This window comes from Lacihabitans lacunae (assembly GCF_042649125.1).
Classification (GTDB): Bacteria; Bacteroidota; Bacteroidia; order Cytophagales; family Spirosomataceae; genus Leadbetterella; species Leadbetterella lacunae.
The window spans coordinates 3344947-3402617 of the sequence record NZ_JBHRYQ010000001.1; the positions used below are offsets into that span (position 1 = coordinate 3344947).

47 protein-coding genes (2 of these 47 only partly in view) are annotated in these 57671 nt (G+C 36.4%); 32 read left to right on the plus strand and 15 right to left on the minus strand.

The window, feature by feature from the left end:
- Positions 1-204: the 5' portion of an NIPSNAP family protein gene (locus ACFOOI_RS14505; protein ID WP_379838723.1), read on the minus strand. Its footprint begins 546 nt before the window's first position; the window shows 204 of its 750 coding nt (coding positions 1-204); the start codon lies at positions 202-204; its stop codon lies beyond the left edge, outside the window.
- An 89-nt stretch (positions 205-293) separates the two neighbouring features.
- On the opposite strand from ACFOOI_RS14505, the gene ACFOOI_RS14510 reads away from it, so the two are divergent.
- The 3 genes from ACFOOI_RS14510 to ACFOOI_RS14520 all read left to right on the plus strand — a co-directional run bounded on the left by ACFOOI_RS14510 (position 294) and on the right by ACFOOI_RS14520 (position 6002).
- A complete protein-coding gene (locus ACFOOI_RS14510; protein ID WP_379838724.1) occupies positions 294-1184 on the plus strand; it encodes a PPK2 family polyphosphate kinase in 891 nt (296 codons plus the stop codon).
- A gap of 134 nt (positions 1185-1318) precedes the next feature.
- The gene (mfd, locus tag ACFOOI_RS14515) at positions 1319-4687 is read left to right on the plus strand and encodes a transcription-repair coupling factor (RefSeq protein WP_379838725.1); all 3369 of its coding nucleotides are present in this window, start codon (positions 1319-1321) and stop codon (positions 4685-4687) included.
- Positions 4688-4733: 46 nt separating this feature from the next.
- On the plus strand, positions 4734-6002 hold the full coding sequence (locus ACFOOI_RS14520; RefSeq protein ID WP_379838726.1) for an SUMF1/EgtB/PvdO family nonheme iron enzyme: 1269 nt from the start codon (positions 4734-4736) through the stop codon (positions 6000-6002).
- 56 nt (positions 6003-6058) lie between these two features.
- Here the strand turns inward: ACFOOI_RS14520 and ACFOOI_RS14525 are convergent, their stop codons facing one another.
- Positions 6059-6751 (minus strand): ComF family protein, encoded by a 693-nt coding sequence (locus tag ACFOOI_RS14525; protein WP_379838727.1) that lies wholly within the window; start codon positions 6749-6751, stop codon positions 6059-6061.
- 16 nt (positions 6752-6767) lie between these two features.
- On the opposite strand from ACFOOI_RS14525, the gene ACFOOI_RS14530 reads away from it, so the two are divergent.
- The 9 genes from ACFOOI_RS14530 to ACFOOI_RS14570 all read left to right on the plus strand — a co-directional run bounded on the left by ACFOOI_RS14530 (position 6768) and on the right by ACFOOI_RS14570 (position 19647).
- Positions 6768-7127 (plus strand): hypothetical protein, encoded by a 360-nt coding sequence (locus ACFOOI_RS14530; RefSeq protein ID WP_379838728.1) that lies wholly within the window; start codon positions 6768-6770, stop codon positions 7125-7127.
- Positions 7124-7888, plus strand: coding sequence for an exodeoxyribonuclease III (locus tag ACFOOI_RS14535; RefSeq protein WP_379838729.1), 765 nt, complete (start codon positions 7124-7126; stop codon positions 7886-7888). Before ACFOOI_RS14530 ends, ACFOOI_RS14535 begins: the two co-directional genes overlap by 4 nt.
- Positions 7889-7931: 43 nt before the next feature.
- On the plus strand, positions 7932-11228 hold the full coding sequence (locus ACFOOI_RS14540) for a coiled-coil domain-containing protein (RefSeq protein WP_379838730.1): 3297 nt from the start codon (positions 7932-7934) through the stop codon (positions 11226-11228).
- A gap of 53 nt (positions 11229-11281) precedes the next feature.
- Entirely contained in the window at positions 11282-13144 is a 1863-nt protein-coding gene (mnmG, locus tag ACFOOI_RS14545; RefSeq protein ID WP_379838731.1) for a tRNA uridine-5-carboxymethylaminomethyl(34) synthesis enzyme MnmG, read from the plus strand.
- Positions 13141-14733 carry an Ig-like domain-containing protein gene (locus tag ACFOOI_RS14550; RefSeq protein ID WP_379838732.1) on the plus strand — a complete coding sequence of 531 codons (1593 nt, stop codon included), beginning with the start codon at positions 13141-13143 and terminating at the stop codon, positions 14731-14733. The genes mnmG and ACFOOI_RS14550 overlap by 4 nt, the downstream gene beginning before the upstream one ends.
- A gap of 376 nt (positions 14734-15109) precedes the next feature.
- Positions 15110-16912 (plus strand): tetratricopeptide repeat protein, encoded by a 1803-nt coding sequence (locus tag ACFOOI_RS14555; RefSeq protein WP_379838733.1) that lies wholly within the window; start codon positions 15110-15112, stop codon positions 16910-16912.
- Between the two features lie 124 nt (positions 16913-17036).
- Positions 17037-17942, plus strand: a complete 906-nt coding sequence (locus ACFOOI_RS14560) for a hypothetical protein (RefSeq protein ID WP_379838734.1) — start codon at positions 17037-17039, stop codon at positions 17940-17942.
- 7 nt (positions 17943-17949) lie between these two features.
- Positions 17950-18903, plus strand: a complete 954-nt coding sequence (gene nadA, locus ACFOOI_RS14565) for a quinolinate synthase NadA (RefSeq protein ID WP_379838735.1) — start codon at positions 17950-17952, stop codon at positions 18901-18903.
- Positions 18904-18918: 15 nt separating this feature from the next.
- The gene (locus tag ACFOOI_RS14570; RefSeq protein ID WP_379838736.1) at positions 18919-19647 is read left to right on the plus strand and encodes a 3'-5' exonuclease; all 729 of its coding nucleotides are present in this window, start codon (positions 18919-18921) and stop codon (positions 19645-19647) included.
- Here ACFOOI_RS14570 and ACFOOI_RS14575 read toward each other — a convergent pair.
- On the minus strand, positions 19644-20102 hold the full coding sequence (locus tag ACFOOI_RS14575; protein WP_379838737.1) for a hypothetical protein: 459 nt from the start codon (positions 20100-20102) through the stop codon (positions 19644-19646). The two genes, ACFOOI_RS14570 and ACFOOI_RS14575, sit on opposite strands and share 4 nt — an antisense overlap.
- Positions 20103-20523: 421 nt before the next feature.
- Between ACFOOI_RS14575 and ACFOOI_RS14580 the strand changes: the two genes are divergently transcribed.
- Positions 20524-21810 carry a NupC/NupG family nucleoside CNT transporter gene (locus ACFOOI_RS14580; RefSeq protein WP_379838738.1) on the plus strand — a complete coding sequence of 429 codons (1287 nt, stop codon included), beginning with the start codon at positions 20524-20526 and terminating at the stop codon, positions 21808-21810.
- Between the two features lie 83 nt (positions 21811-21893).
- Positions 21894-23519, plus strand: a complete 1626-nt coding sequence (locus tag ACFOOI_RS14585) for a S41 family peptidase (protein WP_379838739.1) — start codon at positions 21894-21896, stop codon at positions 23517-23519.
- Positions 23520-23530: 11 nt separating this feature from the next.
- Here the strand turns inward: ACFOOI_RS14585 and ACFOOI_RS14590 are convergent, their stop codons facing one another.
- Both ACFOOI_RS14590 and ACFOOI_RS14595 read right to left on the minus strand, forming a co-directional pair.
- Positions 23531-24097, minus strand: a complete 567-nt coding sequence (locus ACFOOI_RS14590) for a DUF2911 domain-containing protein (protein ID WP_379838740.1) — start codon at positions 24095-24097, stop codon at positions 23531-23533.
- An 18-nt stretch (positions 24098-24115) separates the two neighbouring features.
- Positions 24116-24772, minus strand: a complete 657-nt coding sequence (locus tag ACFOOI_RS14595) for a hypothetical protein (protein WP_379838741.1) — start codon at positions 24770-24772, stop codon at positions 24116-24118.
- Between the two features lie 204 nt (positions 24773-24976).
- On the opposite strand from ACFOOI_RS14595, the gene nhaD reads away from it, so the two are divergent.
- Positions 24977-26239: a sodium:proton antiporter NhaD gene (nhaD, locus tag ACFOOI_RS14600; protein WP_379838742.1), complete on the plus strand. Its 1263-nt coding sequence runs from the start codon at positions 24977-24979 to the stop codon at positions 26237-26239.
- Between the two features lie 77 nt (positions 26240-26316).
- Here nhaD and ACFOOI_RS14605 read toward each other — a convergent pair whose 3' ends face one another.
- The gene (locus ACFOOI_RS14605; RefSeq protein WP_379838743.1) at positions 26317-27621 is read right to left on the minus strand and encodes a sulfatase-like hydrolase/transferase; all 1305 of its coding nucleotides are present in this window, start codon (positions 27619-27621) and stop codon (positions 26317-26319) included.
- 295 nt (positions 27622-27916) lie between these two features.
- Here ACFOOI_RS14605 and ACFOOI_RS14610 point away from each other — a divergent pair, with 295 nt between their 5' ends.
- From ACFOOI_RS14610 to ACFOOI_RS14670, 13 genes are all read left to right on the plus strand, one after another.
- Positions 27917-28549 (plus strand): 2OG-Fe(II) oxygenase, encoded by a 633-nt coding sequence (locus ACFOOI_RS14610; protein ID WP_379838744.1) that lies wholly within the window; start codon positions 27917-27919, stop codon positions 28547-28549.
- A gap of 251 nt (positions 28550-28800) precedes the next feature.
- Positions 28801-29295: a hypothetical protein gene (locus ACFOOI_RS14615; protein ID WP_379838745.1), complete on the plus strand. Its 495-nt coding sequence runs from the start codon at positions 28801-28803 to the stop codon at positions 29293-29295.
- A 159-nt stretch (positions 29296-29454) separates the two neighbouring features.
- A complete protein-coding gene (locus tag ACFOOI_RS14620) occupies positions 29455-32688 on the plus strand; it encodes a T9SS type A sorting domain-containing protein (RefSeq protein ID WP_379838746.1) in 3234 nt (1077 codons plus the stop codon).
- An 817-nt stretch (positions 32689-33505) separates the two neighbouring features.
- Positions 33506-34120 (plus strand): TetR/AcrR family transcriptional regulator, encoded by a 615-nt coding sequence (locus tag ACFOOI_RS14625; RefSeq protein WP_379838747.1) that lies wholly within the window; start codon positions 33506-33508, stop codon positions 34118-34120.
- 168 nt (positions 34121-34288) lie between these two features.
- Complete coding sequence (locus ACFOOI_RS14630) at positions 34289-35557, plus strand: TolC family protein (RefSeq protein ID WP_379838748.1); 1269 nt, start codon at positions 34289-34291, stop codon at positions 35555-35557.
- A 5-nt stretch (positions 35558-35562) separates the two neighbouring features.
- Positions 35563-36552 (plus strand): HlyD family secretion protein, encoded by a 990-nt coding sequence (locus tag ACFOOI_RS14635; protein ID WP_379838749.1) that lies wholly within the window; start codon positions 35563-35565, stop codon positions 36550-36552.
- Between the two features lie 2 nt (positions 36553-36554).
- The gene (locus tag ACFOOI_RS14640; protein WP_379838750.1) at positions 36555-37472 is read left to right on the plus strand and encodes an ABC transporter ATP-binding protein; all 918 of its coding nucleotides are present in this window, start codon (positions 36555-36557) and stop codon (positions 37470-37472) included.
- The gene (locus ACFOOI_RS14645) at positions 37462-38211 is read left to right on the plus strand and encodes an ABC transporter ATP-binding protein (RefSeq protein WP_379838751.1); all 750 of its coding nucleotides are present in this window, start codon (positions 37462-37464) and stop codon (positions 38209-38211) included. Before ACFOOI_RS14640 ends, ACFOOI_RS14645 begins: the two co-directional genes overlap by 11 nt.
- Positions 38212-38214: 3 nt before the next feature.
- Entirely contained in the window at positions 38215-39321 is a 1107-nt protein-coding gene (locus ACFOOI_RS14650; protein ID WP_379838752.1) for an ABC transporter permease, read from the plus strand.
- A gap of 38 nt (positions 39322-39359) precedes the next feature.
- Positions 39360-40481 (plus strand): ABC transporter permease, encoded by a 1122-nt coding sequence (locus tag ACFOOI_RS14655; RefSeq protein WP_379838753.1) that lies wholly within the window; start codon positions 39360-39362, stop codon positions 40479-40481.
- A 1866-nt stretch (positions 40482-42347) separates the two neighbouring features.
- Positions 42348-43067 carry a 6-phosphogluconolactonase gene (locus ACFOOI_RS14660; protein WP_379838754.1) on the plus strand — a complete coding sequence of 240 codons (720 nt, stop codon included), beginning with the start codon at positions 42348-42350 and terminating at the stop codon, positions 43065-43067.
- A gap of 141 nt (positions 43068-43208) precedes the next feature.
- The gene (gene arfB, locus ACFOOI_RS14665; RefSeq protein WP_379838755.1) at positions 43209-43622 is read left to right on the plus strand and encodes an alternative ribosome rescue aminoacyl-tRNA hydrolase ArfB; all 414 of its coding nucleotides are present in this window, start codon (positions 43209-43211) and stop codon (positions 43620-43622) included.
- 24 nt (positions 43623-43646) lie between these two features.
- A complete protein-coding gene (locus tag ACFOOI_RS14670; protein ID WP_379838756.1) occupies positions 43647-45047 on the plus strand; it encodes a pyridoxal phosphate-dependent decarboxylase family protein in 1401 nt (466 codons plus the stop codon).
- 75 nt (positions 45048-45122) lie between these two features.
- Here ACFOOI_RS14670 and ACFOOI_RS14675 read toward each other — a convergent pair whose 3' ends face one another.
- The 3 genes from ACFOOI_RS14675 to ACFOOI_RS14685 all read right to left on the minus strand — a co-directional run bounded on the left by ACFOOI_RS14675 (position 45123) and on the right by ACFOOI_RS14685 (position 48228).
- Positions 45123-45794 (minus strand): hypothetical protein, encoded by a 672-nt coding sequence (locus ACFOOI_RS14675; RefSeq protein WP_379838757.1) that lies wholly within the window; start codon positions 45792-45794, stop codon positions 45123-45125.
- A gap of 106 nt (positions 45795-45900) precedes the next feature.
- Positions 45901-47325: an amidohydrolase gene (locus ACFOOI_RS14680; RefSeq protein ID WP_379838758.1), complete on the minus strand. Its 1425-nt coding sequence runs from the start codon at positions 47323-47325 to the stop codon at positions 45901-45903.
- Positions 47326-47436: 111 nt separating this feature from the next.
- Complete coding sequence (locus ACFOOI_RS14685; protein ID WP_379838759.1) at positions 47437-48228, minus strand: alpha/beta fold hydrolase; 792 nt, start codon at positions 48226-48228, stop codon at positions 47437-47439.
- A gap of 306 nt (positions 48229-48534) precedes the next feature.
- Between ACFOOI_RS14685 and ACFOOI_RS14690 the strand changes: the two genes are divergently transcribed.
- A complete protein-coding gene (locus tag ACFOOI_RS14690) occupies positions 48535-48798 on the plus strand; it encodes a hypothetical protein (protein ID WP_379838760.1) in 264 nt (87 codons plus the stop codon).
- Between the two features lie 34 nt (positions 48799-48832).
- Here ACFOOI_RS14690 and ACFOOI_RS14695 read toward each other — a convergent pair whose 3' ends face one another.
- The 5 genes from ACFOOI_RS14695 to ACFOOI_RS14715 form a co-directional block, all read right to left on the minus strand.
- Complete coding sequence (locus tag ACFOOI_RS14695; RefSeq protein ID WP_379838761.1) at positions 48833-50401, minus strand: DHA2 family efflux MFS transporter permease subunit; 1569 nt, start codon at positions 50399-50401, stop codon at positions 48833-48835.
- A gap of 8 nt (positions 50402-50409) precedes the next feature.
- Positions 50410-51537, minus strand: a complete 1128-nt coding sequence (locus ACFOOI_RS14700) for an HlyD family secretion protein (protein ID WP_379838762.1) — start codon at positions 51535-51537, stop codon at positions 50410-50412.
- 14 nt (positions 51538-51551) lie between these two features.
- The gene (locus ACFOOI_RS14705) at positions 51552-52871 is read right to left on the minus strand and encodes a TolC family protein (RefSeq protein WP_379838763.1); all 1320 of its coding nucleotides are present in this window, start codon (positions 52869-52871) and stop codon (positions 51552-51554) included.
- Positions 52864-53487, minus strand: coding sequence for a TetR/AcrR family transcriptional regulator (locus ACFOOI_RS14710; protein WP_379838764.1), 624 nt, complete (start codon positions 53485-53487; stop codon positions 52864-52866). The genes ACFOOI_RS14705 and ACFOOI_RS14710 overlap by 8 nt, the downstream gene beginning before the upstream one ends.
- Positions 53488-53656: 169 nt before the next feature.
- On the minus strand, positions 53657-54208 hold the full coding sequence (locus ACFOOI_RS14715; RefSeq protein ID WP_379838765.1) for a YqgE/AlgH family protein: 552 nt from the start codon (positions 54206-54208) through the stop codon (positions 53657-53659).
- Between the two features lie 98 nt (positions 54209-54306).
- On the opposite strand from ACFOOI_RS14715, the gene ACFOOI_RS14720 reads away from it, so the two are divergent.
- The 3 genes from ACFOOI_RS14720 (at position 54307) to ACFOOI_RS14730 (ending at position 57257) form a co-directional block, all read left to right on the plus strand.
- Positions 54307-55389: a Gfo/Idh/MocA family protein gene (locus ACFOOI_RS14720; protein ID WP_379838766.1), complete on the plus strand. Its 1083-nt coding sequence runs from the start codon at positions 54307-54309 to the stop codon at positions 55387-55389.
- A 19-nt stretch (positions 55390-55408) separates the two neighbouring features.
- On the plus strand, positions 55409-56017 hold the full coding sequence (locus ACFOOI_RS14725) for a 5-formyltetrahydrofolate cyclo-ligase (RefSeq protein WP_379838767.1): 609 nt from the start codon (positions 55409-55411) through the stop codon (positions 56015-56017).
- 247 nt (positions 56018-56264) lie between these two features.
- Entirely contained in the window at positions 56265-57257 is a 993-nt protein-coding gene (locus ACFOOI_RS14730; RefSeq protein WP_379838768.1) for an aspartate-semialdehyde dehydrogenase, read from the plus strand.
- 68 nt (positions 57258-57325) lie between these two features.
- Here ACFOOI_RS14730 and ACFOOI_RS14735 read toward each other — a convergent pair whose 3' ends face one another.
- Positions 57326-57671 carry the end of a winged helix-turn-helix transcriptional regulator gene (locus tag ACFOOI_RS14735; RefSeq protein WP_379838769.1) on the minus strand. It continues 482 nt past the right edge of the window, so the window shows 346 of its 828 coding nt (coding positions 483-828); its start codon lies beyond the right edge, outside the window; its stop codon occupies positions 57326-57328.

Genomic DNA, 57671 nt, shown 5'->3' on the forward strand with positions numbered 1-57671 from the left:
TGTTGGCACCCAATATCCAATGTTTTCCATACCATGTTTTTCAAAAATCTTGGTGGTATGATTTCTAAAACGGTTTAACAAATCTGGTAATTTACCGTCATTGCAATAATAAATACGTAGCTCATAATATATTGATGGTTTGGGCTTTGCAAAACCAACTAAAGACAACAAAGAAAGGAAAACTAAAAAAGATATTTTTTTCATTTTATGTAAGGTTGAATGTACTTTCCAAAATTAAAACATATTTTAGACTATTGATTTAACTTTTTAAAATAATTTATTAAAAACACATTATGGATAACTTTGATATTAAAGACTATAGAATAGATAATAAGGAAACATTTAAGATAAAAAAGGCAAACACCAAAATCAAAGACTTTTACGGTTCCAAAGAAGAATATGAGCAAATGCTGATAGAACTTCAAGAAGAAATGGACAAGTACCAAAGCATGATGTATGCACACAACAAAAATGGCGTACTAGTGATATTCCAAGCGATGGACGCCGCTGGAAAAGACGGAACCATGAAGGCGGTATTTAAAAACGTGCATCCACTTGGACTGAGTTTCTACTCATTTAAAAGACCTTCAGAAAATGAGCTAAACCACGATTTTATGTGGAGATGCTTCAAAGAACTACCCGAAAGAGGCAAATTTCAGGTTTTCAATAGGTCTTACTACGAAGAAGTATTGGTGGTAAAAGTCCACCCAGAAATACTTACTAACGTTCAAAAAATTCCTAAAAACCTAACCGAAGACTTAGATAAAGTATGGAAAAAAAGATACAAAGACATCGAAAATTTTGAAGAATACTTGACCAATAACGGCATAAAAGTCATCAAATTTTTCTTAAATGTATCAAAAGAAGAGCAATCAAAAAGATTAATAGAACGAATTGAGGATATCAACAAAAACTGGAAGTTTGAAGAAGGAGATATTAAAGAAAGAGACTATTGGAACAACTACATGGATGCATACGAAGAAATGATAAACGAAACCTCTACCGCTAAAAACCCGTGGTATGTATTGCCCGCCGACGACAAAAAAAATATGAGACTCTTGGTAGCTAAAATAATAAATGAAAACCTCAAAACATTAGAAATGAGCTATCCAGAACCAGACGAAGCACGCAAAAAGACCTTGATGGGACTTATTGAAGTTATAAAAAAGCAGAACCTGGTTTAAAACATTTTAGGATACGACTTAGTTAAAGAGGCTTACAAATCTTTAATACATTATAAGAATTGTCAAGCCCTCTTTATTTTGTTATATTTGTGTTTCGTTTCCATTGTGCTTTTTACTAATAGATTTTTTCGCTTTTGAACGCCCAAGACTTTTTAAAAATATATACTGAAGATAGCTTTGTAAAGTCATTTGTGCAGAGCCAGTCTAATATTCAAAACATTCAGCTTATTGGCTTGTCTGGTAGTTTGACTGCCGTGATGTTTGCTGCTGTTTTTAAAAATGACCCAAAGACAAGGATTATTGTTTTAAACGATAAAGAAGACGCCTTGTTTTTCTTTAATGACCTCCAAAATCTCTTTGGTTTTGAAAGTCCATTGTTGGGGTATTTTCCGGCCTCGTTTAAAAGACCCTACGAATACGAAGAAATAGAAAATGCGAATATAGTTCAAAGAACAGAACTTTTAAACAGGCTAAACTCTAGCACTGACCCAATCTTAATCGTTACTTACCCCGAGGCACTTTCTGAAAAAGTAATCAGTAAGAAAACACTATTAGCCAATACTTTACACTTAAAAACGGGTGATAATCTCGACCTCAATTTCATTACAGAAATGCTGGTGTCGTATGATTTTGACAAAACAGATTTTGTGTACGAAGCTGGTCAGTTTGCTATTAGAGGTGGAATTTTTGACATTTTTTCTTATGCTTCTGAGCAGCCCTACAGAGTAGAACTTTGGGGAGACGAAATTGAGTCAATCCGTATGTTTGACCCAGACTCACAGCTTTCTTCTAAAACAGTAGAAAGCATAAATATTTTGCCTAACATTCAAGACAAAATCAGTAAGGAAGAAACCGTTCCGCTCTTTAGTTTTTTGCCGGCTAACACACCCACTTGGGCCACTGATGTTTCTTTCGTTTTAGATAAAATAGACGACAACCTCGAGAGAATAACCAGTATTTACGATCAAAAACAAGCTGCAGGCGGTGATATTAATTTATTACTAAAACCAAGTCATTCGTTTATAGATCGAAATCAAGCCTTAAATTACTTTAAAACTGCACCTACAGTAGAGTTAGGAAAAAGAGCGTTTTTTAAATCTGCCGAAAAAATAAGTTACGAGTCAAAATCTCAACCTTCTTTTAACAAAGACTTTAATTTACTGATAGACGATATCACCGAAAATCAAAGTAAAGGATTTAGCTGTTACGTAAGCTCAGACTCTTTAAAACAGCTCAACAGACTTGAAACCATTTTTACTGAAATAAACCCAAGTCTTCGCTTTTTAAGTGTATCGGCAAATTTTAAAGAAGGATTTATAGATCTGCAGAATAAAATTTTAGTTTATACTGATCATCAGATCTTTGAAAGGTTAAATCGATATAAACAAAAAGACAGCCATTCAAAATCAAAAGCTCTAACAATAAAAGAGTTAAAGTCGCTACAGGCCGGCGACTACGTAACACACGTAGACTACGGTATTGGTCGCTTTGCAGGTATGGAAACCATCGATGTTTCCGGCAAAAAGCAAGAGGCTATCCGACTGATATATAAAGACAATGATCTACTGTTTGTAAACATTCACAGTTTACACAAAATAGCCAAATACTCAGGCAAGGAAGGCGAACCGCCTAACATGAGTAAACTTGGAACCGGCGATTGGGAAAACAAAAAATCGAAGGTAAAACGCCAAGTAAAAGACATAGCCAAAGAACTAATTGCACTTTATGCCAAGCGTAGAGAGGTTCATGGCTTTGCATTTTCTCCCGATAACTACATGCAAATAGAGCTGGAATCTTCATTTATGTATGAAGATACTCCTGACCAAGCCTCTGCCACAGCCAAGGTGAAGGAAGACATGGAAAAACCATATCCGATGGATCGTCTCGTGTGCGGTGATGTGGGTTTTGGTAAAACAGAAGTGGCCATTAGAGCGGCTTTTAAGGCAGTAAATGACTCTAAACAAGTAGCGATACTGGTTCCTACCACTATTTTGGCCATGCAGCACCACCGAACTTTCGCAGAAAGGTTAGCCAAAATGCCCGTAAATGTAGATTACATAAACAGATTTAAGTCGGCCGCTGATACCACAAAAACCCTAAAAGCACTAAAAGAGGGAAAGGTAGATATTGTAATAGGTACGCACAAATTGATCAACAAAAGTATCGAGTTTAAAAACCTCGGTTTACTAATTATAGATGAAGAACAAAAATTTGGCGTAAAAGCAAAAGATAGAATAAAAGAGCTTAAACTAAACGTGGATGTGCTAACGCTGACCGCAACACCCATACCAAGAACACTCCATTTTTCGTTGATGGGAGCCCGAGATTTATCAGTTATAGCTACCCCGCCGCCTAACAGACAGCCTGTTACCACGCACGTGGAAATGTTTAAAGAGGAAATTATCCGTGACGCCATCAGTTATGAATTAAATAGGGGAGGACAAGTGTTTTTTGTTCACAACAGAGTAAATGACATTGATTCTATTGCAAATATTATCTATCGTTTGGTGCCTGAAGCCAGAATAGGAGTAGCACACGGGCAGATGGAAGGAGATAAACTTGAAAAGGTTATGATGCGTTTTATTGAAAACGAAATCAACATTTTAATTTCCACAAATATCATAGAATCAGGCCTTGACATACCAAATGCCAACACCATAATCATAAACCAAGCACACATGTTTGGTCTTTCGGACCTACACCAAATGCGTGGTAGAGTAGGGCGATCAAACAAAAAAGCGTATTGCTTTTTGCTAGTGCCACCTACTTCAGGCTTAACCAAAGATGCTCGAAAAAGACTGCAAACTTTGGAGGAGTTTACTGACTTGGGCGACGGCTTCAAAGTAGCCATGCGTGACCTCGATATCAGAGGGGCCGGTAACCTTTTGGGCTCTGAGCAAAGTGGCTTTATCAATGACCTTGGCTATGATATGTACCACAAAATTTTGGATGAAGCAGTAGCCGAACTAAAAGAGAAAGAATTTAAAGATTTGTTTAAAGACGAATTGTTAGGTAAAGTATTCAAAATAGAAGACTGTCAAGTCGAAACTGACTTAGAAATTTTAATACCAGATACTTACATAAGCAATATATCGGAGCGTTTGTCTGTTTATAACAGTATAGATGCTCTCAAAAATAAAGAGGAACTTAATATATTTAAACAATCTTTGATAGATAGATTCGGAAAATTACCGAATGAGGTAGTTACACTTTTTGAGGTAGTAAATGTGCGTTGGAAGGCCGAGAACATCGGTTTTGAAAAAATCACATTGAAAAATAATATCCTCAAAGGGTTTTTCGTTTCAGAAAAGCACCAAGAATATTATCAAACGGACAAGTTTGGCAAAATTCTTGATTATATAAAAATGCATCCAAAAGAGTGTAGTTTAAAACAAATAAAAGAGAAGTTGATATTTACCGCCGAAAAAGCCACCAATATTGACAAAGTCAGAGATTTATTTGATAAAATACTTACATTCATTGGAGAAAAACAGAACAATTGATTTTAAAATAATCTATTTTTGCGAAAAATTTCAAATAAAATTTAGAATGAAGAGACTAGTATTAGGTGTTTCATTGCTTACACTTACTCTTTTTGCAACTACATCTTGTAGTAAAAGTAAGAAGGTAACCAGCTTAAATCCAGGTAAGAAAAGTAGAACTACTGGTGCGGCGTATGCCAAAAAAGGAAAAGAAGGTTTTCAAGTGTCTGACTTTGCAGGACAACCAGCAGGGCCAAACATGGTGTTTATAGAAGGAGGACGTTTCACGATGGGAACACTTGAAGAAGATGTTACCTACTCAAGAGATAACATTGAGCGTACGGTAACAGTAGCTTCTTTTTATATGGACGAAACCGAAATAGCCAACATTGACTGGCTTGAGTATCTATATGCTGTAGAAAAAGACTCAACTAGAGAATTTGTACTTTCAGCTTTGCCAGATACCACGGTTTGGGCAAACGAGATGTCATTTAATGACCAATACGTTGACCAATATTTAAGATATCCTGGTTTTAGAAACTACCCAGTTGTGGGTGTGTCTTGGATTCAGGCAAACGATTACTGTAAGTGGCGTTCTAATGTAGTAAATACTGGATTAGCTGAAAAATACGGTAACGGTGGCAAAAAAGGTGGTTTCAAATTACCTTTTGGAAAGAAAAACAAAGGTGCTGAAGCTGTAGCTGAAGTTAAACCTACAAGTGGCCGTGTGCCTATCGAAACAGGTATCAATATCCCTGACTTCAGACTTCCAACAGAAGCTGAATGGGAATACGCAGCCAAAGGTATGATCGGAACTCAATATATCGACGAAAACCAATCAAACCAAAGAATTTACCCTTGGGATGGCTCAGCTATGAGAAAATCAAAAGGTAAAAACAAAGGACAAATGATGGCCAACTTTAAAAGAGGTAGAGGTGACTACGCCGGTATCGCTGGAAAGTTAAACGATCATAACATTATCACTGCTGAGGTTTATTCATTTGCTCCAAATGATTTTGGTCTTTATAACATGGCCGGAAACGTAAATGAGTGGGTTTATGACCTTTACAGACCAAACTCTTACCAAGATTTCAACGATTTGAACCCAATTCGTAGATCTGATTTCCAAGATGAGGCGAAGTTATATGACAAAGAAAACTTTAACTCACTTATTGACAATCAAATGAGAGTTTACAAAGGTGGATCTTGGAATGACGTAGCGTATTGGTTATCACCAGGCACAAGAAGATACTTCGCTCAAGATTCTTCATCTGCAAACATTGGATTTAGATGTGCAATGATATCTGTAGGACCACAAGGAAAAAGAAAATTATAAAAAGCTAATACATAAATCTCGAGCCGCTAAATTCTGAATTTAGCGGCTTTATTGTTCTATACGGCAGCAGCTAACGTTATAATATACAGTTCTTTACATCCAGCTTCTATCAATACCTCTCCGGCTACTTCTAGGGTAGAGCCCGTAGTTAAAACATCATCTACAAGGGCTATTCGGTTATCTTTCACAGCCTCCAAATCATTTATACCAAAAACACCTTCAATATTTTTAAATCTATTAAACCTGCTTTTAGTTTTTGTTTGCGACATCGTAAAAGTGTTCCTCACCATTACATCCTCAGAGTAGGGGACACCCAATGATACCGAAAGTCCTTTGGCAATGTGGTCTGCCTGATTGTAGCCTCTCATTTTTAGTTTTTCCTTGTGAAGTGGTATTCCAATCAGCAAATCTATCTTTTCATTAAAATTTACATTTTTTAACTCATTACCATACATTTTTCCAAGATATTCTGCCAATTCGGGCTTATTTTTGTACTTCAGTGCGTGTAAAATGTTTTGTACCTTTCCTTTCTTTGTGAACCTTAGAAACGAATAGGTATTTTGAACGTTAATTTTACCCCAAAACTTTCTTTCAATGCTTTCTGTTTCAGTTAAGTGAGATTGTGTTTTGGGCAAAGTCATTAAACAACCCAAACACAGGTGTTTTTCATTAAAAGTGAGCGGATCCTCACATGAAACGCAAATGCGTGGATAAACAAAGTCCAAAACGTGGTTAATAAAATTTTTCATGTGTGAAAACAGATATATGAATACCGAAATTAGTGATAATAAAGAAATATGGTTCAATTTAGTTCGTTTTTTAACACAAACAACGGGCAAAAAACCTTCTGACTTAAATGCCGTATTATTTTTAATTGGTTTACAAGAGCTTGGAAAGGGAACTGCAAGTTTTTCAAAAGAAGAAAAACAAGATTTGATACATATAGCTGTTTGTAAAGTACTTAGCTTAGGTGATTATTATACATTAGATGGACTAGACGCAGATGGGTGGCCGCATTGGACCTTACAAAAGGAATTACCGTCTTTTGATCTTATAAGTCAAGAAAACCTGCTAAAACACTATGTAATTGAATATTTTAGAACCGAAGTAGGAGTACACATATGAAGATAATTACATTTAACGTAAACGGAATTAGATCGGCCCTTAACAAGGGCTTAGAAGAGTGGCTAAAAGTCCAAAATCCTGATATTTTCTGTATTCAGGAAATTAAACTTTCAGAAACTGAACTAGTAGAACCTATATTTTTAGCTCTTGGCTATCACTGCTTGTGGTACCCAGCTGTTAAAAAAGGTTACGCAGGAGTGGCTATTTTGAGCAAGATTAAACCCGAAACTGTACAATACGGAATAGGAGTGGAGCAATACGACTCAGAAGGCAGGACCATTTTAGCCGATTTCGGAGCATTTCGTGTATTGAGTGCATACTTTCCATCTGGAACTACAGGTGACGTCCGTCAGGAGGTTAAAATGAGCTTTCTTGATGATATTTATACTTTTCTAAACGAAGAAAAACTAAAAGACAAACCATTGTTCGTATGCGGAGACGTAAACATCTGTCATACAGAAATAGACATTCACAATCCTAAGGCAAACGCTAAAACGTCCGGATTTTTACCCGAAGAGCGTGCTTGGGTTAGCAAATTTGTGGACAGTGGATACATAGATTGTTTTAGACAAATAAACACAGAACCACATCAATATTCATGGTGGTCGTACAGAGCTGGGGCAAGAGGGAAAAACTTAGGTTGGCGTATCGATTATATATTTGGATCAGAAAATACAAAGCCACTCCTAAAAAACGCACAAATACATGCAGATGTATTTATGTCTGACCATTGTCCGGTATCTATAGAAGTAGATATTTAAGAATCATTACTTATTAAAGTATTGATTATAAACATATTATGATATGAAAAAGGGTGTAGAAATAAGTCAGTTACTAGATAAAATTTCAGGTTATAAAAAAAAGTATTACAAAAACTTACTTTTTAAAGGTTTACTCATAGGGTCATCTTTGCTTTTAGGTGCCTATATATTAATCAATTTACTTGAATATTACGGAAGGTTTGGCTCTACTTCGAGAGCAATTTTACTTGTAAGTTTCTTATTATTAGCTATTTACACCCTATTTTTTTATATACTAAAGCCCATATTCTATTTATTTAAAATAAATGAACCGCTGAGCGACCACCAGGCAGCACAACAAATCGGGCAGTTTTTCCCAAATATTAAAGATAAGCTCTTAAATACACTTCAATTAGCAACAAGTCTTTCAGAAAGCGACAATGCCCTACTAGAAGCCAGCATAGCTCAGAAAACGAAAGACTTAAAATTATTTCAATTTGCAGACGCTGTAAATCTAAACGAAAACAAAAAATATCTCAAATACGTGATCCCTCCAGTGCTCGCCATAATTTTAATTTCGGCTATAGCACCTTCTATTTTTAAAAGCACAGAGCGTATTGTTTATTTCAAGAAAAATTTTGCTGAGCCCGCTCCATTTCATTTTGAAATATTAAACAAAGACCTAAAGGCAGTAAAGAACGAAGATTTTAAACTTAACTTAAAACTAGTAGGAAATGCAATACCCGAAGAAGTCTATTTGATTTCGAATGACAGAAAATTCAAAATGGATATAAAGGACACTAGAAATTTTGAGTATACATTTTCTAACGTTCAAGAATCCACAGATTTTCATTTCGAAGGAGGCGGTTTTACCTCAAATACTTTCAACTTAGACCTTATTTCAAGGCCTAGTTTGCTTTCATTTAGCGTAGACTTAAGATACCCTTCTTATTTAAACAAAACCTCTGAGGAGTTTGATAATGTAGGAAATTTGATAGTTCCAGAGGGTACCCAAATAGACTGGAAATTTAAAACAGATGAAACAGATGCATTGAAAATTATCTTTGATGAAAAGAACAGTGTTGAGGTTACTAAAGGCATGTTTTCAGATTTTCGTTTTGGAAAAAAAATAAAACAATCTGCTGCATACGAGATAAGTTTAAAAAATAAGATCTCTGCCAATGCTGATAAAATATCGTACTACATAAACGTAATACCTGACAAATACCCACTCATTAGTTTAGAACAAATTAAAGACACCACTCTTTTCAATTATATCGGAATAGGAGGGAGCGTATCTGATGATTATGGATTAACTGATTTCAAATTCTTCTACAGAAAAAAATCATCTGGTAAATCTACTGAGCCTTTTAAAGCAGCTGACGTACCTTTTAATAAATCATCACTTTCTCAAACATTCTTTTATCAAGTAAATATTCAAAGTCTTGGTTTAGATAAAGCGGACCAATTAGAATATTATTTACAAATAACGGATAACGATGGTGTAAATGGTAGGAAGTCTACGAAGACTTCTATTCAAAACTTTGCTATGCCCACAGCACTTGAGTTTGATAAAGATATAGATAAGCAAATAGAGAAAACCGAGGATAAGTTTGAAGATGTTTTGAAAAAATCTAAAGACTTCAAAAAAGCATTAGATGACTTAGACAAGGATTTAAAGAAAAAGAAAGAATTAGATTTTCAAGATAAAAAAGAAATAGATGATTTATTGAAAAAGAAGCAAGAGCTAATAGATGACTTGAAAGAGTTACAGAAAGAACTTGACCAATTAAAAGACAAACAAAACAGGTTTGAGAAACAAAGCCCCGAACTTCAAGAAAAAATGGAGATGCTTCAAAAGATGATTGAAGAACTCATGAAGACTGAAGATACCAAAATGTTGGAGGAACTTAAGAAAATGATGGAACAGCAACTAGATGATAAGTCGCTTAACCAACTTGATAAAATCAACAAAAACGAACGCAACTTAGACAAGAATATTGACCGTACGCTAAAGTTATTTAAAAACCTGCAACTAAAACAAAAAGTAAATGAGGTAGTAAAAGACTTGGAAAAATTAGCCGAAAAGCAAGAAGAGCTAGCTAAGAAAACCGAAGAAAATAAAAAACCAAACGAGGATCTTAAAAAGGAACAAGAGAAGCTTAATAAAGAATTTGAAGAGAAAAAAGAAAAACTAAAAGACATAGAAAAGCTTAGTAAAGAACTCAAAAAAGAAGTAGATACCCAAGAAGAAAAACAAGAAGAAATATCGAAAGACCAAGAAAAAGCCAAAAAGGATTTAGACAATAAAGACAGCAAACCCGCAAGTGAGAACCAAAAAAAGGCTGCCAAGAAAATGAAAAAAATGGCAGGTGAATTACAAGAAGCTATGCAAAGCGGTGAAATGAAACAACTCGATATCGACATTGATGCTTTACGTGAAATACTTGAGAACCTTATAAAAGTATCACATGATCAGGAAAACATCATGAAGAGTTTTAGGTCAATTTCATTAGCTGACCCTCGCTTTATAAAGCTCTCTCAAGAGCAACTTAAAATAGCAGATGATGCAAAAGTAATTGAAGATTCACTATACTCCCTAGCTAAAAGAGTAATGCAAATAGAAAGCTTTATAACTACTGAGGTTACAGATATGAGAAATAATATTGACGAATCTGTTCAGTATATCAAAGACAGAAAATTACCTCAAACTGCTTCGAAGCAGCAGTTCGCTATGACCTCTATGAATAACTTGGCGTTGATGCTTAGTGATACGTTCAAACAAATGCAGCAGATGATGGCCAACATGTCTGATCCTGGTTCGGGCAAAGGAAACAAGCCTGGCGACAACCCAATGCCTACTGGAGAACAACAAAAAGAGTTGAATAAAAAAATTCAAGGATTAGGCTCAAGCGGAATGGGTGGTAAGCAGTTGTCCGAAGAATTGGCGAAATTAGCAAACGAACAAGCCAAGCTTAGAAAGCAACTTCAGGAAATGAAAGATAAACTGAATGGTACCGAAGCTGGCAAGAAGGTGGGCAATACCTTAGATGAATTACAAAAACAAATGGATGAAAGCGAAAACGACTTAGTCAACAAACGCATAAATCCAACATTATTTAATCGTCAAAAACAAATTGAGACAAGATTACTTGAAGCTGAAAAAGCGATAAAAGAACAAGAACTTGACCCCAAAAGAAATGCAAAAACAGGAGTGACCTTTAACAGAGCCACACCACCTGACCTTGAAAAATTCAAAAGAGAGAAAGAAAAGCAAGTAGAACTATTACGAACTACCCCGCCAAACTTCACTCCATTCTATAAAAAACAAACTGATAACTATTTCAAAAGAATAAATTAACTGTTTCACGTGGAACCAGAATTCAAAATGTTTCACGTGGAACCAATACTTATATGTTTCCAAAATACGATGTTATTGTAGTAGGTGCCGGACATGCAGGATGTGAAGCTGCACACGCAGCCGCTACTATGGGTTCTCAAGTTTTATTGATAACCATGAACCTTCAAACTATTGCACAAATGTCATGTAACCCAGCAATGGGCGGCGTAGCAAAAGGTCAAATAGTAAGAGAAATTGATGCACTTGGAGGAATGTCTGGTATCATAAGCGATGAAACCATGATACAATTCAGAATGCTGAATAGATCAAAAGGACCTGCAATGTGGTCGCCAAGATGTCAATCTGACAGAATGGAATTTGCATTAAACTGGAGAGACAAACTTGAAAAAAATCACAATGTCAGTTTCTGGCAGGAGATGGTAACAGGTTTAACTGTCAAAGATAACCGAGTAACAGGAGTAAAAACCTCACTTGGTTTAGAAATAGAAGCAGATACAGTGGTATTAACCAACGGTACTTTCTTAAATGGGAAAATACATATTGGCGAAAAAAACTTCGGTGGGGGTAGAACAGGGGAGTCCGCAGCATTTGGTATAACAGAACAATTGGTAGAACTTGGTTTTGAATCAGGCAGAATGAAAACAGGAACGCCACCAAGAGTAGATGGTAGATCAATAAATTACCAAGCTATGGAAGAACAAAAAGGAGACGAAAATCCTGAAAAGTTTTCTTATACAGATACACCTCATCTAGTTAATCAAAACAGCTGTTGGATATCATTTACAAACCTCGCCGTCCATGACGAACTAAGAAAAGGTTTTGATAAATCTCCTATGTTCAACGGTAGAATCAAAGGTCTAGGTCCTCGTTATTGCCCATCAGTAGAAGACAAAATAAATAGATTTGCAGATAAAGATAGTCACCAAATATTCTTAGAGCCTGAAGGTAGATCAACCATAGAAATGTATGTAAATGGGTTTTCTACTTCTTTACCCGAGGATATCCAATACAAGGCAATAACTAAAATACCAGGGTTTGAAAATGTAAAAATGCTTAGACCGGGTTATGCAATTGAGTACGATTTCTTTCCACCTACGCAATTAAAATTAACACTTGAAACTCAGTTAATAGAAAACCTATATTTTGCAGGCCAAATAAATGGAACAACGGGATACGAGGAAGCAGGGGCCCAAGGTCTAATAGCTGGAATAAATGCAAGTTTAAAAAGTCAGGAAAAACATCCATTTGTATTAAAAAGAAATGAAGCCTACATAGGAGTACTCATAGATGACCTTGTAAACAAAGGTACAGATGAACCATACAGAATGTTTACATCTAGAGCTGAATTCCGTACAATACTTAGACAAGACAATGCGGATATTCGTCTAACTAAAAAAGGGCACGAGATTGGATTAGCAAGTGACCAAAGATTAGAAAACGTAAATCAGAAAATAAGTAAATCAGAAACTTTGTATCAAGAACTACAAGATTTAAAAGTCCAACCAGACGAAATAAACGATTTTCTTGAATCTGCAAATTCAAACAAAGTAAGAGAAAAAGTAAGCTTTTATAACCTACTTAAAAGACCAGAATTAAATCTGAATCAAATGGTAGAAGCCAATCAATCTTTAAAAGATTTAACAGAAAGTCTAAAACCTGAAATATTAGAACAAGCAGAGATACGTGTAAAGTATGAGCGATACATAGAAAAAGAATTAATTCTAGCAGAAAAACTAACCAAGTTTGACGACTTAAAAATTAATCCTGATTTTGAATATGAAAAACTTACCTCTATCTCTATAGAAGCAAGACAAAAACTCAAAAAAATAAAACCGCAGACTTTGGGACAAGCATCACGTATTAGTGGAGTTTCTCCAGCAGACATATCTGTTTTAATGATTCAACTAGGAAGATGAAAATTTTAAGTTCATTTATTGTATTGGCATTTTTATCGATTGGTTGTGCACAATTTGTACCACCCACCGGTGGACCACGAGATGTAACACCTCCAAAACTTTTAACATCTATACCAGAAAATAAAAGTATAAATTTCGATGATAAAAATCTAGAGTTGACATTTGACGAATATATCGATATAACATCACTCAAGCAGGAGTTAATAATAACACCAGAGCCAAAAGCTTTTTACAATGTTAAGCTAAAAGATAAAACTGTAAAATTAGCCTTTGAAGAAAAACTAGATACAAACACTACGTATACCTTTAATTTCAGAAATGGAATAAAAGACCTAAACGAAAAAAATCCAGCTAATAACTTAAAATTAGTACTCTCAACAGGCCCAAAAATTGACTCTCTGAGCATTTCAGGGAGAATAATAGACATAGATAGCAAAAAGCCTATTTTAGACGCTACAGTAGGCATTTACACGTTAATTGACACTATTTTATACTATAACAGGAAACCTAATTATTTCACAAAGTCAGATTCAACTGGGAGTTTCAAATTTGAAAACATTAAAAACAATACATATAAATTATTGGCTTTTAAAGATAAAAACTCCAATCTAATTTTCGACCAAAAAAATGAAATGGTAGGATATATACCAGACACTATAAAATTAAATAAAAACCTACAACTTGATACAATACAGCTCTACAGAGCCAATTTGGAAAACGTAAAAATAAAAAGACCAATTTCGAGAGAAAGACTATTTAAAATTCAATTAAACAAAGACATTATAGACGCAGAAATAAAATTTGATAAACTTCAAAACGAACTAAGTTTTCAAATTGAAAAAAGCGAAATAAACCTATTTAAATTAAACGAAGCTTTAATAGATACCGTATTAGCAACTATAGTAACCACAGACTCATTACTACATAAAGATACACTAACACAGAAAATATATTTTATGGAACCCATAAATTCAAACAAAAAGAAAACACTTGAAGTAATGGGTATAAGTACTAATATCAAAAACAATGCATATGTAAATAATGAAATAGAATATAAACTCACATTCCAATACCCAATAGTAAGAATGGACAGCTCTAAAATTATATTCTTATCTGATACAATAGCAAAAGACAAACCCAAATTTAAATGGAAATCTAAAAATGAATTACAGATATCAGTAAATTCAACCGCAGCTAATCAAGTGGAACTTAGGATACCCTCTAACACATTTGAAAACTACAAAGGCGATACAAACAGCAACTTCAGTATTTCAAATAGAATAATTAAACCAGATCAAACCGGAAGTATAGAAGGTAGCACATCTAACAAAACAGATTCTAAAATAGCAATCCTAATAAATGTAGATACCCAAGAAATAGTTGACGAAATAACGTTTGTTGAAAACTTTGAATTCAAAAACATAATACCCGCCTTATACACAATCAAAATAATTGTGGATAAGAACAAAAACGGAATATGGGATCCCGGAAACCTAGAAAAACAAACAATGCCTGAAAAGATACTTATAAACAGTATTCCGATAAAAGTTAGATCAAATTTTGATTTAAAAGACATATATATCAATTAACCTGTGGATAAGTACGTTAATAACGTAGAATTAGAGTGGAAAAGTAAGGATGTAAAATGTTGAAAAGAAGGAGAAGTGTAGAAAAAGTGAATTATAAACAGTGGAAAAACTCCAAACTACCAATTTATAAAAACTTATCTACAAGATAAACACGTCACAAATAATGCTCAATTAAAACAATCAGAATTAAAAAAGTAATTAACATAGCACGATAATTGACTGAAAAACAATCATATAATTGTGAATAAACTCAATACTTTTCCACAGAAATTTTTAATTATAAACACAAAAAAGAATAAAAATAAGTAATCCACATATCAACAGACATTAATAATAATTAACAAAAAATTAATATATATTTAATATTAATACTATTATGAGAGTTCAAATTTTAACAGCAATATATATTTTGTTTCTTGCCGTCGGGGCTTTCGGTCAAGAGCTCGATTTGGCAGATGCATATTTCAAACAAGGCGAGTATGAAAAAGCTGCTGAATACTATAAAAAATTAAGTGGCAATAAAGACCAAGCCAGATTAATACATGATAATTATTTGAGCACTTTATACAAATTGAAAGATTACGATACGGCCTACAAATATGTGAAGGCTTTAATTAAAAACAATCCGAATGGAATTGTGTACAAAGCAGATTTGATTCAGATTATTGACATGTCTGGTAAAACTGCAGAAGCTGAGCTAGAATATAACAAACTCATAGAAGAATCAGCAAAAATAGATGCTTACGTTTATGAACTTCAGAATTTCTTTTACAAAGCCAACAAAATAGATTTAGCCATTAAGCTTTTACTTACTTCAAGAGAAAAAAGTAACAATCCTACTAAATTCGATACGCAATTAGCCCGTTGGTACCTTTTTGTGGGTAGAAAGGATAAAATGTTAGAAGAAGTGTTTGGTTATGGGCAAAGGAGTAAAAACTTCTCATATGTGCAAGCTACTATCCAAGACAACATCAGAGAAGAAGCCGAAATAGAAATGCTAGAAGCCATGCTTTATGCTAAAATTCAAGAAAACCCCAACGAAACCTTCTTTAACGAGATCTTGATTTGGCATTTTACTCAAAAACAGGACTTTGCTAGAGCATTTATCCAGGCACGAGCTATTGATAAACGAAATCAGTTGGAAGGCATGAAAGTTTTTGAGTTAGCAGGCATGGCGTATACATCAAAAGACTTCAAAAACGCGTCTAGGATGTACCAATATGTGATGGATGAATACCCAGGAGGGGATTTCTATATTGCGGCCCGTAGGTGGCTAATACAGAGCAAAGAGGAGCTTATTAAGAATACGTTCCCTATTGACAAAGCAGATATTAAAGACTTACTGAGTCAATACAACAAATTGATATCAGAATTGGGAATAGGACCAAATACCATGGAAGCTCTCAGAAACATGGCATTGTTGCACGCTTTTTATCTAGATGAGCACGATAAAGCCATCGAAATATTGGAAACTGCTATAAAAGCGGCTAAAGTAAATACCAAATTTAGAGATCAATGTAAATTAGACTTAGGAGACATTTATATCCTAAAAAACGAGCCTTGGGAGTCAACTTTGCTTTATATGCAAGTTGAAAAGTCTCAAAAAGAAGATAATTTGGGTGAAATAGCAAAACTTAAAAATGCAAGGTTACAGTATTACACGGGTCAGTTTGAGTTATCAAAAGACATCTTAGATATTCTTAAAAAAGCCACAACAAGAGAAATTGCAAATGACGCACTGCAGCTAAGTCTGCTAATTCAAGATAATACGGGTTTAGACACCTCAGAAGTAGCGATGTCTGAATTTGCAAAAGTGGATCTATTGATTTTTCAGAATAAATACGATGAGAGTATAAAATCACTTGAAGTTTTAGCAAAAAAATACGAAACCCACAGCTTAGCAGACGAAATTCTGTGGTTGAAAGCCAATACGCTTCTGAAAGTCAATAGGGTAGAGGAGTCAGTTGCGGATCTTGAACAAATTTTGAAACTATACCAATTTGATATTTTAGCTGATGATGCCTTGTTTTTATTAGCCAAAATTAAGGAGGAAAATCAAGATGATAAGCCAAAGGCGATGGAACTTTATAGACAATTGTTGAAAGATTATCCGGGTAGTATATATGGAGCACAGTCAAGAATTAGATTTAGAGAACTTCGGGGAGATTTTGTTAATTAATTGACCAACAGCTACTTAAATGTGGATATCTATTAAATAATATGGATAACTTCTATTTTTAGAGTTTTGTGATTTACATTAAAATTTATTAATCTTATATTTGACAAAATAAAGAAAAGCAAAATTGAAAATAATAAAATACATAGTAATACTACTTTCATTTTTAAGTCAATATGCTATTGCCCAACAAAAAAATTGTCTTTTAACCAAAACTTCAGTTCAGCAATTTGGCAAAATAATTTGGTCAGAAATAATCACGTACGATAAGTTTGATAACATTATTCAAAAAGACAATACGTTTGATAATCCTTTGGAGGGATCGTACACTAAATCGATTAAGAATACTTACAATAAAAACAATAAGCTGATTGTGAGCCAGACTTTACTAAATGGAAAACTGATTAATCAATTAAGTCAGGAATTTGGAGAGGCGGGAAATTTGGTAAAAACCATCAATAACAATCAAATTTCAGAAGTAGCGTATGCAGTAGGTTCAGAAATAAAGCTCATAAAAAATAATCAAGGTGAAATCATCAGTAAAGAAGAAACCAATAAAGACAACTTAGGTCGCACTCTTAAGTTTTCCAGGTATCTTTCTGACACCTTAGAGGTATCTCAAATCTTATATAATTATTCACCACAGAATAAAACCCTATCAATTGAGAATAAAGATTTAAGTGCAAAAGTTTTTGTAAAAAATGAATATACCTATGATTCTAATCTTAATTTAGAAAAAGATTCCGAATATCTAAACGGTATATTAAATGCACAAACAAACTACATATACGAAGGAGAAAAGCTTATAAATAAAGCTCGTTTTAACAAAGTAGGTAAAAAAGAATACGAGATTAGCTATGTGTATAACCCTGTGGGTGATGTTGAAAAACAGATATATACAAGTTCAAATGGTGAAAAATCAGAGATAAATATCTCATATGATATAAAAAGAAATAAAATTTTAGAGACCGAATCAGATTATTTTGGTCATATATTTAAGACAACCACGTACGAATATTCTTGCAAACAATAAATATAAAATGGAAACAGCCGATTACATCAGAGAAATTAACAGATTAAAGAAGGAAAAAAATGCGGTTATTTTAGCCCACTATTACCAAACTTCAGACATACAAGACGTAGCAGACTACATTGGAGATAGCCTTGGCCTTTCGCAAGAAGCAGCCAAAACAGAAGCTGACATGATAGTCTTTGCTGGAGTAAGATTTATGGCAGAAACTGCAAAAATTCTTTCACCAAGTAAAAAAGTAGTTTTACCCGATATTAATGCCGGTTGCTCATTAGAAGAGTCAGCTCCTGCAGATAAGTTTATAGCCTTCAAAGCTCAGCATCCTGACGCTGTCGTTATATCATACGTAAACTGTTCAGCAGAATTAAAGACATTAACGGATATTGTCTGTACAAGTACCAACGCTATCAAAATAGTGGAAAGCGTACCCAAAGACAAAGAGATAATATTTGCTCCAGACAAAAACTTGGGTGGATACATAAATAGAGTGACTGGTAGAAATATGATCCTTTGGGACGGAGCTTGTATGGTTCACGAAGCATTTTCAGCAAAACTTATAAGCGACCTCAAAGAAAAGCACCCAAATGCCTCAATAATAGCTCACCCAGAGAGTGAAGAACCTGTTTTAGAGTTAGCAGATTATATCGGATCTACTACTGGATTGCTAAAACATACCATAAATAGTCCTGAAAAAGAGTTCATAGTAGCCACTGAATCAGGCATTTTGCACCAAATGCGTCTCGCTTCGCCTGATAAAATGTTTCACGTGGCACCAACAGCAAAGAACGGTCATGCATGTATTGCCTGTTCAGATTGTCCACATATGAAACTCAATACCATGGAGAAGTTGTATGCATGCCTGAGAGACGAATCACCAGAAATTTTGCTTTCTGAGGAAGTAATCGAAAAGGCAAGAAAGCCAATTGACCTTATGCTAGAAATCTCGGCAAAACACGGACTTTAATAATCACTAACCCAAATGGCTGAACCCAAACTTTTATTAAAAAACATACTCTTTATTGATATTGAAACAGTTTCATTAGAAGCTGAATTTTCATTATTGCCCGAAAGGCTACAAGCACTGTGGGAAAAGAAAGCAGCAAAGCTCAAAAATGAAGACGAACTTTCACCTGCTGAAATGTTTTTCGCCAGAGCCGCTATTTATGCAGAGTTTGGTAAAGTATTGTGTATTGGGGTAGGTGGTTTTTTTGATAACCAAAAAGGCGAACAGATATTTAAAGTAAAAACATTAAGAGCAGACTCTGAGAAAGAGCTGCTTTTGATGTTTAAAAATACCCTTGAAAATCATACAGCTAAACAGAAGTTAACACTTTGTGCACATAACGGGAAAGAGTTTGATTACCCATATTTGTGTAGAAGAATGCTGATAAACGGAATAAAACTTCCCGAAGTTCTGGATATTTCATCTAAGAAACCTTGGGAAGTTTTTCATTTAGATACCCTAGAGTTCTGGAAATTCGGAGATTATAAAAACTTCACTTCCTTAGACTTGCTCGCTGCCATATTTGATATTCCTTCATCTAAAAATAATATAGACGGATCTGAGGTAAACAAAACCTATTACTTAGAAAAAGACGAAGATAAAATAGCCGAATACTGTAGAGAAGACGTAGTGGTTTTGGCTCAACTTTATCTCAAGCTAAATGGACTAGAAATTATAAAAAGTGAAAATATTAGGAGGGCCTAAAAAGAAAAGCCAAGACTAGCTCCAAAAACCGACAATCCACCGCTATTCGATGAAAGTATGTCAAAAGGATTCCATGATAGACTACCATGAGAGTAGTTTGGCGTATATTGAATTTTGACAAAGATAACTTTCGGTTTCGGCGGAATATCAAATACCACTTGTTGACGTAAACCGATTATTCCAGTAGCCACGTGCTTAGGTGCTGAAATACCATAAAATATGGGCGTATATGAGGCTCCAACTTCCCCAAACCATTCAAGTGCTATCTTTGAAGGAGTAGATTTACACCGCATAGAGACCCGCATCTTTACTCTTCTTTGGAGGTTATTTACATTAAAATTTTGAGTAACACCTACTGGCAGCGATATTCCGTTATTTACCCAACCAAAGCCTGTTGATTTTTTTGAGCCGGGTACAAACCCCACACCATACCTCAGCGTAGTGAATGATTTCATTCTACGGTTTACGGCATTTTCTATGTTTACAGAAAATATTGGACTAGAAGCAAAGGTTTCGATAAGAACCGCCCTTTGATATCGCGTCCGATAAGAAATTTGACTAAAACTAGTATAAGAAAGACATAGTAAAAGCCAAAAAATGAATTTGAGCTTCACGGATTTTATGAGTTAAAAAAGCACTTGTGACACAAAAGAAAAATAAAAAATTGGCTAATCGCTGATTTTGGGTAAAAAATTTTAATTATTGGCCCCATTTATTCGGTTTTTCTATTATTTGGTCATAATTGGTGTTTACTAATGGCCAAAACGAAAAATTGATTTATATATTTTCATTATTCCAATAAGTGATACAATTTTAGTCCGTAAAACTAAAAATATTGCATAAAATGTATTTAATTCACGTTTTCTTAATCATAATATGCAAAAATATATAGGTATTTTAGGAATAGCAGTCCTTTTAGGAGTAGCTTATTTATTGTCAAACGACCGAAAAGCCATTAATTACAAAGTAGTTGGGATCGGACTTATCGTTCAGTTATGTCTCGCCTTTGGTGTTCTCAAAATTCAATTTGTAGAAAACATATTTAATTTCATCGGGAGGTTTTTTGTACAGATTCTAAACTTTACTAGATCTGGATCTGAATTTCTTTTAGGAAACATGATGAACGTGCAGAGCTTCGGTTATGTATTTTTATTCCAAGTGATACCCACAATCATTTTCTTTTCTGCCCTAACCTCACTTATGTTTTATTTGGGAGTAATACAGGTAATAGTTAAAGGTTTGGCCAGTGTATTAACGCGACTTTTAAAAGTATCCGGTGCTGAAGGACTTTGTGTGGCAGGAAATATTTTTCTTGGACAAACAGAAGCTCCACTTATGATCAAAGCCTACCTAGAAAAAATGAATAGATCAGAAATGATGCTAGTCATGATAGCCGGAATGTCTACCGTAGCCGGTGGTGTATTGGCTGCTTATATCGGATTTTTAGGTGGTGGTGATCCCGTAAAAGAAACGGAGTTTGCTCGCCATTTGCTTGCAGCATCAGTTATGGCGGCTCCTGGAGCTATCGTAATCGCAAAAATTTTATATCCACAAACGGAGGAAATTAACTCAAATATTGTGGTTAGCAAAGAGAAAATAGGAACAAACATACTAGATGCTATTGCTACAGGTACCACCGAAGGACTAAAACTTGCAGCAAACGTAGCCGCCATGTTATTGGTTTTTGTAGCGTTCATTGCAATGGTAAACTACGTGTTGGGAGATTTAATAGGCCAATATTCAGGACTAAACGATTATATTTCGCTTCATACACCTTATAAGAAGTTTTCACTTGAAACTATACTGGGTTTAATATTTTCACCTTTAATGTGGGTGATTGGCGTAGCAAAAGAAGACGTGATGCTAATGGGGCAGCTTTTGGGTATCAAACTAGCAGCTTCTGAGTTTGTAGGATATATTCAGTTAGCAGAGCTTAAAAATGCAGCAAATGCCGTACACTTTACAGAACAAAAATCGGTGATAATGGCCACGTATATGTTATGTGGTTTTGCAAACTTTGCGTCTATAGGTATTCAGATCGGAGGAATAGGTTCATTAGCACCTAACCAAAGAAAAAACCTTTCGGAATTTGGCCTAAAAGCAGTAATCGGCGGTAGTTTAGCTTCGTTGCTTTCTGCTACTTTTGCAGGCTTGCTGTATTAATTTATAGAATTTAAAACTTTTAATCCTCGTTTTGGCGTTTATTAAGCTAAAAACGGGGATTTTTATATTATCAATACCAATTCATGAATTATCAAAACGATAAAAAAACAATAAGTATACCTTTAGTGGTGGCCATTACTTTGGTGGTGGGCATGTTTATTGGAGCCACATTTTTTGGAAAAAGAACTTCAAGTATAGACTTGGGAAGTAATGTAAATAATAAGTTTAAAGAGATTTTGATGCATATAGACCAAAGCTATGTAGACGAGGTTAGTATCGATTCACTTGCAGATTATGGTATTTCACAAATGCTGTTAAAATTAGATCCCCATACAGCATATTTACCAAAACAAGAAGCCGTTTTGGCCAAATCGGAACTGCAATCAGGATTTGACGGGATAGGCGTGGAGTTCAATATTTTCAATGATTCACTTTTTGTGGTTTCGCCACTTTCAGGAGGACCATCTGAAGCAGTAGGAATTCAAACGGGTGATATCATTTTAAAAGCAGATTCTACAAATTTAACCGGAAGTAAATTAAGTAATACTCTGGTATTCAATACATTAAGAGGACCAAGAAACTCAATAGTCAAATTGACGGTTAAGCGTAAAAACTTCAGTAAGCCGCTGACTTTCAATGTAAAGCGAGATAAAATACCAACATACACAGTAGATGCGGCCTATATGCTAGAAAATAGCAAAATAGGCTATATCAAAATAAATCGATTTGGAGAAACCACCTACGATGAGTTTAAGAAAAGCCTTCAAGACCTCAAAAACGAGGGAATGGCAAGTTTAATCATTGATTTAAGAGGAAATCCGGGTGGATACATGGACAAAGCTACAAGTATAGTTGATGAGCTAGTTGGCGGAAATGAAGTGATTGTATACACCAAAGGCAAAGACAAGTCAAACAACTATACCGTAAATGCAGGCCAAAAAGGGATTTTTGAGTCAGGTAAAATTGTAGTCTTGGTAGACGAGGGCAGTGCATCTGCTTCTGAGATTGTTTCAGGGGCTCTGCAGGACTATGACCGAGCTACAGTAGTAGGAAGGCGTACGTTTGGTAAAGGCCTCGTACAGGCTCCAATTCAGCTCTCTGACGGCTCCGAACTTAGGCTTACCATTTCTAGATATTACATTCCGAGTGGAAGAAGCATACAGAAGCCTTACGAGCTAGGAAACCAACTGGATTATAGAAAAGACATCATGAATAGGCACAATTCGGGGGAATTGTTTTCTAAAGATTCCGTGAAGTTTAACAACAAACAGAAGTATAAAACCAAAGGCGGAAAGGTAGTTTACGGCGGTGGTGGTATTATGCCAGATATATTTGTACCACAAGACACTTCGTATTACAATACGTATTTGTTTGAGCTATTCAACGGGAACATTTTTAGAGAATATACCTTGGAATATGCAGCTAAAAACAAAGTTTCGCTTGAGAAAATGGGGTATGAAACGTATATGAAGACCTTCCAAATTAACGACGCAATGCTAACAGACTTCGTTTCGATGGCGACTAAAAACAAAATACCGTATGTGGCGAAAGACTTCAAAAATTCGAAGAAATATATTCAAACTCAAATAAAAGCTTTGATTGCCCGCAATGTGTGGAAAAGCAAAAATGGGCTAGTCAACGAATATTATCAAATTGTAAATCAAGATGATGATATGGTCAAAATAGCCCAAAAGCAATTAATGAAATAAATCGTTTTAGGTTAAAACGTTATAGGAAAAGAGACACTCGTTTTATCCCAAGCAAGATAAAATGTGGTCTCTTTTTCGTTTTTACCGTCAAAAGTGATGGATAAGTTTTCCACCACGGTATCCAAGGCCACTGGAGTAACTTTAAAAGTCAATACATTTTTTGATTCGTCGTAAGAATAGGCTCCCCATACGTCTAAATCAGAATTTAAGATAACCTCCCAAGAGTCTTTTCCGGGTGTCATAAATAGCGTATATGTGCCAGAAGGCACTTTTTTGCCGTTAATGGTAGCGTCTTTATAAAACTTGATCTCTGGAGCTTCGTTTGCTCCAATACGCCATACTTTGTCAAACTTCACAAGGTTGCCAAATACCTCACGGTTGTTTTTTGCAGTGCGTGAATATGTAATGCGAGCCAATACTTCTTTGCCTACTTTTTTAGGGGCAAATTTACGATCATGAGCAAAATTGTCCGGATAATACGCCATATCCATCGGTGTTTTGTCAAGCGGAGCATACGTTTGTGAAAAGGCAGCATTTGCCATCAAAAGAGCAAGAATACTTAGTTTTAAGGCTTTCATGTATATAGTTTTTATTTGTTAAAATGAATAATTGACTCCTAAATATACCATCGAAGATTTAAATCTAAAGCGGTCGTTTGCTTCAGGCACGGTTTGTACTTGGGTAGAAGTGGTTAGTTCGTTAAATAGATATTGATACGCCAGTTTCACTCCAAATTTTTCTGAAAGTTTTAGCTTAGCATAAAAATGGGAATTCAGAGATCCTCTGTCGTTATTTCCAACCAAAAGTACATTTAAAGCAGTGGGCTTCGCAGCAGTAGCTTTAGATTTTCCGTTAGAAACAAAATTTGGGCTGCCTGTAGGGCCAAAAGAGAAGCCAAGGGCATCGATATTAAAACCAACTTCTATTTTGTTAGTTATGGCATATCCAAGGTTAATCATAGCGTTAAGCGACGTTAAACTCGGCTTTGGTGCAAATAATGAATCTGTGCTAGTTTCTACGGTAGCGAGGCTATTGGGAGCAGAAGTGAAATATATTTCTTTTCCAAAAAATGAGGTTAATCGTACGCCCGTTCCTACCAAAAACTTCTTATTGGCACCCAAACCCCAGTTTTTGTGCAAAGCCAAGCCAGCAGATCCAGAAGACGATCCTGCGGATCCACCAAGTTCCAAATAGGTGTTTTGTCCGTAAGCAGAAACACCGAAAATCATCAATAATAAAAATGTAATTCGCATATGTAATAGGTTATTTTTAATACAAAGAGAATCATTTTCTGTCAAATACAGTGTCGCCAATATGACATAGGGTTTAAAAACTTGAAAAAAATACAGATTTGAATGTATCCTTAAATATTAATCGAAAAAAAACACGAGATATAAGCTAAAATAATACATACATTTGAGGTTAGTTTTTAGTCAAAATCATAATCAATACTTGCTATGGAGCAACTGCTCATTCTCGTGTTTGTGCTTGGATACTTAGGAATCGTATTCGAACACAACGTAAAAATTAATAAAACGGCCTTTGCTCTTTTTACGGGCTCTTTAATTTGGGCCATTTATGCCTTTATCAACCCCGACCACGCCTTTATTGAATCGGAGCTTTCAGAGCATTTAAGTGAGATTTCTTCCATACTTTTTTTCCTGATGGGAGCCATGACCATCGTAGAGCTGGTAGATACTTTCCATGGTTTTGATATTATTACAGACCGAATAAAATCAAAAAACCTCCAAACTCTGTTGTGGATAGTATCGTTGATAACCTTCTTTTTATCAGCTGCTTTAGACAACCTGACCACCACCATTGTGATGATTACCTTGCTTAGGAAGTTAATACATGACCGAGAAAACAGGATGTTTTTGGTCGGAATGGTAGTAATAGCAGCCAATGCAGGAGGAGCGTTTTCGCCAATAGGGGATGTAACTACCACCATGCTTTGGATCGGTGGACAAGTGAGTACTTTTGCCATAATCAAAGAATTGTTTTTGCCTTCGTTGGTTTGTTTGTTGATACCGCTTTTTGTGATTTCATTGAGCTTAAAAGGCAAAACCATAGAAGGAGCCAAAAAAACAGAAGAAAACCACGGTACATCATTCGAAAAGAACCTGATATTTTTCCTGGGAATAGGCGGATTATTGTTTGTTCCGGTATTTAAAACCTTTACGCATTTGCCTCCTTACATGGGTATATTGTTTGTGTTGAGTATTTTGTGGATAGTTTCAGAGTTACTTTCTGCCAAAAAGAAACCCGAACACCAGAAAAGATATTCGATTTATAATGCTCTTTCTAAGTTAGACATAACCACCATTTTGTTCTTTTTGGGAATATTGCTTGCGGTGGCGGGCCTACAGTCGGCCGACTTGCTAAACCAGGCCGCTACTTGGCTAAGCCAGAAATTTGAGAACCAAACCGTAATAGTGACGCTAATTGGACTTTTGTCTTCAGTGGTAGACAACGTGCCTTTGGTAGCAGGAGCCATGGGCATGTATAGCCTAGAAACCTTCCCGATGGACCATTCGTTTTGGGAGCTTTTGGCTTATTGTGCCGGCACTGGTGGCAGCTGTTTAATCATAGGTTCGGCAGCAGGTGTAGCCGCTATGGGGATGGAAAAGCTGGATTTTTTCTGGTACGTAAAAAAGATTTCGTGGTTAGCTCTAATAGGCTATTTTTCGGGAATAGCAGTTTTTATCCTGTTGAATTAAGGTATTTTCCTTAAAACTAAAAGAGCCACGTGAAACATCACATGGCTCTTTTGTCATTTATAAACCTCTATTTTTCTTCAAAGTCCGGTTTTCACTTTCTTAAGTTCATCCAAGTTTATCAAGTCCTCGGCATTCATAGTCCCGCTTATTAGGTTGTTTGACTCCGTAGGGTCTGCCGATATTTTGTAAAAATACTCTTTTCCGTTTTCTAGTTTTATGTATTTGTAGCCGCTGTTTCGCAAGGTGTAGCCATCATTGTTGGTGTTGCCAAATTGCTCGGTATACACATAGTTTCTTTTTAAAGCTGTTTTACTCGTAAAAGTCCCTTTAATACTGTTTCCATCTTTGTAGGAGCTCGTTTTGCCATCGCATAATTCGGCTATAGTTGCAAAAATATCGGGTGCCTGTACCAGGCTATTGTCTGTTTCGTTTTTACGGATAATGTTTTTTCCACTCACTATCAGAGGCGTGTTTACACCACCTTCAAAAAGATACCCTTTTCCACCATGATTGGTGTAAGGCTCCTGCACCACTTGACCGGGTGTGCCGTTGTCGCCAATAAACACAAACACCGTGTTTTCCCTTTTTGTGGCAGGCATGGCAGCTATTAGTCGGGCTATTTCCTTATCCATGGCTTCTATGGCAGCCAAATAATACGGCAAGGGGTTTTTGTTAATATTTGCTTGGGTGTTAGTAAGTGTTTTGTCTGTGATGAGCTCAAGTGGCGGTCTATGAAAAGGCGTATGTGGAGCATTAAAAGCCAGCCAAAGAAAAAACGGTTTGGTTTGTTGACCAATCCACGTGACCGATTGGTTTACGAAATGTGTGGTGCTGTAGGTGCTAATAGTCTCTTGTTTGCCGTTAGAGGTTTGCGTCCAGTCGTAATAATCGTTTACCATACCAGACATAAAACCCGAGAAATATCCCACCTCAAAGCTCTCGGGAGCCGTTAAGTTTGAGTTTTGCGATAGGTGCCATTTGCCAATCAAGGCTGTGGCATAGGCATTAGAGGTTTGAGTCGAAATATACTTTTGTAAAGAAACCTCCGAGTTTTGGAGCACCGCCGTGGGAGGTGTATCTACGCCACCAACGCCGGTTCTGAAGCTGTATTTGCCGGTTATTAAACTCGCACGAGTAGGCGAGCAGACTGGGTTAACCCAAAAATTGGTATAGGTTATACCCGTTTTGGCCAAGGAATCCAGGGTAGGGGTATTAGCCTTTTGGCCGTTATATCCAGCCCTTTTTCCGAAAGCATCCCAGCCCATATCGTCAGCTATTATAAAAACTATGTTGGGACTTCCGTTGGAAGTATCTACCCCGTTTTCAGGAATGCTTACGGCCTTTTTGCAAGCAGAAAAAAGCGGAATTAGTACTGTAAACAAGAGTAGGAAGCTAAGTTTTTTAATTTCATAAACGCTTTGACAACATATCATATAAATGGTTTAACCCGGTTTGCAGCAATTTAAGGTCGAAATAGATTTTTTTATGTATAAATCGGGTTTAACACAGGTAAGTAATCTTTTTTTTGGTTTAAAATGAATGCCGGCATAGAATTCTTGATTTAACACACAGATACCTCAAATTAGAAACCCAAAACCATCGTCTAAAGTTAAATTGTAAATAACCGAAGGAAAGTGTGGAATAGCAGTACCTTTGCCCGCCTTAAAAAGAAATTATTTGACGTATTTTTCAGAAGAACAATGGCTCGCATGGATTGACCAACTATCCGAGGATAATTATGTGATAGTAGACGATTTTTTGCCGGAAGTTCTTTTCAAAGATATCGATGCATTTTTTGTGACAAAAACAGCCGAAGATGTATTTAAAAAAGCTCAAATAGGAACAAACACGGCTTTAACCGTAGCTCCAGACATACGTGGCGACTATATTTATTGGCTTGACCCAGCCGTAGATATCAGCCTGACGCCCGTTTTCGAAATTATCAGGGAATGTATAGAAAAGCTGAACCGATACTGCTACCTCAGTCTCAAAGAATTTGAGTTTCATTTGGCACTTTATCCCGAGAAAACTTTTTACAAAAGACATATAGATCAGTTTAAAAATCGCTCAAACCGCATGATATCGGTGATATTGTATCTAAACAAAGACTGGCAACCCGGCCACGGTGGCGAACTAAAAATATACAAAGACAACGGCGAGGAGCTTGTGGTAAACCCATTGGCAAACCGCCTCGTGATGTTTAACAGTGCCAAAGTGCCCCACGAAGTATTGGTAACCCATAAAACCCGCAGAAGTCTCACAGGGTGGTTACTTTACAAACCAAGCACCATCGGTTTTTTGAAAATATAGGGTGTTTTTTTATAAAATTCCAAATTGCCAAAACACTATTTTAAGCAAGGCCAACAAAGTCAAAAAATAACCATTTAAGGTTACACAAGTAGCTATCATGACATGAAAACTAGCAATACATCTTCGCTTAATTTCAAATCAATAGATTTGATTCAAAATTCTTTACTTACCGATAAATCATTTTTTAAAAAATCAATCCAACGCTTTACCCAAAACCATGGTCTATCAGGCATTAAACAAAACGTAATGTTATGAAAAAACTAATTTTAGTGTTGGCTTTCCCATTGATTTTCGCCTGTGAAAACGACAAAGACTCGGCCATTAACCCAAATTCTGAAATGATCCAAGGAGAAGACTCGGGGGAGTTTCCATGTGTAAACGCACAAGCCGACACCCTCCCTACGCTCGATAGTGCCAAAGCCCTGATAGTAGGAAAATGGCAGCTAAAAGGCATGATTGCCCGCATGGCAAATCCAGAGATACCCAACTACCAAATCGAGTTTTTGGCAGATGGCGGAGTGACGGTGACTTTGGCAGGCAAAAAAGTGTTTTCTGACGCTTACAGTGTCATCGAAGAGACAAGTAACGGCTACAGGAGCCTAAAGCTCATTACAGACAGCCTAATGGACCTAGAAAACCAACATAACATAGTGAAAGGAAACATCCGGATCTGCGAAAAAGAACTGATGCTAGACCAAGGCATAGCCTTTGATGCCCCCGGTTATTTGTTTAGAAAGGTGAAGTAAGAACTAAATACCGCTCATTGAAACCGGAATGTGGACCAAAAGGTCTCGTTCCGGTTTTTTGGTAAAAAAGAATATTTGATAAAATAATAGCCTTAAAATAACATTTTGTACCATTTAGCATTACTTTTTAGTAATCTTGTTTTTTAAATTAGATAATCCATGAAACACACTATTTTATTTTTACTTCTACCTCTTATTTGTTTTTCTCAAAAACAAATAACTGACTATACAAAATTGGTTTCTAATGATAGTAAAATTACCATTTTAGGTGCATATAGGGATCACATTTTTTTCCATAAAACAAATAGTGAAAACGTTAATGAAATTCTAAAAACGCAATCTTCATTAGTATCTCAATATACTTTGGTGGATAGTTTTTTACCAGATACGGAGTTAGAAAAAACGATCGAATTAGCTAATGAGATTTATTTTGTCTTAAATCACAAAAATAAAACTCGCTCATTGTGGAAATTGAATAAATCAAGTGAAAAACTGGTGTTAAGTATTCCAAATATTTTTGGAATTCAGGTTTTTGAATTTAAAGGAAAAGTTTTGGGCTCTGAAAATGATAATATTTATGTTTTAAAAACCTCAAAAGACAAGGAAGATACATTTGAAAAATTTTCTTCTAACATGAAAATTTTTCCCAAAACCACCGAGGGTATTTTGGTTACATACTCGTATGATTTTGAAAAGTTAACTGTTTCGGTTTACGATAGTTTATTAGTTTCATCAAACTTTAAGTTACTAGGTCAAGAGTATAGAAATGTTCATGATATTCAAAAGTTAAACGATGATTACGTAATCACAATTACAAAACATGAAAAAGTTTCTGAGTATAATTACAAGATTTGGTATTTGGATTATCTGTGGTCTTTTAAATCAAAGGAAATTAGGTTTTTAGATCAAAATCAATCTACTAAAAAGCAGTATTTTTATAAAGAGGATGGCCTTCATTCTACTGAATTAGAATTTTTGAGTGATGGCAAAACTATATTTAGAAATAGTATTTTTAATATTAATGGCAAAAAAAATATTTCCGACTCCACATTAACAAATTATGTTAATTATTACCACCCTTGGGGTCTTCTTGGGCCTTCTCTCCAATCATATAAGTTTTCTGAAATTCAACAAATTGAAAATTCATTTTTTTTTGTAGGTAATAATGATTCTTTTCAAAAACCAAATTCGGGAAATATTAACCTTTTACATTTTGATTCAGAATCTAAAACAATTAAAATATACCCGTTAGGCAATAAATCAGAACTTCAAAGTAGTATTTCGTTAAATGCGTTATTTTATTTAAAAAAGGAAGAAAACCTATTAAAAATATATCCAGATGGTGAGGGTAGGCCTAAAGTAGCTTTAGATTTAAAAAATAAAGCAATTGTGAGACTGGATAGTTTAAGCGAGACGTCAAAAAATAACTTTAAAGTTTCTAAATCGGAAGTGTTTGTTGTAGAAGCAAATAAACTGTATGCTCAAAACTTGATTGAAAGAACTAAAAAAGAAATAGTTATTAAAAGTAATGATATTGTTCAATCTAGAATTCTCAAGTATGCAAATACAGCAAACAGGATATTTTTAGCAGTTGAGGAAGATCAAAATACGGTGGCAATATATTGTTTTGACGGGATAAAAATGGATAAATTATTTTCTCGTGAAATGAACTACTTTTACATCTCTCTCTCTGTTTTTGAAGCTTTAGACAATAAAATTTTCATTTCATTTTCAAATTTTCAGTCTAAGAGAATTACGGAGTTTTTTATATACGATTTGGAGTCTTCTTCTCTTGATTTTTTAATAGCTTCTGACAGGTTTTTTAATAATGATGATTACTTAAAGTTTAAAAATGAAAAAATTGACAATAAATATATTTTCTCTCTAAACAATTTCAGTTTACTAACCGATGGTACTAGTAAAGGCAGTAAAATTTTGATACCCGATGAGGTAAATATTAACAATCATTTTATTGCGAACATAAGAGATAAAGGCCTTTTAATTAGATCAGATAGGCGTTATTATTTACATGATTCAAATAGAGGAGATTATAAGGAGCTAGTTGAATTATATGACGCTAATATTATAGCCATAAGTGGTAAATATGTGTATTATTCAAAAGAAAGCCTATTGTTTCGTTCAGACCTTTTGTCTTCGCCTAAGTTATTATACACTTTTAATTCAACAATATCTACTTACAAGGAATATGACATAACACAGAACGAATTTTTGTTGAATGCCAATAATGGGGATTTAATATATTTCAGAGTCACAGATGAGAAAATCATTAAAATAGTAAACGCTACAAATATTGGGTCAAATGGACCGTTTTTTTATAAAATGGAAAAAGGCCAGGTTGAATATCTATTTGTGACAAGAAATTCACTGGGGGATGTAATAAATTATAAAATATATGATATTAAGACAGAAAAGGTAGTTTCATTTCATGAAAAAGGGTTTAAAAATGGACAGTGGTATTTTTTGGATAATACGGCAAAAAACATATTAGTTAATCAAGTTGAGGATGAGTTAGAGTTTTATGAAGTAAGCAAGGTCGGTTTTGAAAAGGTTTTAATTCTCACCTATGATAATGTTGGCTTCATACATGCTATTCGAAATCACTTTTATGACAAAAACATTTTAATTAATACCGATAGTGACGATAATGAGATGTCAATTATAAATTTGAATAATATTAAAGGCGGGGTTTCAAAAATAAATATTACTGGTAAACTCTCTTTTTATACTTTTTTAGACTCAAAAAGTGAGGAATCATTTTTTGTATTGAATAATCGAAACAATCAAGAACCTGTCAAAGAATTGTGGGTTTCCGATGGCACTGTTAATAATACAATTCAATTATCAAACTATTTTAATTTTGATTTATTAATTGATACAACATTTGGCGATTATTATTATTCGGCATATGATAAATATATTGGAAATGAGTTATTTATGTTTAACAATAATTCAAAAGTGATAAAAAATGTTACGGATATTTATAAGGGTTTAGGAAGTTCATTCCCTCAAAAGCATTTCAAATTAAAAGAGAATATTAATACCATGGCTTTTACTCCTTTTTCTGGTGTTCAGCTTTGGCTTGTTGATAGTACTTCTAATACTAACAGACTGTTATCTAAAAATTCAGAAGTTTCAAATGTAAAAGTATATCCAAATCCAAGTTATGGCCAATTTATTAATATTAGTATTGATAAGTTAGAAGGAAATGAATCCATTAATATTCAAGTGTTTTCTTATTCGGGTCAATTGATTTCTGAAAGTAATATATTGAATAACGAGTCTATTAATGTAAGTACTTTAAATTCAGGCATATATATATTGAAATTTAAAACTAAAAGCCGAATTTTTTATAGCCGAATCGTAATAATGTAGATTAAATATTTCATTTAAAATCATCAAAAACATGTAGCATTTTTGTTTGTATTAATGTTAAAGTGTGAATTGTAATGGTCGAAGTGGTTCTAAATAATTATTAATACGTAATCACAAACCTCTTTCAAGTGATTGCGGTATCATGATATATAAATGACTATACCGCAAAAAAGTTCGGTATTTCTCCTCCGTCGTTTTCAGCAAAAGTAAGTCGTAAGTTATTTAGTCCTGATGATTTGGAGCGGCTATTAAAAATCATTTGTATAGAAGACGTGGAGGAGTTTTTTATGCTAAAATGAATAAGAGACCTTAAGAACGAGGAGAATGTTTCTTTAACCGACGCTGAAAAAGAAAAGGGATTGAAATAGTCTTTAAATAGTAATTTTTGAAAGAGGTTATAAAATTGCCTATTAAAACCTAAATGGCAATAAATGACGTGGTTTATCACCTAGAAAAAGCCGAAAAACTTCAAGACAATCCAGTAATTATCAAACTAATGGAGGGCCAAAAGTCAAGTGAAAACTACTGATAGGATAAGGGTTGAAACCTACAGAATTGGCTTGGAAATAACCGAACCACAAATAATAATAAGTGTTTTGAGTGGGGTAGGTATCTACAAAAAGTTACCGACTAAGTGAAGATTATCAATTCTATAGGTAATAAGGAAAATTGCTTTTTAAAGATTTCATGTAAGCTGAATAACACCCAATTCCCTCATTTTCAGTAAAAAAACGAAAAAACATTTTGATTTCCCAAAATCAAAACTACATTTGTATCACAGTTAACCAAATGGTTAAACCTTTCGGATAACACAAACATGGAGGAAACTCAAAACACAGAAGAGAAAATTTTAGCAGCTGCCGAAGAGGTCTTTATGAAGGCCGGCTACGACGGTGCCCGCATGCAGGAGATTGCAAACAAGGCCGAGATAAACAAAGCCATGCTACACTATTATTTCCGCTCAAAAGACAAACTCTTTGAAAAGATATTTGACGGAAAAGTAAAGCATTTTTTCCCCGAAATAAGTGAGGAACTTGATAAAAACCAGACTTTTATCCGTAAAGTAGACTTCATGATTGATGCCTACATTTCGCTTATCATCAGGTTTCCGTACATTCCTTTGTTTGTGCTCAATACCGTAAACAAAGACAACGGAGCCAGTTTTATCACCAAGTTGCCCATCAGTTTAATCAAGAAAATTTCAGGAGAATACATGGCCGCTTTAGAAAAAGGAGAAGTCAGAAAAGTGGATCCTTTCCAGTTGGTTATTTCTATACTTTCTATGTGTGCGTTTCCGTTTGTGGCTCGCCCCATCATCATGCAAGCGGGCAATCTGACTAAAGCGGAATTTAATCAACTCATGGAAGAGCGAAAAGCTGAACTGAAGCGGTATTTGAGGTTTATTTTGGTGGAAGGGGAGTCTAGAATTTAATGGTGAATGGTGAATGGTGAATGGTGAATTGTGGATGTTGAATGCTGAATGCTGAATTCGGTGTTACTCTTGGCTGAATGTTTTGCTTTGCAAAGGAAGGTCTGGTTGGGAATTTGGCGTGAAAATGCTTTTAAATAGAATTTGGAATAATATTAAAATGCGATATAGATGATGAAAAACAGTTTTTTGATGACGCTCGTGCTGCTCGTGGCTTTTGGCGGTGCGTATGCTCAGGAGGTTTCGCTTGAGGACTTGCTGCAGAAGGCAAAAACACACAGTCCACAGTCTGAGACGCTGCCTCTGATACAGCAAGCGGCAGATGCTCAGCTAAAAATGCTCAATGGCAACTATTTGCCACAGGCAGGCATAAATGGCCAAGCTACGTGGCAGTCAGAGGTGACGAGCATAAACATTAGTTTGCCGGGTGTGTCTATATTGCCCCCGCCCAAAGACCAATACAAAATAACGCTAGACCTCAACCAAAGTCTGTACGACGGCGGCATGGTGGCCAAGCAAAAAGAACTCACTAAGGCTCAGCAGCTAAGCGAAGAGAAAAAAGTACTTACTGACTTACAGCAGATAGACGAGCAGGTGAGCAACCTCTATTTCGGAATTTTACTTTCTATCAAACAGAAAGCGAATGCAAAATTGATGCTTAGCGAAATAAACGACAAAATAGAAAAAGCCCAAGCGGGTCTCGCTAACGGTGTGGCCATAAGAGCCAATGTGCTAAACCTACAAGCCAAAAAACTGGAATTGGAACAGCAAATAGTAGATATAGCCAACAGAAAACTTTCTGCTGTACAGGCACTAACGCTACTTACGGGTCAGCCAATCGATGTTTCCGGAAATTTTGCAGAGCCGAGCCTCATGACTTTGGCTTTAGAAGAAAACAAACGCCTGGAGCTTGATTTTTTAGATGCCCAAGCGAACACGCTCAAAGCATCCGAAGATGTAATTAGAGCCAAAACAATGCCCAAGTTGGGTCTGTTTGCCACCACAGGGTACGGTCGCCCGGCTTTAAACTTTTTAGCCCGTGACTTTAAACCCTACTTTATTGGGGGTGCACAGCTAAAGATTCCGCTGAGTCAGTTGTATAATAACAGCAGCAGCCAAGAGATTCAGCAGCTAAAAATCAATCAATTAAAAATTGACAAACAAAAAGAGAACTTCTTGCTGATAAGCGACATCAGAAAGTCAAATCAGGTAAACGAAATAGACCGCCTAAAGGCTCAAATAGAAAGCGATAAAGAGCTAATCGGCATAAGAGAACAAATCAGAAAAGTGGCGGATGCACAATTAGAGAACGGCATCATTACGGCATCTGATTACCTCACCGAACTTAACAAGGAAGACACCGCCAAGCAGGCACTAGCTCTTCACGAGGTGCAATTGATTCAAGCAAAACAAACATTAAAACTCATTTTAGGACAATAATTATCATGAAGAATATGAATATGAAAAACGTATGGGTGAGCATGCTGCTTGCAAGTTCACTTTTGGCATGCAAGTCGGGCGAATCGGAATATGACGCATCGGGAGTTTTTGAAGCCACAGAGACGATAGTTTCTGCCGAGGCAGCAGGAAAAATAATCACCCTAAACCTCAACGAAGGTGATGAGCTTACGGCCGGTCAAGTGTTGGGTGCTATTGACTGCGAAAACACCAACCTCCAAAAAGCCCAAGTGGAGGCAAGCATAAAGGCTTTGGCCGCTAAACAAAACAGTGCTACGCCTCAAGTGCAAATATTAACGGAGCAGTTGGCGTCACAACAGAAGCAGATTTTGACCCAAAAACAACAGCTAACCTTGTTAATCAGAGAAAAAAATAGAGTGGAAAATCTAGTGAAAGCCGAGGCTGTGCCTACCAAACAGCTAGACGATGTAAACGGCCAAGTGGATGTGCTAAAAAAACAAATAGACGTGACTGAAAGCCAGCTGAATATCACGCGTCAGCAGATTTCTTCTCAAAAAGAACAAGTAGCGATAGGAAACAGAGCCATTATGAGCGAAGTGGGCCCCTTAAACGAGCGACTGGCTCAAATGCAAAACTTAGAAAGTAAGTGCAGTATAGTAAACCCAATAGTGGGCACAGTATTGACTAAATACTCAGAAGCAAACGAAATGGCTTCACCAGGAAAGGCACTTTACAAAATAGCCAACCTAAACGAAATGGTACTACGTGCCTATGTAACTGGCGACCAACTGGCAGCCATTAAAACCAAACAGCCGGTAAAGGTTTTGGTAGAAGACGGCAAAGGCGGTACGAAAGAGTTGCCTGGAACTATAACTTGGATTTCGGACAAAGCGGAGTTTACGCCCAAAACCATCCAAACCAAAGACGAAAGAGCCAACCTGGTTTATGCCATAAAAGTAAGTACTAAAAACGACGGATTCTTAAAATTAGGAATGTACGGTGAACTCAAGTTTTGAGCATGGTAAGTATCAAAAATATATCAAAAACCTACCAAAAAGGTACAGTTTCGGCATTAAAGCACATAAACTTAGAGATTAAAGAAGGTGAACTTTTTGGTCTTATCGGTCCAGACGGTGCCGGCAAAACCTCGTTGTTTAGGATTATGGCTACCCTGCTGCTACCCGACGAAGGCACAGCCACCGTAGCAGGATTTAATGTAGTAGAAGATTACAAAAACATTCGTAAAATAGTGGGGTATATGCCCGGCAAGTTTTCGCTCTATCAAGATCTTTCGATAGAAGAAAACCTGAATTTCTTTGCAACGGTTTTTAACACTACTTTAGAAGAAAACTACGAGCTCATTAAGGACATTTATGTGCAGATAGAGCCCTTCAAAAAACGATTGGCAGGGAAACTTTCGGGTGGCATGAAACAAAAACTTGCACTCTGCTGTGCACTCATTCATGAGCCCAAAATCTTACTACTCGACGAACCCACCACAGGCGTTGACCCTGTTTCTCGTAAGGAGTTTTGGGATATGTTAGACAGGCTAAAACAAAAAGGCATAACCATAGTGGTATCTACGCCTTATATGGACGAGGCCAGTCGCTGCGATAGAATAGCGTTGATACAAAAAGGAGAGATACTTGAAATAGATACCCTTGAAAACATTATCGAGAAACACAAGCAATCGCTTTTTGCTATCAAAGGCGATAACCGCCACCAGCTAATTACTGATATTCGATCTTTCGGAGAAACGGCTTCTTGCTTCGCTTTTGGAGAAGAAAACCACGTGGCATTTTTAGGAGGGCAAGACCATTCAAAAGACCTGTTCGCATTTTTAAAACAAAAAGGACACCAGGAGCTGGCCATACGCTCAGTAAGGCCCGACATAGAAGACACGTTTATTAAACTCATGTTAGAGAATGAGCAATAAAACAGAAATAGTAATACATACGCATAATCTCACCCGAACTTTCGGCGACTTCACTGCTGTGGATGCCATTAGTTTTGATGTAAAAAAAGGTGAAATATTTGGTTTCCTAGGAGCAAATGGTGCAGGAAAAACTACCGCCATGCGAATCCTGTGTGGGCTTTTGGCTCCAAGTGGGGGCGAAGCCACCGTGGCGGGTTTTGACGTTTATAAACAGAACGAAGAAATCAAAAAGCACATTGGATATATGAGTCAAAAGTTTTCTTTGTATGAAAACCTAACGGTGAAAGAAAACATCCACTTCTTTGGCGGTATTTATGGTATACCGAGGCCTATTTTAAAACAAAAAACAACAGAACTAATAGAAAGGCTAGGGCTTGAGTCTGAAGCCAATAAGCTAGTAGGTTCATTGCCACTCGGCTGGAAACAAAAAATCTCGTTTTCGGTAGCCATTTTGCACGAACCCAAAATCGTATTCTTAGATGAACCCACGGGCGGGGTAGACCCGATAACCCGGAGGCAGTTTTGGGACTTAATCTACGAAGCCGCCGCAAAAGGCATCACGGTTTTTGTAACTACCCACTATATGGACGAGGCAGAATACTGCGATCGAGTTTCTATTATGGTCGATGGTGCCATAGCAGCTCTAGACACGCCTGAGGCTCTCAGAAAACAGTTTGGAGTTGCAGACATGAACGGAGTTTTTCTTCAATTAGCACGAAACGCCCAAAGGGGAGAATAAATCATGAAAATATTTTTCGCATTCGTAAAAAAAGAGTTTTGGCACGTATTACGTGATACCAGAAGCCTAATTATATTGCTCGGGTTACCTGTAATGATGATGCTGCTTTTTGGCTTTGCACTGTCATCAGAGGTAAAAAACTCCAACATCGCCATTTTGGATTTTTCAAAAGACGCCGCCACAAAAAAACTGATAGACAGACTTGATCAAAGTCAGTATTTCTCGGTAAGACATATACTCACCGACGAAAAACAAATAGAGCAGGCATTTAAGAAAGGAGAAGTTAGAATGGCTGTAATTTTCCCTCAAAACTTTGAGTCTGGGTTAATGCATAATAAAAAGGCTCAGGTAAGGCTGATAGGAGATGCATCTGACCCAAATACATCTAACATTGTAATTAACTACGCTTCGGCCATTATTCGCGACTATCAGAACGAGGTTTTTGGGTTACAAAAAATGCCGTATCAGATTTCGGTAGAAACCAGGATGCTTTATAACCCACAGCTCAAAAGCTCGTATAATTTTGTGCCGGGAGTTATGACGCTCATTTTGATGCTTCTAGGAGCCATGATGACCTCCGTATCTATCGTAAAAGAAAAAGAGATGGGAACCATGGAAATTCTCCTGGTGTCGCCCATGAAACCCTTGATGGTTATATTTAGCAAGGCTGTACCTTATTTGGTGTTGTGTTTTGTAGATGTAGTTTTAATATTGCTTATGGCAGTTTTTGTGCTGGATATGCCCATAGCCGGAAGTTTGGTTTTATTATTGGCAGAGAGCCTTTTATTTATTCTCACTACGCTATCATTGGGTTTATTGGTTTCTACTATTGTGGACTCGCAACAAGTGGCAATGTTTATTTCATTGGTAGGTTTTTTAATGCCTGCTTTGATTTTCAGTGGCTTTATGTTTCCAATAGAAAACATGCCCAAACCTATGCAAGTAATGAGCAATATTGTGCCCACCAAATGGTATTACAGCATAGTGCGTGCCATTATGGTTAAAGGTCTTAGGTTTGAATATGTGTATAAACAAACGCTTATTTTGGTGGTGATGACGGTTGTGTTTTTAGGAGCGTCTATAAAAAAATTCAATGTTCGTTTAGGGTAAATTTGTTTACAAGTTGCCCTTAGTTTTAAAGAAATTATATGAATAATTTATTGTTTTTACTTCAAAAAGAGTTTCTCCAAATATTCAGAAACCCAACCATATTAAGGCTGATAATTATCATGCCGGTTGTGCAGCTCATTTTGATTCCCCTAGCGGCTGACTACGAAATTAAGCATATTTCTATATCGGTAGTAGACCTTGACCATTCAACGTATTCTAAACGGCTAATCAATAAACTGTCTGCTTCAGGATATTTTCAGCTTAAAGAGTATGGTTCTTCATATGAAAAATCGCATGAGACAGTCGGCAATGGAGAAACAGACATCATACTTACAATTCCCCAAAATTTTGAAAAAGACCTTATTAAAGAAAACAAGAATAAGATTCACTTAGCTGCCGATGCAGTAAATGGAATTCGAGCAGGGTTAGGAACCGCATATGCTGGCCAGATCATAGGTAACTTTAACCAAGAAATCAGAGATGAGTTAGTTCAGATGCCCCGGTTTGTAGACCTGCCACAAATAGAAATAACTTCGGCAAACTGGTACAATCCACATTTTAGCTATTACCTGTTCATGGTGCCGGGCATCATGGCGATCCTTATTACCATGGTTGGTAGTTTTTTAGCAGCATTAAATATAGTTGCCGAAAAAGAAATAGGAACAATAGAACAGCTAAATGTAACGCCACTAAAAAAACACGAATTTATACTCGGGAAGCTCATACCATTTTGGGTTTTAGGTTTAATATCAATTACAATTGGGATCTTAGTGGCATTTTTAGTTTTTGGAATTGTGCCCGTGGGCTCATTTATAACGATATACGTTTTTTCTGCTGTGTATCTTTTGGGAGTTTTGGGTATCGGTTTGTTGGTTAGTACCATATCTGACACGCAACAGCAAGCCACACTTTTCGCCTTTTTCTTCATGATGATTTTCATTCTATTGGGGGGACTTTATACTCCGATAGAAAGTATGCCAGATTGGGCACAGTGGCTTACCAAAATTAACCCACCGGCTTATTTTATTCGGGTCATAAGAGCCATTTATATCAAAGGAAGCAGTTTCTCAGACCTACTTCCAGAGTTTTATGCCATGATTGCCTTTGCAGTTGGTTTTAACTTCTTAGCTATCAGAAACTATAGGAAGCGAAGTGCGTAGGGAGGGTTTGTTATTACCATAATACCGCCCCGCTGGGGCTTTTGTGATTAAGAAAAACTAACTGGCTTGTTATTAACATTTAGCCCCTCTGGGGCAATTTCTTTATTAAATATTCAGGCCCATCGGGCCGTCATTTTGGTAAAATGGAGCAGGTATGGAAGAGCAAAAAGCCCCATCGGGGCGACATTTTTAGAGGATAGAAATTATAACAAGAATATTAAATACCCCATCGGGGTAATACATGAATTGCAAAGAATAATAAATACCCCATCGGGGTATAATATTAATAGCAAAATGAAATAAATCAAGAAAGAAAATTACCCCAGCGGGGTAATACATAATCATCCTAAGGTTTTCTCGATGCAATGGAAGATGATAAAAATAAATGTCTATCACGATTTGAAAAAAAATCACGAATGCATATCTCCAAACTAAAATGTCGCTCCGCCTGGGCTAAAAAAATATCTTGTGGGGTTTGTTTTTACCAAAATATTGCCCCACTAGGGCTTTTGTGGTTAAGAAAAACAAGCAGCCTTGTTATTAATATTTAGTCCTTCTGGGGCAAATGTTTTATAGTATTACCGGCCGTTTGGTATTGCTAGTTAGCTTCTCTTCGGTAATTCTTTCATTAAATATTCAGGCCCATCGGGCCGTTATTTTGGTAAAATGGAACAGGTATGAAAGAGCAAAAAGCCCCATCGGGGCGACATTTTTAAAGGATTTAAATTAAAACAAGAATAATAAATACCCCATCGGGGTATAATATTAATAGCAAAACGAAATAAATCAAGAAAGAAAATTACCCCAGCGGGGTAATACATGAACATACTAAGGTTTTCCCGATGTAATGGAAGATAAAAAAAGAAAATGTCTATCACGATTTGAAAAAAAATCGCAAATATATATCTCCAAACTAAAATGTCGCCCCGATGGGGCTAAAAAAATATCTTGTGGGGTTTGTTATTACCATAATACCGCCCCGCCGGGGCTTTTCTAGCTAAGAATAACAATCAGCCTTGTTATTAATATTTAGCCCCTCTGGGGCAATTATTTACATGTTTTTTGCTTGTTTTTTTATTAATATATTGCCTCTCTGAGGCAACTGTTTTATGGTTTGTGGGCAGTTTGTTACTAACATGTAGCCTCACTAGGCAACTGTTTTAAGTTTTCTAGGATGTACGTTTTTAAAATTTAGCCTTTCTAGAGCAATTTTTTTATGGTTTTACTTACTGTTTGGTATTACTGATTAGCTTCCCTTTGGCAATTCCCTCATTTAATATTCAGGCCCATCGGGCCGTCATTATGGTAAAATGGAACAGGTATGGAAGAGCAAAAAGCCCCATCGGGGCGACATTTTTAGAGGATTGAATTCAAAACAAGAATAATAAATACCCCATCGGGGTATAATATTAATAGCAAAACGAAATAAATCAAGAAAGAAAATTACCCCAGCGGGGTAATACATGAATAGCAAAAAATAATAAATACCCCATCGGGGTATAATATTAATAGCCAAATGAAATAAAGAAAGAAAGGAAATTACCGCAGCGGGGTAATACATGAATAGCAAAGAATAATAAATACCACATCGGGGTATAATATTAATAGCAAAACGAAATAAAACAATAAAGGAAATTACCCCATCGGGTTTATACATGAAAAGCTAAGAATAATAAATACCCCAGCGGGGTAATACATGAACATCCTAAGTTTTTCCCGATGTAATGGAATATGAAAAAAGAAAATGTCTATCTCGATTTGTAATGATATTTATAAATTCATATTTCTAAACCTAAAAGCCGCCATATTGGGGCCTTTGTTTTTTTTCCCACAAAAAGCAATTAGTTTTAGTATTTAAATACAAATATGGATACTAGAATTTTTGAGAATAAGGATGCTTTGTCAGAAGCGGTCTGTGATTATATTTTAGAATTGATTATAGCCAAACCGAATGCCACCATCGTGCTAACCTCTGGCGATACTCCAAAACAAGCCTATGCACTTTTGGCACAAAAAGCTACTGCAGACATGTTTAAGAATGTGTTCATTATCGGCCTTGACGAGTGGGTTGGGATTCCGCCTACAAGCTCCGGGAGTTGCAGGTATATCGTAGAAGAAAACCTATTAAAACCGGTGGGTATTTCTAATCAAAACTATACCTTTTTTGATGGACTTACCACTGACCTTCAGTCCGAATGTAAACGTATCGACAATTTGATTATTGGTCGCGGAGGTTTGGATTTTATTCTATTAGGCTTAGGTCAAAATGGGCATTTAGGTCTAAATGAACCTGGTAGTTCATTTGATTTATATAGTCACGTGAGTATTTTGGCAGAAGAAACAATTAGTGTGGGTCAAAAATATTTTGAAGGAGAAACTGCTCTTTCGAAAGGCATTACGATAGGTATAAAGCATATTTTAGAAGCTAAAATCGCCATGGTAATAGCAAGTGGAGCCTCTAAAACAAACATTGTAAATAAGCTATTAAAAGAAGAAATATCTCCCTATATTCCTGCTACGGCTATGAAGTTACATAACAAGGGCTTACTTTGGGTTGATGAAGAAGCGTCTTCTAAAATTAAATAGCGAAGTTTTTTAAGTTAAGTAATTGTTTTTAAGCGATTAGGTTTCTTCATGTTGAAATTATTCAAAACAGAAACATGTTAGCTTTTATAAACTCTTTGGAAGAAGTAATTCTTCTAACCTTAAATGTTGATACTTTTACAGATGAGAAACATAAATAACCTAGATTTTGAACCCGAAATAACGTATTCTACTGCACGTAGTGGCGGACCGGGAGGGCAAAATGTGAATAAAGTAGAAACCAAAGTTTTGCTTAGATTTAATGTGGAGAAGTCGGAGTTATTAACAGATGAGGAAAAACTGTTAATATCACAAAAGCTTAAAAACATGATAAATCAAGAAGGAGAGCTGCTGCTTACCGCCCAAGAAAATCGCTCACAAATAAAAAACAAAGACATAGTTTTTAAAAAGTTTTTGGAAGCATTAGAGTCTGCATTAAGGAAACCTAAAAAAAGAAAACCATCTAAGCCCACAGGTGCAAGTGTAATGAAGCGGTTAAAGTCCAAAAAAACACATGGAGAAAAGAAAGCTCTAAGGGGTAAACTCAAAGATTTTTGAAATATATAAAACTGAAAAATAACAGTGAACCAAGAATTAGAACAAGATTTAAAAAACATAGATTCTTTGCTTAAAAAAGCAAAATTGCAAGGCCTAGCATTTCTTGAAAGTCTTTCTGAGCGACCAACGTCTGTAAACCAAACTGTAGTACTTAATTCTAAACTAAACGAGATTGGAATAGGGGCGGAAGCGAGTTTAAAGTTATTTAACGAAAAATTTGAAATACTAATGGTCAGTTCGGCAGGGCCAAGGTTTCTGGGTTTTGTCACAGGTGGAGCCACTCCTGCAGCTATTTTAGGAGATTGGCTGACGACAATTTATGATCAAAACACACAATCGACCAAAGGTCAGGGGGATATTTCGGCTATTATTGAAATAGAAACCATTAAGCTACTTCTTGATTTATTTGACCTTCCTGATAACTTCATTGGCGGGTTTGTAACGGGTGCTACCATGTCTAATTTTACGTGCTTGGCCGTGGCGAGACAGTGGATAGGCAATCAAAATGGGAAAGATTTCGCTAAACATGGGGTTTCGGGAGAAATTAAAATCTTTTCGGCTACTCCACATTCTTCTGTTGTTAAGTCGCTGTCAATGCTAGGTATTGGGAGTAACAATTTTATAAAAATCAAACTACAAGAAGGAAATAGAGAAAGTATAGATTTGGATGATTTAGAGAATCAAGCGAAAGCTTTAAATGGACTGCCATTTATATTGATTTCGAGCGGAGGTACAGTAAATACAGTAGATTTTGACGATTTTATGGCTATCGCCAAGCTTAAAGAAAAGTATAATTTTTGGTGGCATATAGATTCTGCTTTTGGGGCATTTGCTTCGTGTTCGCCCACATATAAGCATTTAATGAGTGGTTGGGAGTTAGCCGATAGCATTACAATCGACTGCCATAAGTGGCTTAATGTTCCTTACGAAAGTGCCATTTTTTTGGTTAAAGAAAAACATAAAATACGCCAAATAGAAACTTTCCAAAACTCGAATGCTCCTTATTTAGGCAATACATTTGAAGACTTAAGTTATCTCAATTTTTTACCAGAAAACTCAAGACGTCTTAAGGCATTGCCCGTTTGGTTTACTTTAAATGCATACGGAAAAAAAGGGTATCAAGAAATTGTCGAAAACTCAATTGAGATGGCAATAAGTTTGGGTGAGTTTATTTCTGAAAGCAAGGGTTTTGAGTTATTGGCTCCTGTTAGGCTTAATAATGTATGCTTTACTTTACGAGGTGATGAAAACCAAAACAAGGTATCAGATTTCCTGTTTCGCTTAAATCAAACAGGAAAGGTATTTATGACGCCAACTGTCTATAATGGCAAAAAAGGAATAAGAGCGTCTTTTGTAAACTGGCGAACTACTCAATCAGATATAGAGATTATCAAGTCTGAGATGCTAAAGTGTTTAAATTTCTAAAAAAGTTAGGTGTCTGAAAATAAAATAAACAAGGCCAAATAAGGGAGCAAGTAAACTACCCTTATTTGACTTTTTTTACTCCATCATTTCTGCATGACCTATCAGGTTGATGACATCTTCCATGTTTTTTATTTTAACTCTTTCTTCGTCTATGTATTTTTCTAGTTTATCAGCTTTGTCAGGGAAAAGAGCTAACACTGACTTTTTGTTGGTTTTGATTTTGGTCAATTGATTGTTTTCATTTGCAAAATAGAAAGACTCATATGGCTCGAACTTAACACTAACGTTTGCCTCATTAAAATTCCGTTTTTCTAGCGTTTTATATTGTACATATTTTAGCACTTTCGAGTTTGGACTCATGTAAAGCACCTGGTAAAATGTATATTCTGTTTGATTGTCAATGGCATAAAAGCCGCTTTTAAATAAATATCCACGACCTACTGTAGTATCTCCTAAAATAAATGAGTTAACAGGCTTATCAAAAGTCATGGGCTGTCCGTCTTTTTTCCATTCCAATCGCTCGTTATATCCGTTATAGTTAATCGGCAAATAATCAAAAGTGTCATTGCCGTAAATCACCTTTCCGACATTCCAGTTTTCTTGCACATAGGCTTGATCGCCATCAAAAAGTCGTAGCTGTTTAGTGGTAACCCTATTGGTTGAAGTGTTAGCCAAAATATTGCTATCTTGACCAAAAGAGGCAATAGAATAGGATAAAAAACACGTGGCTATTATAAGTTTTTTCATGAAAATAAAGATATGGTTATGAGCCCCAAATGTATTAAAACATGTTTGGAAACCCAATTTAAGAGCTTCTTTTAGGGTATTTTTTGTTTAAAAAGCCTATGTCTATTCACTTTCTGTAGTCAAGCGGCGGTTTTCTGTCTCCTGCCAATGACTTGTATTCAAACTTCTCGCTTCCTCTTTTTTCGTATAATTCTTTTTTAGCAAGTTCAATTTTCGAAGTGTTTTTAAATAAGTCCTCAGCCGTTAAAGCGATGGTTTTAGCCGCGTTTAGCATTCCTTTGTGGCCAATACTCATTCCATTGCAGGCTACTGCTTGCCAGCTATGTGCGGGCACGCCAGGCACCCAAGTAGCAGTCGATAGGCCAGCAGTAGGAACTACCCAACTTACGTCGCCCACGTCAGTAGAAGCAGGAAAAGATAATCCCGAAACATAGGGCTTTACTTCGCCAGCAGTGGATAGTGCTACCAATGAATTTGAGAATACAGTTTTTCTTATTTCGTTTGCAAAGGCAGTTTCTTCGGCGGTGTATGTAAGGCCACCCACTTTTTCTAAGCTCTTTTGCATTTCTTTGGCTAAGGTTTCATTTGGCAATAAGTTATAAAGTCCGGCCAATATTTCGTAGTTCATTTTGGTTTCCGTACCCAGTGCGGCTGCCTCGGCCGTTTTTATTATCCGCTGCCAAGTTTCTTCTAGGCCCTTTGCTGTAGGGTTTCTTACGGTGTATTCCACCATGGCATAGTCTGGTACGATATTGGAGGTTAAGCCTCCATTTTTTATTACATAATGAATTCTCGTTTCGGGCGAAATATGTTCACGCATGAGGTTCACCATATAGTCCATCGCTTCCACTGCATCTAAAGCCGAGCGTCCTTTTTCTGGACTTGCAGATGCATGTGCGGCCACGCCTTTAAATTCAAAATTTGCTACTCGATATGCCAAAGAAGAGTTAGGACTAGCATTATTATTGTCGCCCGGGTGCCAATGTAAAACTGCATCTATTTCATTAAATACTCCTGCTTTTACTAAATATGTTTTACCGCCGCCTGCACCTTCTTCAGCAGGAGTGCCTATGAGTTTTATTTGACCTTTGATTTTGTTTTTCTCCATCCAATTTTTGGTAGCTATTGCAGCAGCAACTGATCCCACACCAAACAAATTATGCCCACAAGCATGCCCATATTCGCCTGTTACTTTTGGTTTTCTAAAAGGTACCGCTTCTTGTGATAGCCCAGGTAGTGCGTCCATTTCGGCTAATATTCCGATGGATGGGTACCCTGTACCGTAGGTGGCCACAAATGCCGTTTGAATTTCGCCAACTCCCATTTTTATTGTAAATCCAGCATTTTTAAGCTCGTTTATGAGTGCCTCACTTGTTTTGTTTTCTAAATAACCCGGTTCGGCCCAAGTCCAGACTTTGTCTGACAGATCTGTGTAGTGTTTTGCGTTTTTATCGATGTAAGTTTCTATTTCGGATTGGGAGAAACAGAGGTTTGACAGTAACAGTAAGACTAGCAGTAGGTTTGTTTTCATAATTAGTTTATAGTTTGGTTTTTAAACGGAAACTAAATATATCTAATTATTATGAAAAGTGAGTTTGAGAATGTAGTGTTTTCTGTTTTTTGAGAAAAATGAGATTGGGTTTTATGCCAAAAAAGCAGTTTCGTTTTTCAGAAAGGATATACTTATCGAATTAAATGAGGCCGGTTGATCTACATTGACTACATGTCCGCTATTTTCTACTATTTTAAGCAAAGCCGTTTTTTGTTTTTCGACAAGTTTTTTAATGCTAGGCAAAAACATGTGGTCTTCGGCTCCCATCACATATAGCGTCGGAATTTGGGTTTCTTTTAAGCGAAAAAAACGTAAGAGTGGGTTTACCTCAGACACCAAAGAAAACCAACGACCAAACTCTTTTTGATAGAGCTTTTTGGCCTCATTTATAAATAAAATACGAGACGCTTTATGCTTGCTTTTGGGCAAAATAACAAAAGCAAAAATACGATACAGCAGGATATAAGGTAGGAGAGACTTAAGGGTATTGCCTATTTTCATAAGAATTTGACCTTTAATATTTAGCTTCATTACAGCCCCTGCTAATATCATAGAAGCCAGTCGATCAGGATGCCTTTCGCTCAATTCTCTAATGATTATTGTACCTAAGGAAATACCCACGAAGTGGCTTTTGGCTATCTGTAGATGATCCAAAACCTGAATCACTTCGTTTCCGATGCTTTCGAAGCTATATTTTTTTAAAACTTCGTATTTATGGTCTTTTGATTTGCCATGGCCGCGGAGGTCAATCAGCAAAACATTAAAATCATTTTTGAAGTCTTTGATCTGTTTAAACCAAATAGAACTACTCCCCCCCGCTCCATGAATGAAGGTGACCCAGTCTCTCGACATTGGATGTTCGTATTTGGTATAATGTAACATGATTGTTTAACTGATAAAATGGTTTTATGTTTTAGAGTTAAAGTTATTTTTAATTTAAGGAAAAACAGTAATTATTGAATTTTACATTATTTCAGCCAGCATTGTTTGAACACATTCAAAATTCTCGTGCCTAAATAATTATTATAACAACTCTATTTAAGAGAATTTTGAAAGTGTGAGTTTGCTGGGTGCAGTTTTTTTTGCTTCGTTTTTTTTCGAAAAAAAATGATGGCCCAACCGGCAGGTGACACAAAGTTTTTAAATTTGATACTTACTTAATTCGTAACTATTTGGAAAAAAGGAAAAATGACTAAAAAAACCTACAGTGCACAATTAGCCAAAGAGGCAATTAAAAAATTAAATAAAAAGAGTGATTATAATCTAAATTTCATACTAGAAGATGCTATAGCAGAATTGAAAGTTGGAAAGAATTTAGTGGATTTTGAAATTAAAGATTATTTTGAATTGATGGAAATTGATCAAGAGTTTACATCGGGAGAATTTAATCCATCCGAGTTAAAGGTTAAGCTTTTAATGCTATGTGAAAAAATAATAAATAAGACATATTAAATTCTTATTTATTATTTATCCAACATAATTTTATTTAATGAACGTCTGTTACATTCACTTTTCCTGCACCTTTCTTAATTAATAACACAAAAGGAATACAAACTAAAAATAAGATACCAAGACCCATAAATACATCCATATAGGACAATACGGCCGCTTGTTTCATTACTGTGAAATTTAGCAGTTCGTACGCTTTATCTAAAGCAATTTCGGGCGAAAACCCTTTGCCCATAAACATATTTTGAAGGCCTTTGACTCTTTCTTGTACCATAGGTGAGAAAGAGGGCATGTGGCTTACAAGGTTTAGTCTATGGTTTGCATTTGAAGTACCGATGTAGGTCGTTATAATGGCAATTCCGAAAGAGCCACCTAATTGTCTCATCATACCTGTAAATGCCGCTCCATCACCAATTTCTTTACCTTTTAGACTAGAAAGTGACAAAGTAGTGATGGGTACAAAAAGCAATCCTAATCCAACTCCTCGCAGTACCAAAGGCATTATAAAATGCTCGCTACCTGTGTCGGGCGTTAGTATTTGATATGACCAAAGGCTGTATACAAAAAATACCAAGAAACCACCGGCAACCAAAAACTTAGGAGCAACACCTTTTTGTAACAAAATACCGATTAGGGGCATCATAAATGCGGTGGTGATTGAGCTCGGCACTAGCAATAAACCCGCGTCGGTGGCTGTCCAGCCTAATATAGACTGAAGGTATATCGGAATTATAAAAGTAGAGCCATAAAGGCCAAATCCTAAAATAAACGACATGATAGTTCCAATTGCTAGGTTGTTGTCTTTAAGCACACGAAGATTTACTATCGGGTGTTTGGCCACTATTTCTCTCCATATAAAGAAGAAAAAACCAGCTGCTGCAAGAATACTTAATATCAAGATTTTGTTATCATTAAACCAGTCGTCTTGCTGACCGTGTTCTAATACAAACTGAAGTGATCCTACTGCTACTGCCAAAAGTGTTATACCGATAAAATCTACTTGTCTTAACGTTAGTTTCTGACTGTATTTAGGGCTTCTAACAAACATAATGGTTAGTATAGTAGCGATAATACCGATCGGAATATTGATATAAAAAATATAAGGCCAAGAAAAATTATCTACCAAATAGCCACCCAGTGGAGGCCCTAAAGTAGGCCCAACAATAACACCCATACCATATATAGCCTGAGCGATACCGCGTTTTTCTTTCGGATAACTTTCTGTTATAATCGTTTGAGCAGTTACTAATAATGCTCCACCGCCAAGACCTTGAATAAACCTAAAAATAATTAACTCCGTAATGGTGCTTGCGTTTCCACATAAAAACGAAGAAACTGTAAAAATAATAATAGAAGCTGCAAAGTAGTTTCTCCGCCCAAACTGCTGTGATAGCCAGCTGGTCATTGGAACCACTATTACGTTGGCGATGGCATACGCCGTCACCACCCAAGCCACGTCAGTCAAAGTAACCCCAAGGCTACCTTTCATGTCGTTAAGAGCCACGTTTACTATCGTGGTGTCTACTATTTCTAGCAAAGCACAAAAGATAGCCGTTATGGTAATAATGACCCTTCGAAAACCGTATTCAACTAAACTGTCTTCCATGGGTTATTTTAAAGTACGTTTACGTCCACTTCTACGTTCATACCCGGACGTATTAGTTTCACCACTTCAGATTTGTTTTCAGACAATGCTATTTTAACTGGAACCCTTTGTATCGTTTTTACGAAGTTACCCGAGGCGTTGTCAGGAGGTAATAAAGCAAATTTTGCTCCTGTAGCAGGTGCAATTGACTCAACTACTCCTTCCAGCTTGGTATCAGGGAATGCATCGACTTTGATATCCACTTTTTGTCCAGGTCTAATTTTGTTCATTTGTGTTTCTTTGAAGTTAGCCACCACCCATTGGTTTTGAACGCCCACAAGCATAAATAGCGACTGACCCGCTTGCACAAGTTGACCAGGTTGTAAATTTACTTTTGATATTTGACCATCTTCAGGGGCTAAAATCACAGTATAGCTCAACTGTAACTTTGCGTTTTCAATGCCACTTAGAGCTTGGTCTATGTTTGCGTTTGCAACTGAGATTTGGCTTTTGGCTACATTTATTTGAGAAGCAGTAGAGCTAATTTGACTTTTTGCAACTTTAGCTTGTTTTACTATCGCATTTCTTTGTTCTTGTAAAACCACCAGTTGTTTTTCGGCAGTTTCTTTAGCCGCTTCTGCTTGTTCGTATTGTTGCTTAGTTATCGATTTCTCTTTGAAAAGATTCGCGTATCTAACAAAGTCGTTTGTTGCTCTTCTTACTTGTACTTTAGCTGCCTCTATATTTGCATCAGCGGTACCTATGTTTGCTTGAACTGTGGCAGCACTTGCTTCTGAAATTGGCAATATACTTCCGCTTGACAAAACGTTAGCACCTGCTACACTAAGCTGACTTTTGGCTCCTTTTTCCATCGCGATTGCTTGTTGCAGCTTAATCAAAAATTCGGCGTTGTCAAGTACTACCAGTGTATCACCTTTTTTGACCCATTGGTTATCTTTCACTTTCACTTCCGTTATGTATCCCGATACTTTTGGTATAATAGACGAAAATTTAGCTTCTATCTGAGCATCATCTGTGATTTCGTGTTTTTGGCCTTTTTGATATGAATAAACACCATAACCGCCACCCAAAACAACTGCTACCGCTAAAGCGATAAGGAATTTTGTATTTATCTTCTTTTTGTTTTCTTGTTCCATGATCGTATTCCTGATTATTGATTGATTTTAAAATTTTCTAAGAGCATACCTGTGGCTTGTAGCCATTGGTACCATGCTATTTCCTGGTCAGCTACGCCTACTTTTTTGTTTATTTCTGATTGAAGCAGTTGAATCTCTGCGTCCATTACTTGGTCAGTATCCGCTAGCCCGTTTTCATACTTGTTGTTTACTATACGAAGGTTTTCTTTGGCTTGGCCAAACGCTTCTTCATACACTTCTTGTTTCTTTAAAGTCAGCAAATACTTTCTCTTAGCCTCCAAAGTCTCTATTTGAGCTTGATCTTTGGCTTCCTCTAGTTTTTGTTCTGAATAAAATTTTTGTAGGTTCGCCGTTTTCATTTCGCTCTTGTTTTTGTAAAGCGAAGAGATGTTGTACTTTACGCCTATTCCGAAGTTGAGAGCATTAGTTATTGTAAAAAGGTTTGGAATATACGCATTGATAAAACCTCCAGTTAAAGCCACCTGTGGGTAATAGTTTGCTCTAGCTAATTCTATATTTACAGCCGATTGTTCTATTTTTTTGTTTAATAAACTTAAGTCTTTACGCTCTAAAAATGAGTCAGGGCTTACCGGTTTTTGAATATTGTTTAACTGCGGGTTAAGCGAAGTATACTTTGTGTTCAAGTAGATATTTAACCTGTTTAGGAGGTTTTCATAGGAGTTTTTTGCGTCTTCTAAGTTAATCTCCAAATTTGACTTCATGAGTTTTGCTTTCAATAAATCATTTTCGGCCATTAGTCCATTTTGCACAAAGTTGCCATAGTCCGTAACGCGTTGTTTGGCTCTTCCGATGTTTTCTTCCAAAACCTGAATAGTAGCTTTTGTTTTATAAATAGCATAATACAATTCTATGGTTTGTAAGGCCACTTGCTCGGTTTTCATGCCTACGGCTATTTGGCTCATTTCTACACCTAAGTCTGCCTGCGTAATACTGTTTTTTAGTTTAAATCCTGTAAAAAGGGGCATTGAGGCATTTATACTTCCAAGGCTTACGGTTTTCGGGATCGGAAAACCTTGCGAACTGCTCGTAGAACCTTCTGCTGCAGGTTGCGAAAGTTTATTCACGATGTTTGGAGCATAAGGCAAATACATGATTTGGCCCGAAGCACTTACTTCTGGAAGTCTTGCTTCTTTTATAGACTGATAGCGACTTTTAGCAATCTCTACGTTTGTTTGCTCTGTTTTGAGCTGCTTACTTGCTTCTACACTTTGTCGGATAATCTCCTCAAGTGCGATGTTTTCTGATTTTTGCCCATAGGTTTGGAAGGCCATCAAACTTCCTAATAATAACCAGGCTACTTTAAGTTTATTCATGATAGAGTAAAATTGCTTTTAAGGCGAGTAATATTTGAGTTTTTATTTTTTCTTTGGTTTGTAGTTCAAAAGAGACTTCGGGCTTTAGTTGCCACCTAAATCTATAATACTTTTCATTGAGAGCGTAGTTTGAAACTGTGCCATTAATTAAAGAAATAACCGAATCTGTGGTAATTTGAGGGTTAAAAATCCCTTTTTTAATTCCTTCGTCTAGTACTTGGGTAATCACATCAAAGTTTGAGGTCTTCATCTTTTTTATCTGATCATATACCACCGTAGAATCCAGATAAGAGATTTCTTTGAGCATAATTTTGTGAAAAGCGAAGTTGCAAAACACTTTTTCAAAATAGTTTTCGAATAGTGTAATCATCTTTTCTAGCGGGCCAAGACTTTCGTCTTTTAGGGTGAGCTCCGTAGTAATTTTAAACTGACGAGCCTTTTGTATAAAAAGAGCCTCCATCAGTTTTTCTTTTGAACCAAAATAATAAGAAACCATTGCGAGGTTAATATTGGCTCGCTTCGAAATTTCCCTAATACTGGCTGATTCAAAGCCTTTCTCAGAAATAACCTCTTCGGCTACTTTAAGAATAGAGAGTTGCTTATCGTTAAATTCCATTTGCTTACTTAAAAATGTAAATCCAAAATTAATTAAACGTTTGTTTAATTTTAATAAACTAATTGTTAATTCTGAAAATATTCTTAAATAAATGCAATCGAAAAAGAAGAAATTTAAACTTTAAGGCCAGCCGCCTTAAAATTATATGTACATACAGACATTGGGCGACTTAATTAAGCCTCGGGTCAATCGGATAGTTTGAAAGCACCTTGTAGTCGCCCCCCATGCGTTTTAAGACAGTTCTCCAAAACTGAACAGGCTCATTTTCGAAAACCATGTCGGAGTCTATATTGGACAATATCCAAGTGTTTTGGGCCAGCTCTTCTGACAATTGACCAGCACCCCAACCGGAGTAACCTAAGAAAAACCGGATGTCCTCGGTTTTAATGGTGCCGATATTTATGAGACTCTTGAGCGACTCAAAGTCTCCCGACCAAAACAAACCGTTACCCAAGTCGACGGAATCTTCGATCAAATTTCCCAGTCGGTGGATATAATGCAAGGTGTTTTGCTCCACCGGACCTCCGATATACAGGGGGTATTCTTGATAAACACCCTCTATTACGTCAGAGAGGTAACTGTTGGTAGTTTGGTTTAAAACTAGCCCGAAAGAACCCGATTCATTATGTTCACACAATAGAATCACGCTTCTTTCAAAATTAGGGTCGCCCAAAAATGGCTCCGCTATTAGTATTCTTCCTGATTTTAGTGATGTGTCCATGATGTGTTTGGTATTTTTAGCAAATTAGAATAATTTGAAAAGCAAACAAATAAAATCTTACATTTGAAATATATAAAGCGAACCAACCTTATAAAAACATGAAAAAAAGAGAATTTTTACGTAATTCAGGACTTTTGGCGGCTTCTGCCATATTTTCACCACATGTGCTTCTTAAAGCTACCACGCCAGCACCCAAAAAACTGGGCGTTGCATTGGTAGGTTTGGGATATTACAGCACCGACCTTTTGGCTCCAGCTCTGCAACTCACCCAAAACTGCGAATTGAGAGGTATTGTATCGGGTACACCGAGCAAAGTGGAGATTTGGCAAAAGAAATACGGCATTAAAGACAAAAACGTTTATAACTATCAAAATTTTGATCAAATAGGCAACAACCCAGACATTGATGTCATTTATGTGGTTTTGCCTCCGTCTATGCACCGCGAATATACGGTGAGGGGAGCCAAAACAGGAAAGCATATTTGGTGCGAAAAACCAATGGCACCTTCGGTAGCAGACTGTGAAGCCATGATAGCTGAATGTCAAAAAAACAAAGTGAGTTTGGCGATAGGCTACCGCTGTCAGCATGATCCAAATATTCAGCACATGATGCGAATAGCCAAGGAGTTGCCTTTTGGTAAGCCGAGAATGATAAACTCAGCAGCTGGGTATTTTGATAGCAGAACCACACACTGGAAGCAATCAAAAGCCATGGGCGGCGGCGTAATGGGCGACATGGGCGTGTATGCACTCGAAGGAGCAAGACTAGCTACCGGCGAAGAACCAATATCTGTAATGGCTCAGGCGTCTACCACCCGACCAGAAATATACCACGAAGTGGAGGAAACCATGATGTTTCAGTTGCAATTTCCGTCAGGAGCGAGAGCGGCCTGCCAAACCAGCTATGGCATAAACATGAACCACTTGCGAGTAGATTATGAAAAAGGTTGGTTAAAAATGGAGCCGCAGTCGGCCTATACGGGTATAAATGGAAGTACCTCAGATGGTACAATTATAAAATATGCCATAGAAAACCAACAAGCCAAACAAATGGACGAAGACGCGATGGCCATTATGAAAAAAACAGATTTAATAGCCCCAGGCGAAGAAGGTCTGCGTGATATTAGAGTAGTGGAGGCCATTTACAAATCTGTGGCAACTGGCAAAGAAGTAAAAATATAAGCGATAAGAACGTGCGTGCATGGAGATTTTGACAAAAAAACAGGCAAGAGAAATATTTAAAGAAAAAAGGAAGAATCTCCAAGACACAGAAGTTGGGAGAATGTCTGAGCAAATTAGAGACCTACTTTTTAGTAGGCTAATGATGCACAGATATTCTCCTATTCATATTTTTTTACCTATAAAAAAACACAAAGAACCGGATACTTCTCTTATAATTAGTTTATTAAGGAAAGACTTCGCACCGGATATTTATATTTCAAAATCAGAAGAAGACGGTACGCTTACGCATTATTTGTATACCAAAAACACCAAACTAACCGTAAACAAATGGGGAATAGCTGAACCAGAAAAAGCAAAAGAAGGACTGAGTTCAAAGGTTTTTTTTGAAAAATATAAAAATGAAGACATCCTGATATTTTTGCCTTTGTTGGCTTTTGACAAAACCGGAAATAGGGTAGGGTATGGCAAAGGTTTTTACGATAGATTTTTAGAGTTTGCTAACGAGAAAACCACCTGCTTGGGCATTTCTTTTTTTGAGCCGATAGACCAAATTTCTGATGTGGAAGAGCATGATTTTCAGTTGGATTTTTGTGTTACACCCAAAAGACTTTGGCAGTTTAAAAATTAGGCAGGAGCAAAAGGAAGCTGTTTTTTAGAAAATTATATCTATCAGAAGCATAAATTTATATTTTTACATAAAAAACATTGTATTATATCAAGAAATAAGTTTTTAATAAACTTTCTTTTAATTAATTTTGCACCCGCATTTAAACCCTTCGTCAACTATAATAAGATTTAAGCAAAAAGAGAATAGACCTCTCTCTTTATCAATAATTTAAATACTCTGCCATGGGTCGGGGGGTTCAACAATTATCATGAAAGTTGCAGTAGTAGGGGCTACCGGTCTAGTAGGTAGCGAAATCTTAAAAGTATTAGCGGAAAGAAATTTTCCAGTTACAGAAATTATTCCAGTCGCTTCGGAGCGTTCTATTGGAAAAAAAATCAGCTTTAAAGGGCAGGAGTTTACGGTTGTGGGCTATGAAGACGCCATCAACATGAAACCAAACGTAGCGATATTCTCAGCAGGTGGTAGCACTTCGCTCGAAATGGCCCCTAAGTTTGCTGAAGCAGGCATTACAGTTATCGACAATTCGTCGGCATGGAGAATGGACCCAACCAAAAAACTGATAGTACCAGAAGTAAACGCTGACGAGCTAACGCCCGCAGACAAAATCATAGCAAACCCTAACTGCTCTACCATACAAATGGTAGTGGTTATGAAGCCTTTGCACGATAAATATAAAATCAAAAGAGTAGTAGTTTCTACGTACCAGTCGGTAACCGGAACAGGAAAAGCAGCTGTAGATCAACTTTTTGCTGAAAGAATCGGAGATAACACCGTGCCTAAAGTTTACCCGCACAAAATAGACCTTAACGTTTTGCCTCACATTGATGTATTCCAAGAAAACGGATACACCAAAGAAGAGATGAAAATGATAAAAGAGACTAACAAAATCATGAGCGACGACAGCATTAGAGTTACAGCCACTACGGTTCGTATCCCTACTGTAGGTGGCCACTCAGAGGCAGTAAACATTGAGTTTGAAAACGATTTCGATTTAGATACCGTTCGTGAGTTGCTAGCAGCTACCGAAGGGGTTATTGTACAAGATGATCCTGCAAATAACATTTACCCAATGCCGATTAATTCGCACGGTAAAGACGAGATTTTTGTAGGAAGAATAAGAAGAGACGAGTCGCAAGACAAAACCCTTAACCTTTGGGTAGTAGCAGATAACCTTCGTAAAGGAGCCGCTACCAACGCTGTACAAATAGCGGAGTATTTACTCAAAAAAGAGATGATTTAATCATCATACACCAATATGAATCAAGGAGTCCCGTCAGTTATTTGGCGGGATTTTTTTGTGGTTTAAATTCAAAAAATACCTTCTGATTTTAGATATATAACTACCGACTTTAAGGAATCAAATTGCTCGGTTTGAAACTCCGCCCTCGCCTTGTTTAAGATTCTGGAATTAAAGCTTTTGTTGAGCGAGTTTAGCGAAAGGTCCAAGGCCGTGCTAATTTCTGAGTTTGAAGCTTCGGATTTTTGAGCTAAAAAAGACAAAATACGAAATTCGTTTTTATTGAAACTCTCCAAAATTTTCATTTTGGCTCTATTTTTTTCATTTTCAGTAGCATAAAGTTCCGCCGCTGCTGAGTTGGCAGTAGTAAAGCTCTTAGAGATTTCGGGGTGGAGGTTGTCTTGTTCGTCGTATTGT

Coding starts and splice junctions, on each gene's coding strand:
- ACFOOI_RS14660 (WP_379838754.1), top strand. CDS start 42,348: ATGGATACTAGAATTTTTGAGAATAAGGATGCTTTGTCAGAAGCGGTC.
- ACFOOI_RS14695 (WP_379838761.1), bottom strand. CDS start 50,401: ATGGAAGACAGTTTAGTTGAATACGGTTTTCGAAGGGTCATTATTACC.
- ACFOOI_RS14655 (WP_379838753.1), top strand. CDS start 39,360: ATGAATAATTTATTGTTTTTACTTCAAAAAGAGTTTCTCCAAATATTC.
- ACFOOI_RS14525 (WP_379838727.1), bottom strand. CDS start 6,751: ATGAAAAATTTTATTAACCACGTTTTGGACTTTGTTTATCCACGCATT.
- ACFOOI_RS14630 (WP_379838748.1), top strand. CDS start 34,289: ATGATGAAAAACAGTTTTTTGATGACGCTCGTGCTGCTCGTGGCTTTT.
- ACFOOI_RS14580 (WP_379838738.1), top strand. CDS start 20,524: ATGCAAAAATATATAGGTATTTTAGGAATAGCAGTCCTTTTAGGAGTA.
- ACFOOI_RS14650 (WP_379838752.1), top strand. CDS start 38,215: ATGAAAATATTTTTCGCATTCGTAAAAAAAGAGTTTTGGCACGTATTA.
- ACFOOI_RS14715 (WP_379838765.1), bottom strand. CDS start 54,208: ATGGACACATCACTAAAATCAGGAAGAATACTAATAGCGGAGCCATTT.
- arfB (WP_379838755.1), top strand. CDS start 43,209: ATGAGAAACATAAATAACCTAGATTTTGAACCCGAAATAACGTATTCT.
- ACFOOI_RS14570 (WP_379838736.1), top strand. CDS start 18,919: ATGGCTGAACCCAAACTTTTATTAAAAAACATACTCTTTATTGATATT.
- ACFOOI_RS14595 (WP_379838741.1), bottom strand. CDS start 24,772: ATGCGAATTACATTTTTATTATTGATGATTTTCGGTGTTTCTGCTTAC.
- nhaD (WP_379838742.1), top strand. CDS start 24,977: ATGGAGCAACTGCTCATTCTCGTGTTTGTGCTTGGATACTTAGGAATC.
- ACFOOI_RS14725 (WP_379838767.1), top strand. CDS start 55,409: ATGGAGATTTTGACAAAAAAACAGGCAAGAGAAATATTTAAAGAAAAA.
- mnmG (WP_379838731.1), top strand. CDS start 11,282: ATGTTTCCAAAATACGATGTTATTGTAGTAGGTGCCGGACATGCAGGA.
- ACFOOI_RS14700 (WP_379838762.1), bottom strand. CDS start 51,537: ATGGAACAAGAAAACAAAAAGAAGATAAATACAAAATTCCTTATCGCT.
- ACFOOI_RS14620 (WP_379838746.1), top strand. CDS start 29,455: ATGAAACACACTATTTTATTTTTACTTCTACCTCTTATTTGTTTTTCT.
- ACFOOI_RS14720 (WP_379838766.1), top strand. CDS start 54,307: ATGAAAAAAAGAGAATTTTTACGTAATTCAGGACTTTTGGCGGCTTCT.
- ACFOOI_RS14710 (WP_379838764.1), bottom strand. CDS start 53,487: ATGGAATTTAACGATAAGCAACTCTCTATTCTTAAAGTAGCCGAAGAG.
- ACFOOI_RS14585 (WP_379838739.1), top strand. CDS start 21,894: ATGAATTATCAAAACGATAAAAAAACAATAAGTATACCTTTAGTGGTG.
- ACFOOI_RS14550 (WP_379838732.1), top strand. CDS start 13,141: ATGAAAATTTTAAGTTCATTTATTGTATTGGCATTTTTATCGATTGGT.
- ACFOOI_RS14625 (WP_379838747.1), top strand. CDS start 33,506: ATGGAGGAAACTCAAAACACAGAAGAGAAAATTTTAGCAGCTGCCGAA.
- nadA (WP_379838735.1), top strand. CDS start 17,950: ATGGAAACAGCCGATTACATCAGAGAAATTAACAGATTAAAGAAGGAA.
- ACFOOI_RS14590 (WP_379838740.1), bottom strand. CDS start 24,097: ATGAAAGCCTTAAAACTAAGTATTCTTGCTCTTTTGATGGCAAATGCT.
- ACFOOI_RS14690 (WP_379838760.1), top strand. CDS start 48,535: ATGACTAAAAAAACCTACAGTGCACAATTAGCCAAAGAGGCAATTAAA.
- ACFOOI_RS14730 (WP_379838768.1), top strand. CDS start 56,265: ATGAAAGTTGCAGTAGTAGGGGCTACCGGTCTAGTAGGTAGCGAAATC.
- ACFOOI_RS14520 (WP_379838726.1), top strand. CDS start 4,734: ATGAAGAGACTAGTATTAGGTGTTTCATTGCTTACACTTACTCTTTTT.
- ACFOOI_RS14575 (WP_379838737.1), bottom strand. CDS start 20,102: ATGAAATCATTCACTACGCTGAGGTATGGTGTGGGGTTTGTACCCGGC.
- ACFOOI_RS14645 (WP_379838751.1), top strand. CDS start 37,462: ATGAGCAATAAAACAGAAATAGTAATACATACGCATAATCTCACCCGA.
- ACFOOI_RS14705 (WP_379838763.1), bottom strand. CDS start 52,871: ATGAATAAACTTAAAGTAGCCTGGTTATTATTAGGAAGTTTGATGGCC.
- ACFOOI_RS14640 (WP_379838750.1), top strand. CDS start 36,555: ATGGTAAGTATCAAAAATATATCAAAAACCTACCAAAAAGGTACAGTT.
- ACFOOI_RS14535 (WP_379838729.1), top strand. CDS start 7,124: ATGAAGATAATTACATTTAACGTAAACGGAATTAGATCGGCCCTTAAC.
- ACFOOI_RS14555 (WP_379838733.1), top strand. CDS start 15,110: ATGAGAGTTCAAATTTTAACAGCAATATATATTTTGTTTCTTGCCGTC.
- ACFOOI_RS14510 (WP_379838724.1), top strand. CDS start 294: ATGGATAACTTTGATATTAAAGACTATAGAATAGATAATAAGGAAACA.
- ACFOOI_RS14680 (WP_379838758.1), bottom strand. CDS start 47,325: ATGAAAACAAACCTACTGCTAGTCTTACTGTTACTGTCAAACCTCTGT.
- ACFOOI_RS14635 (WP_379838749.1), top strand. CDS start 35,563: ATGAAGAATATGAATATGAAAAACGTATGGGTGAGCATGCTGCTTGCA.
- ACFOOI_RS14615 (WP_379838745.1), top strand. CDS start 28,801: ATGAAAAAACTAATTTTAGTGTTGGCTTTCCCATTGATTTTCGCCTGT.
- ACFOOI_RS14685 (WP_379838759.1), bottom strand. CDS start 48,228: ATGTTACATTATACCAAATACGAACATCCAATGTCGAGAGACTGGGTC.
- ACFOOI_RS14540 (WP_379838730.1), top strand. CDS start 7,932: ATGAAAAAGGGTGTAGAAATAAGTCAGTTACTAGATAAAATTTCAGGT.
- ACFOOI_RS14675 (WP_379838757.1), bottom strand. CDS start 45,794: ATGAAAAAACTTATAATAGCCACGTGTTTTTTATCCTATTCTATTGCC.
- ACFOOI_RS14530 (WP_379838728.1), top strand. CDS start 6,768: ATGAATACCGAAATTAGTGATAATAAAGAAATATGGTTCAATTTAGTT.